This window comes from Streptomyces sp. NPDC002886, assembly GCF_042888445.1.
Lineage (GTDB): Bacteria > Actinomycetota > Actinomycetes > Streptomycetales > Streptomycetaceae > Streptomyces.
The window spans coordinates 479,427-531,776 of sequence record NZ_JBIAPV010000005.1; the positions used below are offsets into that span (position 1 = coordinate 479,427).

46 protein-coding genes and 1 pseudogene are annotated in these 52,350 nt (G+C 72.9%); 12 read left to right on the forward strand and 35 right to left on the reverse strand.

Annotated elements, in window-relative coordinates; all coding sequences use genetic code 11:
• Window positions 1-44: 44 nt before the first annotated feature.
• Entirely contained in the window at window positions 45-1,169 is a 1,125-nt protein-coding gene (locus ACFYYB_RS25730; RefSeq protein ID WP_389437794.1) for a hypothetical protein, read from the reverse strand.
• A 244-nt stretch (window positions 1,170-1,413) separates the two neighbouring features.
• On the opposite strand from ACFYYB_RS25730, the gene ACFYYB_RS25735 reads away from it, so the two are divergent.
• Complete coding sequence (locus ACFYYB_RS25735) at window positions 1,414-3,096, forward strand: MFS transporter (protein WP_389437796.1); 1,683 nt, start codon at window positions 1,414-1,416, stop codon at window positions 3,094-3,096.
• Between the two features lie 313 nt (window positions 3,097-3,409).
• Here the strand turns inward: ACFYYB_RS25735 and ACFYYB_RS25740 are convergent, their stop codons facing one another.
• On the reverse strand, window positions 3,410-4,141 hold the full coding sequence (locus tag ACFYYB_RS25740; RefSeq protein ID WP_389437798.1) for a transglycosylase family protein: 732 nt from the start codon (window positions 4,139-4,141) through the stop codon (window positions 3,410-3,412).
• Window positions 4,142-4,427: 286 nt separating this feature from the next.
• Between ACFYYB_RS25740 and ACFYYB_RS25745 the strand changes: the two genes are divergently transcribed.
• Together ACFYYB_RS25745 and ACFYYB_RS25750 are read left to right on the forward strand one after the other, a co-directional pair.
• Complete coding sequence (locus tag ACFYYB_RS25745; protein WP_327307486.1) at window positions 4,428-5,222, forward strand: hypothetical protein; 795 nt, start codon at window positions 4,428-4,430, stop codon at window positions 5,220-5,222.
• 252 nt (window positions 5,223-5,474) lie between these two features.
• Window positions 5,475-5,903: a hypothetical protein gene (locus ACFYYB_RS25750; RefSeq protein ID WP_389437800.1), complete on the forward strand. Its 429-nt coding sequence runs from the start codon at window positions 5,475-5,477 to the stop codon at window positions 5,901-5,903.
• Between the two features lie 25 nt (window positions 5,904-5,928).
• Here ACFYYB_RS25750 and der read toward each other — a convergent pair whose 3' ends face one another.
• The 5 genes from der to ACFYYB_RS25775 all read right to left on the reverse strand — a co-directional run bounded on the left by der (window position 5,929) and on the right by ACFYYB_RS25775 (window position 10,708).
• The gene (der, locus tag ACFYYB_RS25755; protein ID WP_327307484.1) at window positions 5,929-7,389 is read right to left on the reverse strand and encodes a ribosome biogenesis GTPase Der; all 1,461 of its coding nucleotides are present in this window, start codon (window positions 7,387-7,389) and stop codon (window positions 5,929-5,931) included.
• 75 nt (window positions 7,390-7,464) lie between these two features.
• Window positions 7,465-8,052 (reverse strand): lysophospholipid acyltransferase family protein, encoded by a 588-nt coding sequence (locus ACFYYB_RS25760; RefSeq protein ID WP_389437915.1) that lies wholly within the window; start codon window positions 8,050-8,052, stop codon window positions 7,465-7,467.
• 56 nt (window positions 8,053-8,108) lie between these two features.
• Window positions 8,109-8,840 (reverse strand): (d)CMP kinase, encoded by a 732-nt coding sequence (gene cmk / locus ACFYYB_RS25765; RefSeq protein WP_389437803.1) that lies wholly within the window; start codon window positions 8,838-8,840, stop codon window positions 8,109-8,111.
• Window positions 8,841-9,015: 175 nt separating this feature from the next.
• Window positions 9,016-10,104, reverse strand: a complete 1,089-nt coding sequence (locus ACFYYB_RS25770) for a prephenate dehydrogenase (protein ID WP_389437805.1) — start codon at window positions 10,102-10,104, stop codon at window positions 9,016-9,018.
• 157 nt (window positions 10,105-10,261) lie between these two features.
• Entirely contained in the window at window positions 10,262-10,708 is a 447-nt protein-coding gene (locus tag ACFYYB_RS25775; RefSeq protein WP_389437807.1) for a YidB family protein, read from the reverse strand.
• Between the two features lie 136 nt (window positions 10,709-10,844).
• Here ACFYYB_RS25775 and ACFYYB_RS25780 point away from each other — a divergent pair, with 136 nt between their 5' ends.
• The 3 genes from ACFYYB_RS25780 (at window position 10,845) to ACFYYB_RS25790 (ending at window position 12,542) form a co-directional block, all read left to right on the forward strand.
• Window positions 10,845-11,186: a DUF952 domain-containing protein gene (locus ACFYYB_RS25780; RefSeq protein ID WP_389437809.1), complete on the forward strand. Its 342-nt coding sequence runs from the start codon at window positions 10,845-10,847 to the stop codon at window positions 11,184-11,186.
• Window positions 11,187-11,269: 83 nt separating this feature from the next.
• Entirely contained in the window at window positions 11,270-11,740 is a 471-nt protein-coding gene (locus tag ACFYYB_RS25785) for a Rieske (2Fe-2S) protein (protein ID WP_389437811.1), read from the forward strand.
• 28 nt (window positions 11,741-11,768) lie between these two features.
• A complete protein-coding gene (locus ACFYYB_RS25790; RefSeq protein WP_389437813.1) occupies window positions 11,769-12,542 on the forward strand; it encodes a DNA polymerase beta superfamily protein in 774 nt (257 codons plus the stop codon).
• Window positions 12,543-12,586: 44 nt separating this feature from the next.
• Here the strand turns inward: ACFYYB_RS25790 and ACFYYB_RS25795 are convergent, their stop codons facing one another.
• The 14 genes from ACFYYB_RS25795 to ACFYYB_RS25860 all read right to left on the reverse strand — a co-directional run bounded on the left by ACFYYB_RS25795 (window position 12,587) and on the right by ACFYYB_RS25860 (window position 28,832).
• Window positions 12,587-13,327: a DNA polymerase beta superfamily protein gene (locus ACFYYB_RS25795; protein ID WP_389437916.1), complete on the reverse strand. Its 741-nt coding sequence runs from the start codon at window positions 13,325-13,327 to the stop codon at window positions 12,587-12,589.
• Window positions 13,328-13,342: 15 nt separating this feature from the next.
• Window positions 13,343-14,386 carry an ADP-ribosylglycohydrolase family protein gene (locus ACFYYB_RS25800; protein ID WP_389437917.1) on the reverse strand — a complete coding sequence of 348 codons (1,044 nt, stop codon included), beginning with the start codon at window positions 14,384-14,386 and terminating at the stop codon, window positions 13,343-13,345.
• A 2-nt stretch (window positions 14,387-14,388) separates the two neighbouring features.
• Window positions 14,389-15,153, reverse strand: coding sequence for an NUDIX domain-containing protein (locus ACFYYB_RS25805; RefSeq protein ID WP_389437815.1), 765 nt, complete (start codon window positions 15,151-15,153; stop codon window positions 14,389-14,391).
• Window positions 15,150-16,292, reverse strand: coding sequence for an AAA family ATPase (locus ACFYYB_RS25810; RefSeq protein WP_389437819.1), 1,143 nt, complete (start codon window positions 16,290-16,292; stop codon window positions 15,150-15,152). Before ACFYYB_RS25810 ends, ACFYYB_RS25805 begins: the two co-directional genes overlap by 4 nt.
• Window positions 16,289-16,897, reverse strand: coding sequence for a nicotinamide riboside transporter PnuC (pnuC, locus tag ACFYYB_RS25815; RefSeq protein ID WP_389437820.1), 609 nt, complete (start codon window positions 16,895-16,897; stop codon window positions 16,289-16,291). The genes ACFYYB_RS25810 and pnuC overlap by 4 nt, the downstream gene beginning before the upstream one ends.
• Window positions 16,898-17,018: 121 nt before the next feature.
• Complete coding sequence (locus ACFYYB_RS25820) at window positions 17,019-18,662, reverse strand: pseudouridine synthase (protein ID WP_389437823.1); 1,644 nt, start codon at window positions 18,660-18,662, stop codon at window positions 17,019-17,021.
• A complete protein-coding gene (scpB, locus tag ACFYYB_RS25825) occupies window positions 18,662-19,294 on the reverse strand; it encodes an SMC-Scp complex subunit ScpB (RefSeq protein WP_327307471.1) in 633 nt (210 codons plus the stop codon). The genes ACFYYB_RS25820 and scpB overlap by 1 nt, the downstream gene beginning before the upstream one ends.
• The gene (locus ACFYYB_RS25830; RefSeq protein ID WP_389437828.1) at window positions 19,291-20,274 is read right to left on the reverse strand and encodes a segregation and condensation protein A; all 984 of its coding nucleotides are present in this window, start codon (window positions 20,272-20,274) and stop codon (window positions 19,291-19,293) included. Before ACFYYB_RS25830 ends, scpB begins: the two co-directional genes overlap by 4 nt.
• 374 nt (window positions 20,275-20,648) lie before the next feature.
• On the reverse strand, window positions 20,649-21,137 hold the full coding sequence (locus ACFYYB_RS25835) for a hypothetical protein (protein ID WP_327307469.1): 489 nt from the start codon (window positions 21,135-21,137) through the stop codon (window positions 20,649-20,651).
• Window positions 21,122-22,159, reverse strand: a complete 1,038-nt coding sequence (locus ACFYYB_RS25840; RefSeq protein WP_327307468.1) for a ParA family protein — start codon at window positions 22,157-22,159, stop codon at window positions 21,122-21,124. Before ACFYYB_RS25840 ends, ACFYYB_RS25835 begins: the two co-directional genes overlap by 16 nt.
• A gap of 449 nt (window positions 22,160-22,608) precedes the next feature.
• Window positions 22,609-23,724: an alanine dehydrogenase gene (gene ald, locus ACFYYB_RS25845; protein ID WP_266876781.1), complete on the reverse strand. Its 1,116-nt coding sequence runs from the start codon at window positions 23,722-23,724 to the stop codon at window positions 22,609-22,611.
• A gap of 152 nt (window positions 23,725-23,876) precedes the next feature.
• Window positions 23,877-25,868, reverse strand: a complete 1,992-nt coding sequence (locus ACFYYB_RS25850) for an AAA family ATPase (protein WP_389437830.1) — start codon at window positions 25,866-25,868, stop codon at window positions 23,877-23,879.
• A gap of 590 nt (window positions 25,869-26,458) precedes the next feature.
• The gene (locus ACFYYB_RS25855; protein ID WP_389437918.1) at window positions 26,459-27,091 is read right to left on the reverse strand and encodes an NUDIX domain-containing protein; all 633 of its coding nucleotides are present in this window, start codon (window positions 27,089-27,091) and stop codon (window positions 26,459-26,461) included.
• An 88-nt stretch (window positions 27,092-27,179) separates the two neighbouring features.
• Window positions 27,180-28,832, reverse strand: coding sequence for a CTP synthase (locus ACFYYB_RS25860; RefSeq protein ID WP_327307465.1), 1,653 nt, complete (start codon window positions 28,830-28,832; stop codon window positions 27,180-27,182).
• 542 nt (window positions 28,833-29,374) lie between these two features.
• Between ACFYYB_RS25860 and ACFYYB_RS25865 the strand changes: the two genes are divergently transcribed.
• Both ACFYYB_RS25865 and ACFYYB_RS25870 read left to right on the forward strand, forming a co-directional pair.
• A complete protein-coding gene (locus tag ACFYYB_RS25865; RefSeq protein WP_389437832.1) occupies window positions 29,375-31,180 on the forward strand; it encodes a glycoside hydrolase family 15 protein in 1,806 nt (601 codons plus the stop codon).
• Between the two features lie 109 nt (window positions 31,181-31,289).
• Window positions 31,290-32,672: an FAD-binding protein gene (locus ACFYYB_RS25870; protein ID WP_389437834.1), complete on the forward strand. Its 1,383-nt coding sequence runs from the start codon at window positions 31,290-31,292 to the stop codon at window positions 32,670-32,672.
• 15 nt (window positions 32,673-32,687) lie between these two features.
• On the opposite strand, the gene ACFYYB_RS25875 is transcribed toward ACFYYB_RS25870, so the two are convergent.
• Together ACFYYB_RS25875 and ACFYYB_RS25880 are read right to left on the reverse strand one after the other, a co-directional pair.
• Window positions 32,688-34,319, reverse strand: a complete 1,632-nt coding sequence (locus ACFYYB_RS25875) for a flavin monoamine oxidase family protein (RefSeq protein WP_389437838.1) — start codon at window positions 34,317-34,319, stop codon at window positions 32,688-32,690.
• Between the two features lie 15 nt (window positions 34,320-34,334).
• Window positions 34,335-35,891, reverse strand: coding sequence for an APC family permease (locus tag ACFYYB_RS25880; protein ID WP_389437840.1), 1,557 nt, complete (start codon window positions 35,889-35,891; stop codon window positions 34,335-34,337).
• Window positions 35,892-36,072: 181 nt separating this feature from the next.
• Here ACFYYB_RS25880 and ACFYYB_RS25885 point away from each other — a divergent pair, with 181 nt between their 5' ends.
• On the forward strand, window positions 36,073-37,695 hold the full coding sequence (locus ACFYYB_RS25885) for a PucR family transcriptional regulator (protein ID WP_389437842.1): 1,623 nt from the start codon (window positions 36,073-36,075) through the stop codon (window positions 37,693-37,695).
• A gap of 2 nt (window positions 37,696-37,697) precedes the next feature.
• On the opposite strand, the gene ACFYYB_RS25890 is transcribed toward ACFYYB_RS25885, so the two are convergent.
• On the reverse strand, window positions 37,698-38,393 hold the full coding sequence (locus ACFYYB_RS25890) for a hypothetical protein (RefSeq protein ID WP_389437845.1): 696 nt from the start codon (window positions 38,391-38,393) through the stop codon (window positions 37,698-37,700).
• A 117-nt stretch (window positions 38,394-38,510) separates the two neighbouring features.
• Between ACFYYB_RS25890 and ACFYYB_RS25895 the strand changes: the two genes are divergently transcribed.
• On the forward strand, window positions 38,511-39,161 hold the full coding sequence (locus tag ACFYYB_RS25895; protein ID WP_389437849.1) for a TetR/AcrR family transcriptional regulator: 651 nt from the start codon (window positions 38,511-38,513) through the stop codon (window positions 39,159-39,161).
• Between the two features lie 28 nt (window positions 39,162-39,189).
• Here the strand turns inward: ACFYYB_RS25895 and ACFYYB_RS25900 are convergent, their stop codons facing one another.
• The 5 genes from ACFYYB_RS25900 to ACFYYB_RS25920 all read right to left on the reverse strand — a co-directional run bounded on the left by ACFYYB_RS25900 (window position 39,190) and on the right by ACFYYB_RS25920 (window position 44,408).
• Window positions 39,190-40,278 (reverse strand): glycosyltransferase family 4 protein, encoded by a 1,089-nt coding sequence (locus tag ACFYYB_RS25900; RefSeq protein WP_389437852.1) that lies wholly within the window; start codon window positions 40,276-40,278, stop codon window positions 39,190-39,192.
• A gap of 182 nt (window positions 40,279-40,460) precedes the next feature.
• Window positions 40,461-42,197, reverse strand: coding sequence for a DNA repair protein RecN (recN, locus tag ACFYYB_RS25905; RefSeq protein ID WP_389437920.1), 1,737 nt, complete (start codon window positions 42,195-42,197; stop codon window positions 40,461-40,463).
• Window positions 42,198-42,341: 144 nt separating this feature from the next.
• Complete coding sequence (locus ACFYYB_RS25910) at window positions 42,342-43,328, reverse strand: NAD kinase (protein WP_389437853.1); 987 nt, start codon at window positions 43,326-43,328, stop codon at window positions 42,342-42,344.
• Entirely contained in the window at window positions 43,325-44,140 is an 816-nt protein-coding gene (locus ACFYYB_RS25915) for a TlyA family RNA methyltransferase (RefSeq protein WP_389437855.1), read from the reverse strand. The genes ACFYYB_RS25910 and ACFYYB_RS25915 overlap by 4 nt, the downstream gene beginning before the upstream one ends.
• Before the next feature lie 7 nt (window positions 44,141-44,147).
• On the reverse strand, window positions 44,148-44,408 hold the full coding sequence (locus ACFYYB_RS25920) for a hypothetical protein (RefSeq protein ID WP_389437858.1): 261 nt from the start codon (window positions 44,406-44,408) through the stop codon (window positions 44,148-44,150).
• A gap of 66 nt (window positions 44,409-44,474) precedes the next feature.
• Between ACFYYB_RS25920 and ACFYYB_RS25925 the strand changes: the two genes are divergently transcribed.
• Window positions 44,475-44,822 (forward strand): sterol-binding protein, encoded by a 348-nt coding sequence (locus ACFYYB_RS25925; RefSeq protein WP_327307455.1) that lies wholly within the window; start codon window positions 44,475-44,477, stop codon window positions 44,820-44,822.
• A 25-nt stretch (window positions 44,823-44,847) separates the two neighbouring features.
• On the opposite strand, the gene ACFYYB_RS25930 is transcribed toward ACFYYB_RS25925, so the two are convergent.
• The 4 genes from ACFYYB_RS25930 to ACFYYB_RS25945 all read right to left on the reverse strand — a co-directional run bounded on the left by ACFYYB_RS25930 (window position 44,848) and on the right by ACFYYB_RS25945 (window position 48,984).
• A complete protein-coding gene (locus ACFYYB_RS25930) occupies window positions 44,848-45,711 on the reverse strand; it encodes an ABC transporter ATP-binding protein (protein WP_389437862.1) in 864 nt (287 codons plus the stop codon).
• A complete protein-coding gene (locus ACFYYB_RS25935; RefSeq protein ID WP_389437865.1) occupies window positions 45,708-46,784 on the reverse strand; it encodes a FecCD family ABC transporter permease in 1,077 nt (358 codons plus the stop codon). The genes ACFYYB_RS25930 and ACFYYB_RS25935 overlap by 4 nt, the downstream gene beginning before the upstream one ends.
• Window positions 46,781-47,830, reverse strand: a complete 1,050-nt coding sequence (locus ACFYYB_RS25940; protein ID WP_389437866.1) for a FecCD family ABC transporter permease — start codon at window positions 47,828-47,830, stop codon at window positions 46,781-46,783. The genes ACFYYB_RS25935 and ACFYYB_RS25940 overlap by 4 nt, the downstream gene beginning before the upstream one ends.
• 83 nt (window positions 47,831-47,913) lie before the next feature.
• The gene (locus tag ACFYYB_RS25945) at window positions 47,914-48,984 is read right to left on the reverse strand and encodes an HAD-IIA family hydrolase (protein WP_389437870.1); all 1,071 of its coding nucleotides are present in this window, start codon (window positions 48,982-48,984) and stop codon (window positions 47,914-47,916) included.
• A 116-nt stretch (window positions 48,985-49,100) separates the two neighbouring features.
• On the opposite strand from ACFYYB_RS25945, the gene ACFYYB_RS25950 reads away from it, so the two are divergent.
• A complete protein-coding gene (locus ACFYYB_RS25950; protein ID WP_389437873.1) occupies window positions 49,101-50,372 on the forward strand; it encodes a DUF1015 family protein in 1,272 nt (423 codons plus the stop codon).
• A 63-nt stretch (window positions 50,373-50,435) separates the two neighbouring features.
• On the opposite strand, the gene ACFYYB_RS25955 is transcribed toward ACFYYB_RS25950, so the two are convergent.
• Together ACFYYB_RS25955 and ACFYYB_RS25960 are read right to left on the reverse strand one after the other, a co-directional pair.
• Window positions 50,436-51,275, reverse strand: a complete 840-nt coding sequence (locus tag ACFYYB_RS25955; RefSeq protein ID WP_389437922.1) for a hypothetical protein — start codon at window positions 51,273-51,275, stop codon at window positions 50,436-50,438.
• Window positions 51,276-51,599: 324 nt separating this feature from the next.
• Window positions 51,600-52,350 (reverse strand): annotated as a pseudogene (locus ACFYYB_RS25960) (hypothetical protein); the annotation flags it as partial.

Consider the following 52,350-nt stretch of genomic DNA (forward strand, 5'->3'; position numbering starts at 1 on the left):
GTGATCATGGGTCATGGGCCCTCCGGCCCCGCCCGCCCCGCGCCTCACGGCGGCCCCGAACCGTTCAGCCAGAAGGCCCCGTACGCGGCCGACGCGACGGCCGTCACGGCCAGTACCGCGGCCGCCCGGCCCGTCCGCCACCGGGCCAGCGCCACCGCCGGCGGGAACACCAGCGGGAAGGCGGGCAGCAACAGCCGGGGCTTGGAGCCGAAGTACCCGGAGGCGCACAGGGCCAGCGCCACCACGATCCCCGCGTACACCAGCAGCGGCACCGGCTGGCGGCGGCGCACGCAGAGCGCGTACAGCCACAGCACCAGCGCCACCCCGGCGATCAGCCCGATCCCGGCGAGCAGGGAGGGGAAGCCCGGGGCGGCCAGCCGCGCCCCGATGAACCGGGCGAACGCCAGGCCGCCGTCGAAGCCGTTGCCCCAGCCGCCCTGCACGTCCAGGTACCCGGTCAGGCCGCCGCCGGTGCGCACGCCCACCCACAGCACGTACGCCGCCGCGCCGAGCGGGGCCAGCAGCGCCCCCGCCACCGGCCGCCGGGAACGCTCCCCGCCGCGCACGGCCAGGGCGGCGGCCACCCACACCGCCGCGACCACCGCGGCTCCGACCGGCCGGGTCAGCCCCGCACCGGCCGCGAGCAGGCCGGCGGTGAGCCAGTGCCCGCGCAGGACCCCGTAGAGGCTCCAGGCGGCCAGCGCGGTGAACAGCGACTCGCTGTACGCCATCGACTGCACGATCCCGACGGGCAGCGCGGCCCAGACCCCGACGGCGAACACCCCGGCCCGGCGGCCGTGGACCGCCTCGGCCACGGCGAAGATCCCCCAGGCCGCGGCGAGCCCGGCGAGCGCCGACACCACCAGGCCGGCGGATCCGTGGCCTAGCCCGGTGACGGCCGAGACCAGCCGCTCCAGCCAGGGCAGCAGCGGGAAGAAGGCCAGGTTGGAGTGGACGTCACCGTTGGGGAGCGCCACCTCGTACCCGTACCCCTCGGCGGCGATGCGGGCGTACCAGAGGGAGTCCCAGCGGGCCGAGAGCAGGGTGTGCGGACTGCTGCCGGCCACCGCCCCCCACACCGCGAGCACGGTGAGCCCGAGCAGCCGGACCGCCACGAACACGGTCAGAGCGGGCGCGGCCCGGCGAAATCCAAGATCCTTCACGGGCATGATTATCGAGGTCCGGGGCGGTCGCGCCCGGACAGGAACGGCCGAGGTGGGACGAGTGGCGCACACCACAGCGCGGCCGGCGGCGCTATGAGAGCTTGACCACGTGTCGGAGAGCCGAACTCGCGTACGCTGACTCTTCACTCGCATGTCGACGCCGGACCCCGCAGGACGCCACCCTCCCCCTCCGTGGCCCCGAAAAGACGCTGGTCCGCCGAGTGCGAGGGATCACCTGGGAGGTACATGCATGTCGGGGACGAACGTGACCGGCGACAGGAACCCTTCCCCCTGGCAGCGACTGCGGCGACTCGGCGCGGCCTCCGGCGGGGCCAACCGCTGGGCCGTACTCGCGGTTCTCTGCGTGAGCCTGGTGCTCGTGGCGCTCGACGCGACGATCCTGCACGTGGCCGTCCCCTCCGTCACCGAGGACCTCCGTCCCGGCCCGATGGAACTCCTCTGGATCGTCGACGCCTACCCGCTGGTCTGCGCCGCCCTCCTCATCCTCTTCGGCACCCTCGGTGACCGCGTGGGCCGCCGCCGCGTCCTGCTCCTCGGCTACGGGCTCTTCGGCGCGGCCTCGGCCCTGGCCGCCCTCGCCGACAACGCCCAGGTCCTGATCGCCGCCCGCGCCCTGCTGGGCGTCGGCGGGGCGATGATCATGCCGGCCACCCTGTCGATCCTGCGCCAGGTCTTCCCCGACCGGCGCGAGCGGGCCCTGGCCATCGGCATCTGGACGGCCGTGGCGGCCGTCGGCGCCGCCAGTGGCCCCGTCCTCGGCGGCTTCCTGGTCCAGCACTTCTGGTGGGGCTCGGTCTTCCTCATCAACATCCCGCTCATGATCATGCTGCTGCCACTGGGACGCTGGCTGCTGCCGGAGTCCAAGGGGTCCTGCGACGGTCCCTGGGACGTGCTCGGCGCGCTCATGGCCGCCGGCGGCGTGCTCGGCGCGGTCCTCGGCGTCAAGCGGCTCGGCGCGGAGCGCCAGCTCGCCGACCCGCAGGCACTGCTCCCCCTCCTGATCGGGGCCGGGCTGCTCGTCCTCTTCGTCCGGCGCCAGAAGCGCCGTGCGCACCCGCTGATCGACATGCGGATGTTCTCCCGGCCGGCCTTCACCACCTCCGTGGGCTGCATCGTGCTGGCCATGCTGGCGCTGGTCGGCCTCGAGCTGATCGCCGTCCAGTACCTCCAGCTCGTGCTGCACCTGAGCCCCCTGGAAACCGGGCTGCGCCTGCTGCCCCTCACCTTCGCGGCGATGGCCGCGGGCGCGACCGGCTCGTACACGCTGTCCCGGACCGGGCCGCGCAGGATGGTCTCGCTGGGCTTCGTCCTGACCGCCGGGGCGGTGCTCCTGCTGACCTTCATGGGCCAGCACGACCGGCCGGTCCTGCTCACGGTCGGCTTCGTCCTCCTCGGCTTCGGCCTCCAGACCACCCTGTTCGCGGCCTACGAGTCCATGCTGAGCGAGGCTCCGGCCGCGACGGCCGGCGGCGCCGCCTCGATCGGCGAGACCTCCTACCAGCTCGGTGCGGGCATGGGCATCGCACTGCTGGGCAGCGTGATGAACGCCGCCTACGCGCCGGGCCTGGCCTCGGTCCCGGGTGTCTCCGCGGCCGACTCCGCCGGCGCCTCGCACTCCCTGGGCGAGGCCTACCAGATCGCGGCCCGCCTCGGCGGCCCGGCGGGCGAGTCCCTGTTCGCGGCCGCCCGCCACTCCTTCGTCCACGGCCTGCACGTGACGCTGGTCGTCAGCGCGGCCCTGCTCCTGGCGGGCGCCCTGATGGCCCTGAAGCTCCCGCGCACGATGGAGTGCTCGGACCCGGAGCCGGTGCGCCTGCCCGCCCAGCAGACCCCCGACACCCCGACCGCCACCCCCCGCATCCCGACCCAGCCCCTCCCCGACCACGACCCGGCCCTCGGCCACCCGGCCTGACCCAAATCCAGCAGCCCGGCCCTTGAGGCCAGGGGCCCGGGCGCAGCAAATCCAGCCCTCCGGCGCTTGAGGCCTGGGAGCCGGGCCAGAGCCCCAGGGGGTCCGGGCGCAGCAATTCCAGCCGTCCGGCACTCGAGGCCCGGGGCCCGGGGCAGAGCCCCAGGGGGTCCGGGCGCAGCAAATCCAGCCCTCCGGCGCTTGAGGCCCGGGAGCCGGGCCAGAGCCCCAGGGGGTCCGGGCGCAGCCCGGGGAACGGTGGAAGGGCGGGTAGGGGACAGCCCCGCAGGGCCCACCCACCCGCACCCGCCGCCCGCTAGCCCACCGGGCCGGGGCTCACAGACGGCACCGGCCGGACCGGCGCAGCCGACGGACCCGGAGGCGGTGCGGACGGCACCGCCGGTGCCGGCGAGGCCGGAGGGGCCACGCCCACGGGCGCCTCCACCCCCACAGGCGGCAGAGCCAACAGCATGCCGATCCGCAGCACCCCGGGCCGCGGCCCGACCACCCCCCGGTTCGCCGCGTAGAGCGCCTGCCACCCACCCCGCACCCGATGCCTCCGCGCGATCCCCACCAGCGTGTCCCCGCCGCGCACCACGTGCATCCGCCCGGCCAGCCCGTACCGCTTCGCGCACACGGGCCACGCCTCCCAGCCCTGGCTCCCCAGCAGTTCCTCCCCCACCCGGATCTGCTGTTCCCGGCTGGCGAGGTCCGCCCTCGGTGCGAAGGTCAGCCCCCCGTGCTCCTCCCAGGTCGGCTGCCAGAACTGCAGTCCGCCGTAGAAGCCGTTCCCCGTGTTCACCGCCCAGCGGCCCCCGCTCTCGCAGTCGGCCACGCAGTCCCAGGGCCACTGCCCGCCGGGCCCGCAGTCCACCGCCCGGCCGGGCGCCCCCGGCGCGGGCGGGGGCGGCGCAGCGACCGCCGAGGTCGCCCCCGCCCCCGCTGCCGATCCAGACGCCGGTCCAGACGCCGATGCCGACGCCGACGCGAGCACGAGGAGCACCAGCGCCGCCGCGCCCACCCCACCCGGAACCCCGAAGTTGCGCATCGCGTCACGCTACGCAGCCCCGTACCACCCCCCGCGCCCGCCACACCGGGCCCCGCGCGCCCCCACCCGCTCGGCCCACCGGCAAAACGGCCAGCACCGACCATCAACTGCGCACAAACAAAAAAGAGTTGGCACCAAAACAACGACCCGGTCGGACCGTTCACTCCTTCGGGGGTCCGGTTCGATTCCGTTCCCTCAAACGGCGTGACCCCGGCCGCCACTCCCCCGTTGAGCCCGGCGAGCCGGAACCCCCCGGCACCGCACGCCTAGTCCGAGGAGCCACCCCGTGCCGCGCATGCTCGAAGTCAGTGATGAGGTACGTGCCGAGATCGGCGACGAGGAGGCCGAGCGGCTGCTCGCGGGCGACGGATCCCCGGGCAGTTACGACTGCACGTCCTGCCGCACCCCCGGAGACTCCGAGCGCGAGCAGACCAGCACCGTGCTGTTCGTCGGCGACGAGACGGCCGTCCTGGCCTTCGCCCACGCCGGCTGCATCCCCTCGCAGGTCGTCTCCGTACCCGAGGCGGACCTCCAGGGCGCCGTCCGCTCCATCACCGGCGACAGCCCCGCCCCGGCGGCCCCCGCTGGCGACGTACCGCAGTCCGTGCCCGGCGGCCAGGCCGTCCTCGGCATCACCAGCGGCCTGATCCTGATCAACGGGGAGCTGCACCCGGCCCTCGTGGTGGAGCCGACCGCGCCCATCGCGCGCCCCGGCACCACCGGCCCCGGCGACGACTTCCTCCCGCTCCTCATCGAGCAGGGCTTCATCCCGATGACCGACACCGAAGAGGTCCCGCAGGCCCTGAGCGGCTGGTCGATCCTGCTCGCCGCCGGCCAGCTGCACTCGGTGCTCCAGCCCGGTCAGATCGCCTGGTGGCAGGCGCACCGGCCGCTGTCGGTCACCGACGGCTGGCGGGCCGCCGTCAACAAGACGCAGCGCGTCCTGGTGTACGCCGCTCCGGTCGGCACCATCGGCCAGCAGCCCCGCGAGGACCTGCTGCGCGACGCCCTGGACAAGGCGGCCCGCAACGGCAAGCTGGTCGCCGCCTCGATGCCGCTGGCGGGCACCCCGGGCGCCTGAGCACCCGGAATCCCGGGGCTCCCCCGCCCTCCCGCCCCCGCTCTGCCTTCCGTCCCCGAAACGGCCGTCCGACCCCCTGCCCAGGGGGCCGGGCGGTGTGCGCCGGGGGTGCGCGGTCCGTCCCGCGCACCCCCGGCGATCTGCGTTTTCCGCCCCGCGACCCCGCATCCGTGGGGCGCCGGTTTCGTTGGCTGATACGTGCATTCCTACGATGTCTCCCGCGCCCCGTCCTATCCGAGCAGCGTCCCCCCGATGCGCCCCGTACGGGAGCTGGGGAGCTCTCCGACCGCCTCGCACACGCCCATCTACGACACGCTGTACTCGGAGTACCTGCGCGCCTTCCGGGCCCTGCCCGGCGACCGCACGGGCGAGGAGGACCTCGGCTTCACGGCGTTCTCGTACGGGGGCCCCTACAGCGGCGCGTACGGCAGCGGTGCGGGCGCGTACGGCAGCGGGTCCACGACGGGCTCCGCGAGCTCCTACGGGAGCGGCTGGAACGGTTCCTCATGGCAGCCGGCGGGACAGCACGCCGGGCAGCAGGCGGACGCCTGGCAGCCCTCCCCCGCCCCGCAGCCGCAGTACTCGTACGCCGGAGCCGGATACGCGAACGGGCGGCAGCACCAGACCGGGATGCAGCACATCCCGGCGGCCCTGCCGCCCGCTCCGCGCCGGGGCTACTAGCCCCGGCGGCCCTGCCGAACTGCCACTACATCTTGCGCTTGTGCAGTGCGCCGCGCTTCTCGCGGACGCGGACCGAGATGTGGATCGGGGTCCCCTCGAAGCCGAACTCCTCGCGCAGGCGGCGCTCGATGAAGCGGCGGTAGCCGTGCTCCAGGAAGCCCGAGGCGAAGAGGACGAACCGCGGCGGCTTGCTGCCCGCCTGCGTACCGAACAGGATGCGCGGCTGCTTGCCACCGCGGATCGGGTGCGGGTGGGCGGCGACGACCTCGCCGAGGAAGGCGTTCAGACGGCCGGTCGGGATGCGCATCTCCCAGCCGGCGAGCGCGGTCTCGATGGCCGGGACCAGCTTCTCCATGTGGCGGCCGGTGAGCGCCGAGACGTTCACCCGGGGCGCCCAGGCGACCTGCTGCATCTCGGTCTCGATCTCGCGCTCGAGGTAGTAGCGGCGCTCCTCGTCGAGGTTGTCCCACTTGTTGTACGCGATCACGATCGCGCGGCCCGCCTCGACGGCCATGGTGATGATGCGCTGGTCCTGGACGGAGATCTGCTCGGTCGTGTCGATCAGGATGACCGCGACCTCCGCCTTCTCCACCGCGGCGGCCGTACGCAGCGAGGCGTAGTAGTCGGCGCCCTGCTGGAGGTGGACCTTCTTGCGGATGCCCGCGGTGTCGATGAACTTCCAGGTGACCCCGCCGAGCTGGATCAGCTCGTCGACCGGGTCGCGGGTGGTGCCGGCCATCTCGTTGACGACGACGCGGTCCTCCTTGGCCACCTTGTTCAGGAGGGAGGACTTGCCGACGTTCGGGCGGCCGATGAGCGCGATCCGGCGCGGACCGCCGACGGCGGTGCCGAAGGTCTGCTCGGGGGCCTCGGGCAGGGCCTCCAAGACGGCGTCGAGCATGTCGCCGGTGCCGCGGCCGTGCAGGGAGGAGACCGGGTGGGGGTAGCCGAGGCCCAGGGACCACAGCGAAGCCGCGTCGGACTCGCCGCTCTGGCCGTCGACCTTGTTGGCGCACAGGACGACGGGCTTGCCGGCCTTGCGCAGCAGGCGGACGACGGCCTCGTCGGTGTCGGTGGCGCCGACCTTGGCGTCCACGACGAAGACGACCGCGTCGCAGGCCTCGATGGCGTATTCGGCCTGGGCGGCGACGGAGGCGTCGATGCCGAGGACGTCCTGCTCCCAGCCGCCGGTGTCGACGACCTTGAAGCGGCGGCCGGCCCACTCGGCCTCGTAGGTGACGCGGTCGCGGGTGACGCCGGGCTTGTCCTCGACGACCGCCTCGCGGCGGCCGATGATCCGGTTCACCAGGGTCGACTTGCCGACGTTCGGGCGGCCGACGACGGCGAGGACCGGGAGCGGGCCGTGGCCGGCTTCCTGGAGAGCGCCCTCGACGTCCTCGATGTCGAAGCCCTCTTCCGCGGCGAGCTCCATGAACTCCGCGTACTCGGCATCGCCAAGTGCTCCGTGGTCTTGCTGGTCGTTCATGAAGTCCGTTCCTCGTCGTTCGTGGTGATCGGTGGGGCCCGCGCAGCGCGGTTCCACTACTAGGTCAAGTCTCGCTCAGCGCCCGGTGAGGCGCTTGGCGTCGGCCAGGTGGGCGGTCAGCCGGTCCTGGATGCGTACGGTGGCCTGGTCCAGCGCGGTACGGGTGCGGCGGCCACTGCCGTCCCCGGCGTCGAAGGCATCGCCGAAGACGATGTCGACCCTGCTCTTCAGCGGCGGCAGGGCCTTGACGACCCGGCTGCGCCGCTCGGTGCTCGCGAAGACGGCCACCGGCACGATGGGGGCGCCGGCCCGGACCGCGAAGTACGCGAGGCCCGCGCGCAGCGAGGCGAAGTCGCCTTCGCCCCGGGTGCCCTCGGGGAAGATCCCCAGGGCCCCGCCGTTCTCCAGTACGCCCAGCGCACGGCTGACGGCGCTCCGGTCGGTGCCGGAGCGGTCCACCTTGACCTGCCCGATCCCTTCGAGGAAGGGGCCGAGCGGACCGACGTACGCCTCCTTCTTGATCAGGAAGTGCAGCGGCCGGGGTGCGGTGCCCATGAGCATGGGGCCGTCGATGATGTGCGAGTGGTTCACGGCCAGGATGACGGGGCCGGTGGCGGGGACCTTCCAGGCCCCCAGCACGCGCGGCTTCCAGAGGCCGTACATGAGACCGATGCCGATCCTCCGGCCGACCGCCGCACCCTTGAGGGAGGGCGTATCGCTCACGCGCGGCCCCGCTTCTCTGCGCCCTCGGTGGCGCTCCGCCTCGACTCCACCAAGGTCACGACGCACTCGATGACCCGGTCGAGCGTGAGCTCGGTGGTGTCCACCTCGACCGCGTCGCCGGCCTTGGCCAGCGGGGAGGTCTTGCGGCCGGAGTCGGCCGCGTCGCGCTTGATCAGCGCTTCCTTGGTGGCCGCGAGGTCCGCGGCCTCCTTGCCCCGCAGCTCCCCGCTGCGGCGGGCCGCACGGGCCTCCGCGGAAGCGGTGAGGAAGATCTTCAGGTCGGCGTCGGGCAGCACGGTGGTGCCGATGTCGCGGCCCTCCACGACGATGCCCTCGGCCTCGTCGGCCGCCTCGGCGGCGATGGAGCGCTGCAGCTCGGTGATCAGGGAGCGCACCTCGGGGACGGCGCTCACGGCGCTGACCTTGGAGGTGACCTCCTGGGTCCGGATCGGGCCGGAGGCGTCCTGGCCGTCGACGGTGATCGTGGGGGCGGACGGATCGGTGCCGGACACGATGACGGGCTTGCCCGCCGCGAGGGCGATCGCCTGCGGGTCATCGATGTCGATGCCGTTGGTGATCATCCACCAGGTGATGGCCCGGTACTGGGCACCGGTGTCCAGGTAGCGCAGCCCGAGCTTGGCGGCCACGGCCTTGGAAGTGCTGGACTTGCCCGTGCCGGAGGGACCGTCGATGGCGACGATCACGGCGGTCGGAGCTGCGGTTTCCACGGTGCGGGCACCTTCCTGGTTGCGCGTACGTGTCCGGGCGCGCCAATAGCGCCCCTCCTCCAGGTTACCGGGCTTTTCGCCGACGCCCGCCGGGGCGGCGGCGGGGCCTCCCGAGGACGGGCCCGAGCGGGTCCGGGACCGGGCCAGGGGCCCGCCGGGACCCGCCCCGGAGGGCCTACGGCTGGCGCAGGGCCCAGCCGCGCTCGCGCAGCTCGGCCTGGAGGCCGGCCACGGCGCGGGGTTCGACCATCAGCTGGACCAGGCCGGCCTGCTGCCCGGTCGCGTGCTCGATGCGTACGTCCTCGATGTTGACCCCGGCCCGGCCGGCGTCGGCGAAGATCCGGGCGAGCTCGCCCGGCTGGTCGGAGATGAGGACGGCCACCGTCTCGTAGACCGTCGGCGCGGCCCCGTGCTTGCCCGGGACCCGGACCCGGCCGGCGTTGCCGCGGCGCAGTACGTCCTCGATGCCGGCCGCCCCGTCCCGGCGCTTGGCCTCGTCGGCCGACTGCAGGCCCCGCAGGGCCTCCACGGTCTCCTCCAGGTCGGCGGCGATCCCTGCGAGCACGTCCGCCACGGGTCCCGGGTTGGCCGAGAGGATCTCCACCCACATCCGCGGGTCGGAGGCGGCGATCCGGGTCACGTCGCGGATGCCCTGCCCGCACAGGCGCACCGCGGTCTCGTCGGCCTCCTCCAGCCGGGCCGCGACCATGCTGGAGACGAGCTGCGGGGTGTGGGAGACCAGCGCGACGGCCCGGTCGTGCGCGTCGGCGTCCATGACCACCGGGACGGCCCGGCACAGCGCCACCAGCTCCAGCGCCAGGTTGAGCACCTCGTGGTCGGTCTCCCGGGTCGGCGTCAGCACCCAGGGGCGGCCCTCGAACAGGTCGGCGGAGGCGGCGAGCGGTCCGGACTGCTCCTTGCCCGCCATCGGGTGGGTGCCGATGTACGCCGTGGTGTCCACGCCGAGCGCGTCCAGCTCCCGGCGCGGTCCGCCCTTGACGCTGGCCACGTCCACGTAGGCGCGGGCCAGGTCCCGGCCTATGGCGTCGGCGAGGGCGGCGGCCACGTGGGCGGGCGGTACGGCGATGACCGCGAGGTCGGCCTTGCCCTCGTAGGGCGCCTCCGTGCCCGCGCCCAGCGCGGCGGCCGTACGGGCCTGCCCCTGGTCGCGGTCGGACAGGTGGACGGCGATGCCGCGGGCGGCCAGGGCGAGCGCCGCGGAGGTGCCGATCAGTCCGGTTCCGATGACGACGGCGGTTCTCACGGGGTGCTCCAGGGGTACAGGGGTGTGACGGCGGTGCGGTGCCTGCCTCAGGGTAGCCAGCGGGAACGCCTCGAGGGCCCGGCGTCCCGTCCGCTGGGACGGGACGCCGGGCCCTCGGGAACCGCGCCCGGAGGGACCGGGGCGCTCGGAGGCTCGCTCAGAGGTTCTGCTGCTTGATGATGTCCTCGAGCGAGCCGGCCGGCACCGAGCCCTGCGGGGTCAGCTTGTCCACGGCCTGCGGGAGCGCCTGCGCGATCTGGTCGGCGGCCGCCTCGGGGGTGACGCCCGCCTGCTCGGCGACCTTGGCCAGGGTCTCGTCCGGCAGGGCCTTGGCGATCTCCGGGCCGCTGACCGGCTGGTTCTCGCCGGTGCCGACCCAGGACTGCGCCTGGTCGGTCAGACCCGACTTGGTCAGCATGTCCAGCAGCCCGCCGAGCGGGTTGTTCCCCGCGCCTCCGGCAGCCTGGGCGCCGCCGGCGCCACCGCCGCCGCCCATCAGGGCGCCGAGGAGGGAGCCGAGGATGTTGCCGCCGCCGCTGCCGCCCTGTCCGCCGCTGCCGCCGAGGAGGCCGCCGAGGAGGGAGCCGAGGTCATTGCCCGCCATGGTGATGCCTTTCGAAGAGGGACCGGGCGCGCGGAATGCGGCGTACCCGGCTTCGAGATACGGACAATGTCACCCAATCCAGTCACGTCTGCCACTTGGCGCAGGGCCGCGCACCGACTGCGGTAGAACGATCGGCATGATCTTCCATCTCGTACCCCTCGCCGACTGGACCGCCGGCCCCGGGCTCCCGTACGCCCCGGCCTCCCTCGACTCCGAGGGTTTCGTGCACTGTTCGGCGGACCCGCGGACGGTGCTCGCGATCGCCGCCGCGCACTACGCGGACGTACGGGGGACCCTGCTCGCCGTGGAACTCGACGAGCGCGCGCTGACCTCCGAGGTCCGCCGGGAGGGTGAAGCGGGCCCGCGCTACCCGCACGTCCACGGACCGTTGAACCGGGACGCCGTGGTGCGCGTGTGGGAGGTGGTACGCGCCCCCGGCGTCGCCGCGGAGCTCGTTCCGTGGCCGCCGGAGGGCTGAGTCAGAGCGTGGCGGGGTGTCGCTGAGGCCCGTCACGCGCCAGGATGCCTCTCGCCACCCCGGCGATCACCCGAGGAGAAGTCATGAGCGACCCCACCCGCGCCGCCCGGCGCACCGTACTGGCGGCCGGCGCGAGCGTCCTGGCGGGCGGCGTGCTGACCGCGTGCGGCGGAGCCGACGAGACCAAGCCTTCGTCCGAGGGCGGCAGCGCCCCCACGGCGCAGAACTCCGCGTCCGCGTCCGCCTCGGCTCCGGCCGGGGACGCCAAGGCCCTGGTCAAGTCCTCGGAGGTGCCGGTCGGCGGCGGCACGGTCCTCAAGGACGAGAAGCTGGTCGTCACCCAGCCGACGGCGGGCTCCTTCCGCTGCTTCACGGCGGTGTGCACGCACTCGGGCTGCCTCGTGAACAAGGTGGAGGCCGGCACCATCGACTGCCCGTGCCACGGCAGCAAGTTCAAGGTGACGGACGGCGCGGTGGCCAAGGGCCCGGCCACCAGGCCGCTGGAGGAGAAGAAGATCACCGTCTCCCCGGCGGGCGAAATCTCGCTCGCCTAGCCGAAGGCCCCGGCCGTAGCCTCGCGGGATGAACGAGGCCAACCAGCACGAACCGACGCCCGGACCGACGACCGATCCGCTCGCACTCACCCTGGTCAGGGAGCACACGGTCTACTCGTGCGTGATCGGTTCGAGGGCGTTCGGTCTGGCGACGGAGGCGAGCGACACCGACCGGCGCGGTGTCTACCTCGCCCCGACGCCGCTGTTCTGGCGCTTCGAGAAGCCGCCGACCCACGTGGAGGGTCCCCGGGACGAGGAGTTCTCCTGGGAGCTGGAGCGCTTCTGCGAACTCGCGCTGCGCGCCAACCCGAACATCCTGGAGGTCCTCCACTCCCCGCTCGTGGAGGACCTCGCCCCGGTCGGCGAGGAACTCCTCTCGCTCCGCGGCGCCTTCCTCTCCCGACGGGCCCACACCACCTTCAGCCGGTACGCCGTCGCCCAGCGCGGCAAACTCCTCGGCGACCTCCGCAACCACGGCGCCCCGCGCTGGAAGCACGCCATGCACCTGCTGCGCCTGCTCCTGTCCTGCCGCGACCTGCTGCGCACGGGCCGCCTGGTGATCGACGCGACCCCCTACCGCGACCGCCTCCTCGCGGTCCGCCGCGGCGAGCTCACCTGGGAGGAGGTCGACGCGTGGATGACCCTCCTCCAGGAACAGACCGAAGCCGCCCTCGCCACGGCCCCCCTCCCCGAATCCCCGGACCTCCCCCGGGTGGAGGACTTCCTCCTCCGCACCCGCCGGGCGTCGGCGACGGCACCGGCACCGGCACCGGCACCGAGGACCGGAACAGCGGCGGCCTAGGTCGTCTCTTCCGGATCTTGCCGGTCAGGCCCGCGAGAGACGGCCTAGCGCACCCGCCGCCGTACGACGAACTCGTCGAGCGCGTCGAAGGCGTCCGCGTGCTCCGGCAGCCGCGAAGCGTCTTGCGCCGCCTCCAGGACCCCGTGCAGGGCCTCGAAGTCCCGTTCCACCCGCCCGCCGTCGATGCCCGCGGCCGCCCCGTGCTCGGCCTCGGCCTTGGCCTCGATCAGCCCGGCCAGATAACCCGGAGCCTCCGGCACCTCCCCCAACAGCGTGGGCAGGTGCGCCTGCACCCGTGCCGAGCGCATCAGGTGGACACCCGTCAGCAGCGCCCGGAAGCTGTAGAGCAGCGGCTTGAGCTCGGCCGTCTTCCCGAAGAGCCGCCACTGCGTGTTCGCGAAGCCCCGGTAGTGGTGGGCGTGGTGCGAGGTCAGGACACCGGGGGCCAGGGAGACCAGTTCCTCGTGCGCCGGCGTCGTGTGCACCACCAGGGGCGACAGCAGCTGCTCCAGGACGTAGCCGTTGCGGTTGAGCATGAGCCGGACGAACTTGCGCAGGTCGTGGGTGACCAGGTCCATCTCGGTGCCGTCCCGGAACCACATCCGGCTGCGCGTCTCCTGCGGGTCGCGGAGCGAGACCAGCTCGGCCGCCGGCAGCAGGTGCGCGCCGCGCAGGTCGATGTCGGAGTCCTTGGAAGGGAACCCGTACAGGTGGGCGCCGGAGACCGTCGCGAACAGCAGCGGATCCGGCTGCTCGGCGACGACGGCGGTCAGGTCGATCTCCATCGCGTTCAGCACCGCTCACGCGTCCCAGAGCGTGCCGAAGGACAGGAGTTCCGCGCGGTATTCGATGCGGCCCTCCCAGTCCCGGGGCCAGACGTCCGCGCCGAGGTGGGCCCCGGCGAAGGCGCCGGCCAGGCAGGCGATGGAGTCGGAGTCCCCCGCCGTGCAGGCCGCGCGGCGCAGGGCCAGGAGGGGTTCCTCCGGGAAGAGCAGGAAGCACTGGAGGGCCGTGGCCAGGGCCTCCTCGGCGATCCAGCCCTCGCCCGTCGTCAGGCAGGGGTCCGTCTCCGGGGACGGGCTGCGCAGGGCCGCGGCGAGGCGGTCCAGGACCTCCAGGCACTCGTCCCAGCCGCGCGCCATGAAGGACTCGGCCGAGGTGTCGGACGCCGTCCGCGTCCAGAGGTCGCCGAGCCAGCGCTCGTGGTAGCGGGTGCGGTTCTCCAGGGCGTACGAGCGCAACTGCCCGACCAGGCCGGTCACCTCGGTGCCCCGCGCCAGCAGGAACACCGCCCGCGCCGTGAGGTCGGAGGCGGCCAGTGCCGTCGGGTGGCCGTGGGTCAGGGCCGACTGGAGCTGGGCCGCGCCGGCCCGCTCCTCCTCCGTCCAGCCGGGCACCAGCCCGACCGGAGCCACCCGCATGTTGGCCCCGCAGCCCTTGGAGCCGAGCTGGCTGGCGTCGCGCCAGTCCCGCTCGGGGTGGTTGAGGAGGCTGCAGGCCTTCAGACAGGTGCGGCCCGGGGCCCGGTTGTTCTCCGGGGAGTGGTACCAGTCCACGAACTCCTCCCGGACCGGGCGGGCGAGGCGCAGCGGGCCGACCCGGCCGCGGTCCGTCGCCGTCCGTATGCCCCGGGCGAGGGCCAGCGTCATCTGGGTGTCGTCCGTGACGATCGCCGGTCGGGGCAGGTCCATCTGCCGCCAGGGGCCGGTCTTCGCCAGGATCCGGGGCACGTCGTTGAACTCCGTCGGGAAGCCCAGGGCGTCTCCCAGGGCCAGTCCGATCAGGGAGCCGGTGGCGGCCCGCTTCGCCTTCGCGGTGGTCGGTGTCGTCGGCGTCGTCGGCATCGTCATCGTGGGTGTCCTTCCGAAGGGCGCAGCAGGGGCGGGTGCAGGGTGTCGGCAGGTCCGGGCCGGTAGAGCGCGGCCGGTTTGCCGCGGCCGCCGGTGAGCCGGGCGGCTCCGGGCACGGTTTCGACGAAGCCGGGCGTGGCCAGGACCTTGCGGCGGAAGTTGGGTCGGTCCAGGGAGGTGTCCCAGACGGTCTCGTAGACGGCCTGGAGCTCGCCGAGGGTGAACTCGGGCGGGCAGAAGGCGGTGGCCAGGCAGCTGTACTCCAGCTTCGAGCCCACGCGGGAGCGGGCGTCCGCGAGGATCTCCGCGTGGTCGAAGGCCAGTCCGAAGGCCGGCGCGCAGGCCTCCCCCACCGGCACCCAGCGGGCCCGGTCCGCGTCTCCGCCGCCCCCGGCCTCCGGTTCGGGCAGATCGGGAACGAGTGCGGTGAAGGCCACCGAGACCACCCGCATGCGGGGGTCCCGGTCCGGTTCGCTGTAGGTGCGCAGCTGGTCCAGGTGCAGGGCGTCGATCACCCGCGCCGACAGGCCGGTCTCCTCGGCCAGTTCGCGCCGGGCGGCGGTCTCCGCGGATTCCCGCGGCAGGAGGAAGCCGCCGGGGAGCGCCCAGGCGCCCGCGTACGGTTCCTGCGCGCGCCGGATCAGCAGCACGTGCAGGGTCCCGCCGCGCACGGTGAAGACGGCGAGGTCCACGGTCACCGCGAAGGGTTCGAAGGCGCGCGGGTCGTACTCCTGCGCCGCCCCGGGTCCGGTGTCACTCATCGGCTCCGCGCCCCGGTCCGACCGGCAGCCTGCCCGGCCGCCTGCCCGGGCACCTGCCCGGCCACCCGCTCCGGCAGCGGATCGGCGAACCGCCAGCCCTCCGCGAGGACTCCGTCGACGGCCGCCACCGCCGCCGCGAGCCGCTCGCGCCGGTCCCCGCGGACCACCAGGAAGCGCTTCCCGGTCCGTTCCAGCTCCTCCAGGAACCGCCCGGTCATCCAGGGCCGGAGCTCCTCCCCGTCGCGCAGCCCGTCGTCCTCGAAGGGCACGTCCGTGTGGTCGGTGAGCAGGTACAGGTCCCGCCGCGTCCCGGCGGCGATCCGCTCGACCTCCGCACTGCGCGCGCCCGTGTACCGCTCGTGCCAGATGCCGGTGGCGAAGGAGTCGGTGTCGCAGAAGAGCACGGGTGATCCCAGCCGGGCCGCCCGCTCCTCGTCCGCGTCCTGCCGCCGCGCGATCACCGGGAACTCCGCCGAGGTGAAGCTCACTTCGGCCCAGGTCGCCGCCGGGTCGGCCGCGCGCGCCGCCTCGAGCCGCTCCTCGCTGTACCGGCGCCCGTACTCCGCCACCCAGCCCGTCTTCGCCCACACCCCGCCGCGTGCCCGCCAGTGCTCGGCCAGGGCCCGCGACAGCGTGGTCGTGCCGGTGGACTCGGCGCCGAGTACGACGATCCGCCGGGTCAGTGCCGCCCGTACGGCGGGCCCCAGGAACTCCCAGTTCCCGACGGGGTCGGCCCGTACGGCCGTACCGGACACCGGGAACAGGGTGCGGTCCAGGTCCACGCAGACCTCCTCGGCGCCGAACCGCCGCGCGAGTTCGGTCCCGTAGGCCTCGGAGGTGAAGACGGCGTCGACCGGGCGGCGCACCGCGCCCCGGAAGATCGCCATGTGGGCCTCCCAGACCGCCGGGTCGTGGAGGTCGACCGGGATGTCGTCGACCGCGCCGACCACCTCGGCCCCGGGGTGCGCCTCGCGCATCCAGGCGACCCGGTCGGCGAGCGGTACGGATTCCACCGAGGCCGCGCAGACCAGGACGGTCAGCCGCTCGCACTGGTCCTGCGCGGTGCGCACCAGGTGGTGGTGGCCGGCGTGCGGCGGATAGAACTTGCCGAGGACCAGGCCGTGGCCGTGGCGCTTCACGCCGTCACCGCCGTCGCGGCCGTCGCCCCGCGGGCCGGGAGCGCCCGGCGCCAGCCGAGCAGTCCGGCGACGCACAGGGCGAGGAAGCCGACGTAGAGCAGGGAGGTCAGGTAGAGCCCCTTGTAGGCGTACAGCGGGATGTACACCAGGTCGGCGGCGATCCACAGCCACCAGGACTCGACGAGCTTGCGGCACTGCCCGTACGTGGCCGCGAGCGAGAGCCCCGTCGTGAGGGCGTCCCAGAACGGGACCGTGGAGTCGGTGACCCGGCTCAGCAGCAGGGTCAGGCCGAGCACCGCCACCGCCCCCGCCGCGGCCAGCAGGGTCCACTCGGCTGCCGTGGTGCGGCGCACCGGCAGGGCCGTGGTGGTGCCCGGTCCACCCCCGTGGGTCCAGGACCACCAGCCGTACGCGGCGAGGGCGATGAAGACGATCTGCAGCCCGGCGTCGGCGTAGAGGCCCGCCTGGGCGAAGAGCACGATGAAGAAGACGTTGTTCGCGATGCCGATCGGCCAGTTGGCGATGTGCTGCCGGGCGACCAGCCAGACGCACACGGCCCCCGTGACGAACCCGAGGATCTCGGTCCAGCTCGTCTGCCATCCCATGACGCCCCCACTCCCTTTATAGTCAGACTGACTATAAGCAGGTCCGGGGGTCCGCACAACCAAAAAACCCGCGGCGCCCGAAGGCACCGCGGGTTCTGGAGGCCCGTGTGGGCCGGGGGTCCTAGAGACCGACCTCGCGCATGAGCATGCCGACCTCGGTGTTGGTCAGGCGGCGCAGCCAGCCGGACTTCTGGTCACCGAGCTCGATCGGGCCGAAGGAGGTCCGGACGAGCTTCTCGACCGGGAAACCGGCCTCGGACAGCATGCGGCGGACGATGTGCTTGCGGCCCTCGTGGAGGGTCACCTCGACCAGGTAGTTCTTGCCGAGCTGGTCGACGACGCGGAAGTGGTCGGCGCGGGCGTAGCCGTCCTCCAGCTCGATGCCGTCCTTGAGGCGCTTGCCGATGTCGCGCGGCAGCGGGCCGGTGATCGCGGCGACGTAGGTCTTCTTCACGCCGTACTTGGGGTGCGTGAGGCGGTGGGCCAGCTCACCGTGGTTGGTGAGCAGGATGATGCCCTCGGTCTCGGTGTCGAGCCGGCCGACGTGGAAGAGACGCGTCTCACGGTTGGTGACGTAGTCGCCGAGGCACTGACGGCCGTCCGGGTCCTCCATGGTGGAGACGACGCCGGCCGGCTTGTTCAGCGCGAAGAACAGGTACGACTGGGTGGCGACGGTCAGGCCGTCCACCTTGATCTCGTCGGTCGGCTTGACCCGCTTGCCCTGCTCCAGCACGATCTCGCCGTTGACCTCGACGCGGGCCCGCTCGATGAGCTCCTCGCACGCACGGCGCGAGCCCATGCCGGCACGGGCGAGCACCTTCTGCAGACGCTCACCCTCCTCCTCGGCACCCGGGAAGGTCTTCGGGGTCTTGATCACGGGCTTGTCGGCGTACCGGTCGCGCACGCGCTCCTCGATCCGCGCCTCCAGCTCGCGCGGCTTCGACTGGCCGCTGCGGCTGCCGGGACCGATGCGCGGGCCGCCCGCGCCGCCGATCGCGGGGGCCTTGGCGGTCCTGGGGCCGCCCTTGGCGCCACCGCGGGCCGCCGCGCCGCGCGCACCGCCACGGTTGCCGTCGGCCGCGCCACGGGCACCGCCGCCGCCCGCCTTGGCACCGCCGCGGCCGTTGCGCTCGCCCTCGGGGCCTACGTCGTAGCGACGCTCCTCGGGGCGCGGGTTGCGGATGCGGGGGGCCTCCTCGCGGTCACGGTCGGAGCCGCCACCCTGGTAGCCGCCGCCGGAGCCGCCCTGGTAGCCGCCGCCGGAGGAGCCACCACGGGAGCCGCCACCCTGGTAGCCACCGCCCGAGGAGCCACCGCGAGAGCCGCCACCCTGGTAGCCACCGCCCGAGGAGCCGCCACGGGAGCCGCCGCCGGAGCCGCCGCCGCCCTGGTAGCCGCCACCGGAGGAGCCACCGCGAGAGCCACCGCCCTGGTAGCCGCCGCCCGAGGAGCCGCCACGGGAGCCGCCGCCGGAGCCGCCGCCCTGGTAGCCACCACCGGAGGAGCCACCGCGAGAGCCACCGCCCTGGTAGCCACCGCCCGAGGAGCCGCCACGGGAGCCGCCGCCGGAGCCGCCGCCACCCTGGTAGCCACCACCGGAGGAGCCACCGCGAGAGCCACCGCCCTGGTAGCCACCGCCCGAGCTGCCACCGCGGGAGCCACCACCGCCGCCGGAGCCGCCGCGGGGGGCGCTACCGCGCCCGCCTCCACCGCCGCCGCCGCTGTTCCTGTTGCCGCCACCGTTGCCGTTGCCGCTGCTTCGCATCAAAGTTCCGTCGTCTTGTCGTCTTCATCGGTATCCGGAGAGTCCGGATCGAACGACGGAACACCCTCTTGCGTCTCGGCTTCGATCGCGTCCGCCTCGGGGAGGAAGGGCGCGAGCTCCGGGAGCTCGTCCAGGCCACGCAGGCCCATCCGCTCCAGAAAGTAGTTCGTCGTCCTGTACAGGATCGCACCTGTTTCGGGTTCCGTCCCCGCCTCCTCCACCAGACCCCGCTGGAGGAGGGTGCGCATGACCCCGTCGCAGTTGACTCCGCGGACCGCCGAGACCCGCGACCGGCTGACCGGCTGGCGGTACGCGACGACCGCCATGGTCTCCAGCGCCGCCTGGGTGAGACGGGCCTGCTGGCCGTCCAGTACGAAGGCCTCGACCGCCGGCGCGCAGTCCGCCCGGCTGTAGAACCGCCAGCCCCCGGCGACCAGCCGCAATTCGAATCCGCGGCCCTGGGCCTCGTACTCGTCCGCGAGCTCCCGCAGCGCCCCCGCGACCTCGCGGGGGGTCCGCTCCAGCACCTTGGCCAGGTGCGCCTCGGTCGCCGGCTCGTCCACGACCATGAGGACCGCCTCCAAAGCGGGCTTCAGCGCCAGTCCGGCCACGGCGGCCGCCGTGTCACTCATTCCTTGACCTCCACGATCTGGTCGAACTCGTCCGTCACCGTCGGCATGCCGTCCCCGTCCCCGCCGCTCCAGCGCACCGTGAGCGTCTTCAGGGCCTCTTCCTGGTCCAGGACCACCGCCTTCTCCCGGTAGAGCTCCAGGAGGGCCAGGAAGCGCGCCACGACGGTCAGGGTGTCGGCGGCGTCCTCGGTGAGCTCCTGGAAGGTGGCCTCGCCCCGGGCCTTGAGCAGCGCCACGACCAGGCCGGCCTGCTCCCGGACGCTCACCAGGGGCGCGTGGATGTGGTCCACGTACACCTGCGGCTTCGCCCGCGGCTGCATGGCCTTGACCGCGAGCCGGGCCAGCCCCTCGCCGCCGATGCTGATGACCACCTCGGGGAGGAGCTCGGCGAGGTGGGGCTCCAGCCCGACGGTGCGCGGGTAGCGCTTGCCCTCGATCTCGGCCCGGTCCTGGAAGATCTCGGCGATCCGCTTGTACGCCCGGTACTGCAGCAGCCGTGCGAACAGCAGGTCCCGGGCCTCCAGCAGCGCGAGGTCCCCCTCGTCCTCGACCTCGGCGACGGGCAGCAGCCGGGCCGCCTTCAGATCGAGCAGGGTGGCGGCGACGACGAGGAACTCGGTCGTCTGGTCGAGGTCCCAGTCGGGCCCCATAGCACGGATGTGCGCCATGAACTCGTTGGTGACCTCGGACAGCGCCACCTCGGTGACATCCATCTTGTGCCGGGAGATCAGCTGGAGCAGCAGATCGAAGGGCCCCTCGAAGTTCACGAGCCGCACGGTGAACCGCCCGTCCGCCGGGGCCGCGGAGGCCTCCTCGGCACCGGCGGGGCCCTCCGGGCCAGGTACGGCCGCGACGGGGGAACCGGACGGGCCGGGGGGACCGGGGAGAACGGGGAGCTCCTCCTCCCCCGGCACGGAGGCACCCGGGCCGCGGCCCAGCGAGCGGCGGGGCGGGAGGCCGGGTTCGGCGGGAGGGGGCATCGCGATCCAGGGTGGTACGGAGGAAGTGGCCGATCAGGGCCGGAGCCCGGCCCTCAAGGCTCCCACGCGAGCAGCGGGGACCCGGGCGACCGGGCCGGGCACTTCCAGCCGTCCGGCGTTTGAGGACCGGGGTCCGGGGCGGAGCCCCAGGGGGTCCGGGCCCAGCCCGGCACCCCTTCCCGGCCCGTCCGGCGTTCGCGGACCGGTTCAGGGCGGAGCCCTGGGTACGGCGGAAGGGCGGGTAGGGGAACGGCGCCCCGCGCAGCGGCAGGGGTGACAGCGGGGGCCCGCCTCGTGCAGCCGCACGCCCGGCCCCGCTCCCGGGGCCGAACCGCACGCGGCGGCGGGGGCGACGGACGCCTGATCCCCCGGGGTCAGCGACCCCGAAGCCGCCGCACCAGGATGCTCGCGTCACCGCGGGACTCCAGATCGGCGAGCACCACCGCGACGGCCTCGCGCACGATCCGCCCGCGGTCGACCGCGAGCCCGTGCTCCCCGCGCAGCACCAGCCGCGCGTGTTCCAGGTCCATGAGCTCCTCCGCGGAGACGTAGACCGTGATCTTCTCGTCGTGCCGCTCGCGCCCGCTGGGCCGCCGGTTCGCACCCCGGCCCTGCCCCTTCCCCCGACCGGGGGTGGGGGCGGGGACGGCGTTACCGGAACCTTCCTGCGGACGCCGCTGCGGGCCGACGCCCGGCTCCGTACCGGCCCCAGCCTCCCGGCTGCGGCCCTCACCCGCCGTGCCCTCCGCCGCCGACGCGGCGTGCTCGACTCCCCGCGACGACGGCGAGGACGACGTCAGCGCCATCCCTCCGGTCGTACGGAACAGTTCGTCGGCTCCGGGCAGACTCACTCGGCGGGACACCGGGCGAGCACCTCCCTGGCCAGCTGGCGGTAGGCGGCGGCGCCGACGGAGTTGGACGCGTACGTGGTGATCGGCTCGCCGGCGACCGTGGTCTCCGGGAACCGCACCGTACGGCCGATGACCGTGTGGTAGACGTGGTCGTCGAAGGCCTCGACGACGCGCGCCAGCACCTCGCGGCTGTGCACCGTACGGGAGTCGTACATCGTGGCGAGGATGCCGTCGAGCTCCAGATCCGGGTTGAGCCGCTCCTGCACCTTCTCGATGGTCTCGGTCAGCAGCGCCACACCGCGCAGTGCGAAGAACTCGCACTCCAGCGGCACGATGACCTTGTGAGCCGCCGTCAGGGCGTTCACGGTCAGCAGACCGAGCGAGGGCTGACAGTCGATCACGATGTAGTCGTAGTCGGGCAGCAGGGGCTTCAGGGCCCGCTGCAGCGTCGACTCGCGCGCGACCTCGCTGACCAACTGCACTTCCGCGGCGGACAGGTCGATGTTGCTCGGCAGCAGGTCCATGTTGGGGACCGCCGTCTTCAGCAGCACCTCGTCGGCCGACATGCCCCGCTCCATGAGCAGGTTGTAGACCGTCAGGTCGAGTTCCATCGGGTTGACCCCGAGGCCGACCGACAGCGCGCCCTGCGGGTCGAAGTCGACGAGCAGCACCCGTCGTCCGTACTCCGCGAGCGCCGCACCCAGGTTGATGGTCGACGTGGTCTTGCCCACGCCGCCCTTCTGGTTGCACATCGCGATGATCGTCGCCGGACCGTGGTCGGTCAGCGGACCCGGGATCGGGAAGTACGGCAGCGGCCGTCCGGTCGGGCCGATCCGCTCACGGCGCTGGCGGGCAGCGTCGGGGGCGAGAGTGGCCGCGTACTCGGGGTCGGGCTCGTACTCCGCGTCGGGGTCGTAGAAATGCCCCTCGGGCACCTGTTCGTAGTCGGCGAAACCCACGGGCTTGTCGCCGCTCAGGTCGCCGGCCCTGGAGTTCACGTCTAGGCCGTCCATGCTCTTTTGGGGCGTCGTCATGTGCTGGTGGTTTGCGAAGGTGCGGACCGCTACGGATCCCACGGCTTCGATTCCGGCAGGACCCTGGCCCCGCGCAGGCCCTCCTGCTCGACCACCTCCAGGAGCAAATGTCGACTCATTCACAAGTCGTCTTACCTCCTCGGACGTGACCAGGACACTTATCGATAGGTCAGCGTGGCACCATGCCGACGGTTGGCGACTCTATGGCGTGTCACCACTCAGCGGCAACACAATCCGCCGGACCCGCCGCGATGTGTCGGCAACCGAACACCACTCTGTCAAGGGCGCACGAGCTGTCGCCGGGAAGTTTCGCGGGTGTGCGAAAGGGTTAAAGGGTTACGTTCGAGGCGAGTTGAGCGGCCTCGCGGGCTACCCCGAGTACGCCTCCGGCCGGACCTCGCGAGCAAGGTCCGGCCGGATACGTGAGATTGACGTCAGTCGTTGACGGCTCAGCCGAGCAGCGTGCTCAGCTCGAGGGTCTCGAGACCGTGGGCCTCGGCGACCTCGCGGTAAACGACCTGGCCATCATGGGTGTTGAGGCCCAGCGCGAGCGCCGGGTCACGACGCAGCGCCTCGACCCAGCCGAGGTTCGCGAGCTGCACGATGTAGGGCAGCGTGGCGTTGGTGAGCGCGTAGGTCGAGGTGTTCGGCACCGCACCCGGCATGTTGGCGACGCAGTAGAAGACCGAGTTGTGGACCTGGAAGGTCGGCTCGGCGTGCGTGGTCGCGCGGGAGTCCTCGAAGCAGCCGCCCTGGTCGATCGCAATGTCGACAAGGACACTTCCGGGCTTCATCTTGGCGACGAGCTCGTTGGTGACCAGCTTCGGGGCCTTCGCACCCGGGATCAGCACCGCGCCGATGACGAGGTCGGCCTCGATGACGGCCTTCTCCAGCTCGAAGGCGTTGGAGACGATCGTCTTGATCTTCGTACCGAAGATCTTGTCGGCCTCGCGGAGCTTGTTGATGTCGCGGTCCAGCAGGGTCACGTGGAAGCCCATGCCGACGGCGATCTGCACGGCGTTCCAGCCGGAGACGCCGCCGCCGATGACCACGCACTCGCCGGCGTGGGTGCCGGGGACGCCGCCGGGGAGCACGCCGCGGCCGCCGACCGAGCGCATCAGGTGGTAGGCGCCGACCTGCGGGGCCAGGCGGCCCGCGACCTCGGACATCGGGGCGAGCAGCGGGAGGGCGCGGTTCGCCGTCTCGACCGTCTCGTAGGCGATGGCGGTGGTGCCGGACTCCAGCAGGGCGTCCGTGCACTCGCGGGAGGCCGCGAGGTGCAGGTAGGTGAAGAGGGTCTGGTCCTTGCGGAGGCGGTGGTACTCCTCCGCGATCGGCTCCTTGACCTTCAGCAGCAGGTCGGCGGTCGCCCAGACCTCGTCGGCGGTGCCCAGGATCTCGGCGCCGGCGGAGACGTACTCCGCGTCCGTGATCGAGGAGCCCACACCGGCGTTCTGCTCGACGAAGACCTGGTGGCCGTTGCGGACCAGCTCATGCACGCCGGCAGGCGTGATGGCGACCCGGAACTCGTTGTTCTTGACCTCGCGGGGGATGCCGACCTTCATCGTGGCTCACGGTCCTTGGCTCAGGGGATGTTTCGGGGTACTTCCATACAAACCCGTTTACAAGAACACGCAACGGGATGCCCCAGGGGATGGCCTGGTGAACCCAGTCTAATGAAGGACGAGCCGCTGTCTAGCCTTGCAAAGTAATAATCTCAGTCGGAACCACTACGGATTTCGCAGGCCGCCGGGTCATCTCCCAGCAATCTGTCGGCTGCGGACCTGTGCAGCCTCGCGGCCGCGGGATCCCCGAGCCGGTCCAGCGTGTCGGCCAGCCGGACCTGGAGCGCGGCCTGAAGCCGCAGGTCCCCGGCCTTGCGCGCCAGCTCCACCGCCTCCCGGCAGGTGTGCAGCGATTCCTCGGGCCGGCCCGCGTACTCCTGGATCCGCGCCATCTCGCTCAACGCCTTTGCCTGGCCCGGGACATCGGCCAGCTTCCGGTAGCCGGCCGAGGCCGCCCGCCAGCTCCGCAGCGCGTCCCCGTACCGGCCCGCGTACGTGTGCACGTTCCCCAGCCGTCCGTACAGCCGGGCCTCGTCCGCCCGCTCACCCCGCGCGAGCGCGTGGGACAGGGCCCGGCCGAACCAGTCGGAGGCCCTGTGCCAGTCCCCCAGCTCCTGGTGCGCGCCGCCTACGGATTCCATCGCCCGGCCCGACGCGTACGGGTCGTTCGCCGCCTTTCCCGCGTCCAAAGCGGCCCGGTACCGGTCCAGCGCCTCCCGTGTCCGGCCCGTCTCGGCGTCCAGATCGGCGAGGTTCAGCAGCGCGGCGGCCTGTTCCCGGTGCAGATCGCGCCGCTCGGCCACGTCCAGCACGAGCTGGTGCAGCCCGTAGAGCTCGGGCGCGGCCCCGGCGGTGCCGCGATGCTCGGACAGGGCCCGCGCCAGCGCCGCCACGAACCTGCGCGCCAGGGTGTCCAGCTCCCCGTCGGCCACCGCCAGCGAGGCGGCGGCCAGCAGCGCGGGCAGCCGGGTGTCCAGCCAGGTCTCCGCGGCCCGCCGGTCGGCGAAGCGGAGCGCGCGCGGCACCCCGTCGAGCTTCTCCGGCGCCCCGACGGCGCCGCCGGGCCCGTCGTACCCGTCCGCGTCCGGCTCCGCCATGGCCCGGCAGGACAGGAGCAGCCGTACGGTGCGCTCCAGCATCCGGGCCCGTGCGAGCTGGACCTCGGCGGGCCGCTCCTTGGCCTCCAGCAGGGCCTGGAGCAGCGGCGCGAGGCAGCCGGGCAGCAGGTACAGCCCGTCGTGCGCGGGTCTGAGCAGGCCCAGCGCGGCGAAGTCCTCCAGGGTCGACTGCGCGGCGGCCACGGAACAGCCGGCCAGGGCGGAGGCCACGTGGGAGTCGACCAGGCCCGCGGGGGCGAGCGGAAGGAGCCGCAGGGTCCGCTGGGCGGGCTGCGGGAGGGATTCGTAGACGAGCCTGAAGGCCTTGGAGAGCGGGCCGCCGACGCCCGCGGGCATGTCGTGCAGCTGCTTGCCCACGTCCGCCACGGAGGCCTTGGGGCGCGCGGCGAGCCAGCCGCCCGCGAGGGCGAGCGCGGCGGGCTGGCCGCCGCACTCCTCGGCGAGGGCTTCGGCCGCCCGCGGGTCGTTCGCCGCGCGGATGTCGCCGATGCGCTGGACGAGCATGCGGACCGCCGACGGGGTGTCGAGGCCACCGAGGGTGCAGGGCCGGACATCCGGAATCCCGGTCAGGGGGCCCTCCGAGGTGATGACGACCAGGCACTCGGGGGTGTCCGGCAGCAGGGCGTCGACCTGGTGCGGATCGGAGGCGTCGTCGACGAGCAGGACCATGCGGCGGCCGGCCAGGGCCGTGCGCAGGGCCGAGCTGAGATCGTCCTCACCGGCGCCGGGCGGGGTGGGCTGCCCGAGCCCCTCCAGGAGGGTGCGGACGGCACGCTCCGTCGCGACGCCCTCGCCCGTGGGGGCGGTGAGCCGGACCCTCAGCACCCCGTCGGGGTAGTCCTCGGCGATCTCGCGCACCAGCGCTTCGGCGAGGGCCGTCCGGCCGGAGCCCGGGCGACCCGCGACGAGCAGCACCCGGGCCCGCGGGGACTTGGCCTTACGGCCGGAGAGGGTGTCGAGCCCGGTTCGCGCGATGTCCTCGCGGAGCTCCTTGAGCTCACGCCGCCGCCCGACGAAATCCGTCACGGATCCGCTCCTCTCGCTGCCTTCGGATTGCGAGCGTAGTTCACGCAGAGCGACGAACAGGGTGGAGCGCGGCGGACAAATCGCCCGATCGGATCAGCGGATGGGCACATTTACCTCCTACTTCACGCGCCCCTCGCGCGCTACGCCGGACTCCGCCCGTCGGTGGCCCGGAGCCGTGCTCACCACCGCCGTCCCGGCACGGGCCCGGTGGACGGGTGCGACTGGGTGGGCCCTGCGGGGCGGAGTTCCCCTACCCACCCTTCCACCGTTCCCCGGGCCAGCCCGGACCCCGGTCCTCAAACGCCGGACGGGCTGAAAGGAACGGGCCCCGGGCTGCGCCCGGACCCCCTGGGGCTCCGCCCCAGACCCAGGTCCTCAAACGCCGGACGGCTGAAATGGCTCAGGCTGCGTACCGGGGTCGGTGACGGGGGCGGGGTGGGGTGTTGGCCTGGACGTAAAACGTGATTTGTGGCGCGAGAGCACGCCGGGCCCTGTCAAGGCAGGGGGCAGGGCGCCTAAATCATGCAGTCCAGGCCAACACCCCACCCCGCCCCCGGCACCGACCCCCACCAGGCGCAGGGGCCGCAGGGCTACGCCTCGTAGGGCCGGGCCTGCCAAGGGGCGTCCGCCGGGCGGAGGGAGGAGAGGGCCGGGTCGGTGGCCAGGGCCGCCGCGAGGGAGAGGACTCCCGTGACGAGCCCGGGGTTGCCCAGCGAGCCCGCCAGGACACCCTGTACCAGCGAAGGCAGCGGAACCCACGTCACTTCCATGTCCGCCTCCTCGGAGCCGGACTCCGCGTAGCGCTCGCCGTCCGCCTCCGAGACCCCCCGCGCGAGGAAGATCCGAGTGGCCTCGTCGGAGCCGCCGGGGGACGCGTAGAAGTCGGCCAGCACCCGCCAGTCCTCGGCCTTGACGTGCGCCTCCTCCGCGAGCTCGCGCTGCGCCCCGTGCAGCGGGTTCTCCCCCACGACGTCCAGCAGCCCCGCCGGGAGCTCCCACAGCCGCCGCCGCACCGGGTGCCGGTACTGGCTCAGCACCAGCACCCGCCCCGCGTCGTCCAGGGCCAGCACGCACACCGACCCGGGATGCACCTGGTAGTCGCGGCGGGCCACGGACCCGTCCGGCATCCGCACCTCGTCGGAGGCCACCGCCGTCTTCGCGCCCTGGAACGGCCGCTGGGTAGACAGCGTCTCCCAGGATTCCGACGTGTCCTTGATCTCCATGCCCGACATGCCCCGAAGCCCTCCACAACGCGCGACAGCCGGGGTACGGAACTCCGTACCCCGGCTGTCTACGGTATGTGCCGTACGACTACTTCGCGGCCTGCTGCCGCTCCACGGCCGCCTTGACCAGACCCGCGAAGAGCGGGTGCGGGCGCGTGGGGCGCGAGCGAAGCTCCGGGTGGGCCTGGGTGGCCACCAGGTAGGGGTGGACCTCGCGCGGGTACTCGACGTACTCGACGAGCTTGTTGTCCGGGGAGGTGCCGGAGAAGACCAGACCGGCCTTCTTCTCCAGCTCGCCGCGGTAGGCGTTGTTGACCTCGTAGCGGTGACGGTGGCGCTCGTCCACGTACGCCTGGTCGCCGTAGACCTCGCGCACGATGGAACCCTCGGCGAGCTTCGCCGGGTACATGCCCAGGCGCATGGTGCCGCCCAGGTCGCCCGCGCCCTCGACGAAGGCCAGCTGCTCCTCCATCGTGGAGATCACCGGGTTCGGGGTGGAGGCGTCGAACTCGGTGGAGTTCGCGTCCTCGATGCCCGCCAGGTTCCGCGCGGCCTCGATGACCACGCACTGCAGACCCAGGCACAGGCCGAGCAGCGGGATCTTGTTCTCGCGGGCGTAGGTGATCGCGCCGACCTTGCCGTTGACACCGCGGTCGCCGAAGCCACCGGGCACGCAGATCGCGTCCACGTCGCCGAGCACCGCCGCGGCGCCGGCCGGGGTCTTGCAGTCGTCGGAGGTGACCCACTTGATCTGGACGCGGGCCTTGTTGGCGAAGCCGCCGGCGCGCAGCGCCTCGGTCACCGACAGGTAGGCGTCCGGCAGGTCGATGTACTTGCCGACGAGCGCGACCTTGACCTCGTGGTCGGGGTTGTGGACCCGGTCCAGCAGGTCTTCCCAGACGGTCCAGTTGACGTCGCGGAACGGCAGGTCGAGCTTGCGCACGACGTACGCGTCCAGGCCCTCGGTGTGCAGCACCTTGGGGATGTCGTAGATCGACTTGGCGTCGATCGCGGCGACCACGGCCTCTTCGTCGACGTCGCACATCAGAGAGATCTTGCGCTTGATGGAGGTCGGGACCTCGCGGTCGGCGCGCAGCACGATGGCGTCGGGCTGGATGCCGATGTTGCGCAGCGCCGCCACCGAGTGCTGGGTCGGCTTGGTCTTCAGCTCGCCGGAGGGGCCGATGTAGGGCAGCAGCGAGATGTGCACGACGAAGACGTTGTCGCGGCCGACCTCGTGGCGGACCTGGCGGACGGTCTCCAGGAACGGCAGCGACTCGATGTCGCCGACCGTGCCGCCGACCTCGGTGATGACGACGTCGACGTCGTCGGTCGCCATGCGGCGGATCCGGTGCTTGATCTCGTTGGTGATGTGCGGGATGACCTGCACGGTGTCACCGAGGTACTCGCCGCGGCGCTCCTTGGCGATGACCTGCGAGTAGACCTGGCCGGTGGTGACGTTGGCCGAGCCGTCGAGGTCGACGTCGAGGAAGCGCTCGTAGTGACCGATGTCCAGGTCGGTCTCGGCGCCGTCGTTGGTGACGAACACCTCACCGTGCTGGAACGGGTTCATCGTGCCGGGGTCGACGTTCAGGTACGGGTCGAGCTTCTGCATCGTGACCCGAAGACCGCGCGCCTTCAGCAGCGCACCCAGGCTGGAGGCCGTCAGGCCCTTGCCGAGGGAGGAAGCGACACCCCCGGTGACGAAGATGTGCTTGGTCGTCATGGATTTGGGCGGCATCGCCAAGAGGGGGCTCCCGTGGGTCGCGAGGTGAGGTGCGTCCGGCGCCTGCCACCGTCGATCCGGAGGGGTCTCAGGGGGCGCCGAAGCTGCGGTTTCGGGGCTCCTGATTTGCACAGGCAGACCACCGGTCCACGGGATACCAGCCTATCAGCGCCCGGGCCGGTCCGCCTCCGGCCGCGCGGCGGGGGCCTCCCGAGGGATGGCCGACCGGGCGTCCGAGGGCCGTCCCAGGGGGATTCGAGAGGCGTTCCAGCGCCGTCCGGGACGATCTCCGCAGGGTCGGTCACCGCGGCAACGCCAGCGCGCTCACCCTTTCGGCCGAACCTCATTGTCCCCAAGCTGACGAGGATCACTAGGGTGCCGTCTTGTCCTGCTCGGATCTCGATAACATCCCGCCGAGCGGCCCCGCGAACGGCGTAACCCGTCCGGTTCCGGAATCATGGGCTGGACGCGGTCATCCTCATCACCGGAGAATCCGCGACATCGCGCAATGCAAGCGCCCTTCGGGGCGGACGTGGCTGTTCGACTGGAGATGCAACGTGTCCGGGCGCATCGAGGATTACGCACTGATCGGCGACATGCAGACCGCGGCATTGGTCTGCCGGGACGGGGCGGTGGACTGGCTGTGCCTGCCACGCTTCGATTCCCATGCCGTCTTCGCGAGCATTCTCGGCACCGAGGAACACGGGTTCTGGCGGATCGGCCCGGCGTTCCCGGCCGGTACCGAGGCCCCGCGTGCCACCCGGCGCCACTACCGCGGTGACTCGCTGGTCCTGGAATCCGAGTGGGACACCCCGCGCGGCTCGGTCCGCGTGATCGATTTCATGCCGCCCCGCGAGAACCACGCCCCGCAGATCATCCGCATCGTGGAGGGCATCAGCGGGCGCGTCCCCATGCGCTCGGCGCTCCGCATGCGCTTCAGCTACGGCCGGGTCGTGCCCTGGGTGCACCGGGTCGACGACCGGACCGTGGCCGTCGCGGGCCCCGACTCGGTCTGGCTCGACACCGACGTGCAGACCTACGGCAAGGACCTGACCACGTACTCCGACTTCACGGTCGGGCCCGGCGACCGGAAGGCGTTCTGCATCAGCTGGCAGCCCTCCCACAAGGAGCCGCCGCAGCCGCCCGAGGCCGAGGAGGCCCTGGAGGCCACCACCGAGTTCTGGCGGGACTGGGTCGAGCAGTGCACGTACCACGGCCCCTACCGGGAGGCGGTGATCCGCTCCCTGATCACCCTCAAGGCACTCACCTACGCCCCCACGGGCGGGATCGTCGCCGCGCCGACCACCTCCCTCCCGGAGGAGATCGGCGGCAGCCGCAACTGGGACTACCGCTACACCTGGCTCCGCGACGCCGCCATCACCCTGTCCTCGCTGCTGCGCACCGGCTACCGCGAGGAGGCCTCCGCCTGGCGGGACTGGCTGCTGCGCGCGGTGGCCGGCGACCCGGAGAACCTGCAGATCATGTACGGGATCGCCGGTGAGCGCGAGCTCGGCGAGACCGAGCTCGACTGGCTGCCGGGCTACGAGAACTCCGGTCCGGTCCGGGTCGGCAACGGCGCCGCCGGCCAGCTCCAGCTCGACGTGTACGGCGAGGTCACCGAGGCCCTGCACCTGGGCCACATGACGGGCCTGGCGCGCAACGACTACGCCTCCCTGCTCCAGCTCAAGCTGATCCGCTACCTGGAGACCAACTGGGACCAGCCCGACGAGGGCATCTGGGAGGTGCGCGGTCCGCGCCGGCACTTCGTGCACTCGAAGGTGATGGCGTGGGTGGCCGTGGACCGCACGATCAGGCTGATCGAGAGCGGGGACGCGGACGGTCCGCTGGAGCGGTGGCGCGAGCTGCGCGACGAGATCCACCAGGACGTCTGCGAGAAGGGCTACGACAAGGAACGCAACACCTTCACGCAGTCCTACGGGTCCAAAGAGCTGGACGCCTCCCTGCTGCTGATCCCGCAGATGGGCTTCCTGCCGCCGGACGACAAGCGGGTGATCGGCACCATCGAGGCGATCCAGCGCGAGCTGTCCACCCCCGACGGCTTCATCCTGCGCTACCCGACCTCGGGCGAGGAGGCGGGCGTGGACGGTCTGGAGGGCGACGAGGGCGCCTTCCTGGCGTGCTCGTTCTGGATGGCGGACGACCTGGCGATGATCGGCCGGGTCGACGAGGCCCGCCGCCTCTTCGAGAAGCTGCTCGCGCTCCGCAACGACCTGGGGCTGCTGGCGGAGGAGTGGGATCCGAAGCTCCAGCGCCAGGTGGGCAACTTCCCCCAGGCCTTCAGCCACGTCCCCCTGATCGACACGGCCCTGCGGCTGACGGCGAGCGGTGCGTACGGGGGCTGACTAACCTGGAGGGGTCGCAGGGGGTGTCTTGCCGATCGGGCCGGGCTCGATCGGCAAGACACCCCCTAGGCCTTTCCGCACCTTCCGCATCTCTCGGAAGGGGGTAGCCATGGCTCCCCTCTCGAAGGCGGGCACGGCACTCGCCGAGCTCCGCGAGGACCTGTCCGGCGCCGTCCTGGCTCCCGAGGATCCGGGGTACGACGAGGCCCGGGCCGTCTACAACGGGATGATCGACCGCCGGCCGGCCGTCATCGCGCAGTGCGAGAGCCCGGTGGACGTGGTGACCGCCGTGCGTTTCGCACGACGGCTCGACCTGCCGGTCGCGGTGCGCGGCGGCGGCCACAGTGTGGCCGGGATGTCCCTGAACGACGGCGGCCTGGTCGTGGACCTGCGCCGGATGCGGGCGGTGACGGTCCATCCCGGGGCCTCGTCCGTCAGCGTCGAGGGCGGCGCCACGATGAGCCATCTGGACCGGGCCTGCGAGCGGTACGGGCTGGCGACCACCGGCGGCCGCGTCTCCACCACCGGGGTCGGCGGCTTCGTCCTGGGCGGCGGAACGGGCTGGCTGGACCGCATGTTCGGCCTGGCCGTGGACAATCTGCTCGCCGTGGACCTGGTCACGGCCGACGGGGAGATGGTGACGGCGACCGCGGAGGACCGTCCCGAGCTGTTCTGGGGGCTGCACGGCGGCGGCGGGAACTTCGGCATCGCGACCTCCCTGACCCTGCGGCTGCACGAACTGCCGGTCATGTCCCTCGCGTTCCTGCTGTACCTGCCGGAGCACGGGCCCGAGATGGTCCGTACGTACCGGGACGTCATGGAGGACGGGCCGCGCGAGGCCGGCGGCGGCGCCATCTACCTGACCGGCCCGCCCGAGGAGTTCGTCCCGCCGCACCTGGTCGGCGCGCTGCTGGCGGGCGCCTTGGTCACGTACGCGGGGCCCGAGGAGGAGCTGCGGCGGCTCGTGGCGCCGCTGCTGGCGATCCCGCACGAGGTGGAGATGGTGACCGCCATCCCCTACGCGGATCTCCAGTGCATGCTCGACGATCCGCCGGGCCTGCGGAACTACTGGTCGGCGGAGTACCTGACCGGTGTGCCCGACGCGTTCGTCGACGTGTTCTGCGCCCGCGCGGACTCCATGCCGGTGCCCAGCGGCACCCAGCACGTGGTGTGGCCCCAGGGCGGCGCGATCGCCGAGGGGCCGGCCGACTACCCGGTGTCCTTCCGCGACGCGCCCTGGGCGGTGCACCCGTTCGCCGCCTGGGAGGACCCGGCCGACGACGACCGCTGCCGCCAGTGGGTCAAGGACGTCCGCGCCGACGTCCGGCCGTGGAGCACCGGCGCCGTCTACCTCAACTTCACCGGGGACGAGGGCGGTGACCGGGTGGCGGCCGGCCTCGGACCCGAGAACATGCGGCGGCTGGGCCGGCTGAAGCGGGAGTACGACCCGGACAACGTCTTCCGCTTCAACCACAACATCGCCCCCGCCTGACGGCCCGCCGGAGGCCTACGTGAGGGCGGTGATCACCTCCTGCGCCGCACGCGCCCCCTCGGTCGCCCCGCCTTCCATGAACCCCTGGAAGTCGTAGCTGCAGTGCTCTCCGCCGATGTGGACGCGGCCCTGGGCGGTGCCCTCGTACTTGGCGTACTTGTGCAGGTAGCCGGTCGGCCAGTACGAGTAGGCGCCGAGCGCGTACGGGTTGCGGTGCCAGGCCGACAGCTGTGCCTTGCCGGTCCAGGCCGCCTTGGTGCCGGGGAAGAAGGCGTCGATCCCGGTGAGCATCCGGCCCGCGAGGGCACGTACGTAGGGGTCGGAGTCGGTGGCGAAGGGGGTCGCCGGGGTGAGGGCGCCGGCCAGGGTGCCGCCGCCGTACTGGAGCAGGATGCCGCCGTTGCCCGGCTGGACCTTGGTGGTGTCCCAGGTCTGCTGGACCTCGCCGTCGGTGAAGCAGTCGCCGGCGGAGACCCCCGGCCAGGGTCCGGTGCCGCGCCAGGGGCGGCTGGTGAACTGCATGTTGAGCTTGGTGCAGTAACCCATGCGGGCGTCGCGCAGGAGGTTCTTCATCAGCGGGTCGAAGCCGGCGCCGGTGATGTCGATCCGCTGCAGGATGGGCAGCGGCAGGCACAGGATGGTGTGGTCGGCCACGACCGTCCGGGTGGCGCCCGCGTCGTTGAAGGTCAGCGTCTGGGTGCCGTCGGCGGAGACGCGTACGGCGACCAGCTCGCGGCCCATGACGATCGAACCGGCGGGCAGGGCCTGGGCGATGGCGTTCGGCAGCTGGTCGTTGCCGCCGGTGATGTGGTAGCGCTCGTTGGACAGGCCCCAGACGTTGAAGTTGCCCGGGTTGGGCTGGTAGCCCATCAGCAGGACCAGCGCGAGCGCGGACTGCTGATCGGTGTCGGCCCCGTACTCGACGTTGTACGCCACGTCGATGAAGCGGCCGAGCCGCGAGGTGTGTCCGCCGGGGATCCGGGTCTCGATCCACTGGTACAGGGTCATGTTGTCGAGGGCGGTGCCGGCCGGGGTCGTGGAGTTCCAGGAGACCTCGCCGGCCGCCTGGAGGTCGCGGCGCAGCGCCTGGTAGACGGCGTTGAAGTCATCGTCGGCCTGCTCGCGCGGATAGTAGGTCCCGTTGAACCAGAGGACCTCCTCCGCGCCGTTGGGGCCGCCGCCGAGGAAGTCCTCGGTGGGGAGGTCGAAGCGGCGGCACAGCTCGAGGATCTTCTTGTGGCTGGTGTCGATCAGCTCGCCGCCGATCTCGGAGGTCTGCCCGTAGGCCCACAGGGAGCGCTGGGTCCACATGCGGCCGCCGACGCGGCTCGGGTTGGCCTCGTAGAGCGTGCAGGGGACGCCCGCGTCCTTGAGGGTGAGGGCGGCGGTCAGCCCCGAGATGCCGGCGCCGACGATGGCGACGCGGGCGGGGGTGACGGGCTTCTTGTCGGCCTCCACGGCATGGGCGAGCGCGGGGGCGCCGGCCGCCGAGGCGACGGCGGTGCCGAGACCGAGGGCGGCGGCGCGGCCGAGGAGCTGGCGGCGGGTGGAGCCGCGGACCTCCGCCACGGGGAGCCCGAGCCGTCGGGCGGCGGCGTGTTCGGCGGCGAGCTGACGGAGCGCGTGCATGAGTGGCGTACGGGCCATGGCGGTGGCTCCTTCTCAGACGTTCGCGGCGGAGGTGGCGGGCTCGTCGGTGGGCTCATCGGTGGACTCGTCGGTGGACTCGTCGGTGCGCTCGGCGGCGTCCTCCAGGACGACGCGGCCGATGATCTCGTAGCGCGCGGGGGCCTTGTACTTCAGCCACAGACCCAGTCCCAGCCCGCCGAAGAAGACGAGCCCGACGATCCACGGGATCAGCGTGAAGAAGAACGAGTCGGCGGCCAGTCCGGCGGCCGTCTTCATGTTGACCAGCAGCAGGACGACCACGGCGGCCATGGCGACGCCGCCGATCAGCGGGGCCGTGAAGGTGCGGAACCAGTGCCGGTCCTCGGGGTGGTTCTTGCGGAAGTAGCCGATCACCGCGAAGGAGCACAGGGTCTGCACGATGAGGATGGCCATGGTGCCGAGGATCGCGAGCAGCGTGTACAGGTGGATGTACGGGTCCTGCCCGGTCAGCCAGAACAGCGCGACCAGGCCGGTGGCGATGGCCGTCTGCACCGTGGAGGCGATGTACGGGGAGCCGTGCTTGGCGTGCGTACGGCCCAGGCCCGGGTGGAGGAAGCCCTCGCGGCCGATGGCGTAGAGGTAGCGGGCGGCGCACTGGTGGAAGGCCATGCCGCAGGCGAAGGAGCCGGTGAGCAGCAGCCACTGGAAGGCGTCGACGGCCCAGGCGCCGATGAAGGTCTGGGTGGGGGCGAAGAACAGGTCGAGCGGGCTCGCGGAGGCGGAGAGCTCCACGGACTTGGTCAGGCCGTTGCCGGCGATGGTCATCCAGGAGACGTAGATGTAGAAGAGGCCGACGCCGACGACGGAGATCAGGGTGGCCTTGGGGATGACCTTCTTCGGGTTCCGGGACTCCTCCCCGTACATGGCGGTGGATTCGAAGCCGACCCAGGACCAGAAGGCGAAGAAGAGGCCGAGCCCGGCGGAGGCGCCGGTGAAGGCGTTCTTGGGGTTGAGGGGTTCGACCGGGATCCCGTCCGGGCCGCCGCCCGCGATGAGCACGGCGGTGGCGACGGCGAAGAGGACGGCGATCTCGGCGATGAGCATCACGCCCAGCGCCTTGGCCGTGAGGTTGATGTCGAAGTGCGCGAGGGCCGCGGTGATCGCGAGCATGCCGGCCGCGTAGACGATCCAGGGCAGGTCCACGCCGAGCTGGTCGTGGACGGTGGTCTTGGTGAAGTACGAGAAGACGCCGACGATCGAGGCCTCGAAGACGATGTAGGCCAGGACCGCGAGCATCCCGGAGGCCATGCCGGCGATCCGGCCGAGGCCGTGCGAGATGTACCCGTAGAAGGCGCCGGCGGCGGTGATCCGCTTGGCCATGGCGACGTAGCCGACGGCGAAGACGGTCAGGACGGCGGTCGCGAAGAGGTATCCGGCGGGGGCGCCGATGCCGTTGCCGAAGCCGACGGCGATGGGCAGGTTGCCGGTCATCGCGGTGATGGGAGCGGCGGTGGCGACGGCCATGAAGACGACACCGACCAGGCCCACGGAATTGGCTTTCAGCCTCTGGACCTGGGGTGCGCCGCCACCGGTGCTGCTGTCCGTGCTCATGGCTCCTCGTTCCTGTCGTGAGGGCGCTCACTCTCGCCCCGCGTGACGTACGCCACAATCGGCATGCAGTCCGATAATCTCCTTGCAGGGGCGACGAGTTGTCGGGCCGGACGGGGGTTCATGGGACCCCGTAACCGCCCGGTGATGTGCACGGAACAAGAGCCCCGGTAGCGTCCGCCATATGGACAATCAGGGCGGGATCACGGTTCAGCGGGCACTTGAGCTGCCGGGGCTGCGCAGCGGACTTCCCGAGGTCGTGGCCTGTGCCGACCGGCTCGGCCGGACCGTGCGCTGGGTGCACGCGGGCGAGGTCCCCAACATCGCCTCCCTGCTCAAGGGCGGCGAGCTGCTGCTGACCACCGGCCTCGGCCTCGGTACCCGCCCCGCCGAGCAGCGCGCCTTCGTACGCCGCCTCGCGGACCGGGGCATCGCCGCACTGGTCGTCGAGCTGGGACCCCGCTTCACCCGGCTCCCGGCGACCTTGGTGGAGACGGCGCGGGCGGTCGGCCTCCCCCTCGTCCAGCTGCACCGCGAGGTCCCCTTCGTGACCGTCACGGAGGAGGTCCACACCGAGATCGTCAACGGGCACTACGCCCTGCTCCAGCGCGCCGAGGAGGTCCACCGGCGCTGTACGGAGGCCCTGCTCGACGGCGGCGGGATCCCCCAGGTCCTGCACATCCTGGCGGACTTCACCGCGAACCCGGTCTTCCTGGAAACCCCCGACGGCCAGTTGCTGTACGCGGCGGGCCCGGTCGCCGGCGAGGCCGCGGCGGACCCGCTCCAGGTGTGGGAGGGCCTACGGGGCCAACGCGACGCGGAGCCCTCCGGCAACGCCGTGGTGGTCGACGTCCCGGGCGGCGGCCGCGGCGCGGGCTCGGTGCGGGCCCGGCTGGTCCTGCTGGGGGTGTCCGCGCCGCTGCTGCCCGTGCACCGGATGGCCGCGGAGCGGACCGCTGGCGTACTGGCCGTCGTGCTGATGCAGGCCCGGCAGGAGGACGAGCTGGCGGCGCGCGGCCGCGGCGACTTCCTCACGGACCTCGCCGAGGGGCGGATCTCGGCGGAGGACGCCCCCGCCCAGGCCCGCGTCCTGGGCTTCAAGCCGGGACCAGGCCCGCTCCTGCCCATCGTCATGCGGCTGTCCTCGGACCTGGCCCCCTCCGGCAACTGGGCCGTGCTCGCCCGGGCCGTCCTGGAGGAACTCGCCTCCGTCGGCGTACCGGTGCTCCTCGGCGTCCGCCCGGTGGAAGGCCGCGTCCCCCTCCTGGTCTCCCTGCGCTCCGACGCCGAGCGCACGACGGTGTCCGACCGGGTCGCGGTGGCCCTGCGGACCGGCGTGGAGCGGGCGGGCCTGGACCGCGCGGGGGCCGCGCCGGCGGTGGTCGTCGGCGTGTGCGGCGGCTGGGCGACGGTCTCGGCGGGCCTGCGCCACGCGTCAGAGACGGCCACGGCCGCGCACGGACTCCCCGCCCGCCCCTGGTACGACGCCCGCCGCCTGGACATCGACCTGCTCCTGTGGCGGCTGCGCGAACACCCCGACCTGGCGGCCTTCGTGGACCGCGCGATCGGCGCCCTGCGCGTCCACGACACGGTCTCCCGGCCGCCGCTCCTCCCCACCCTGGAGACCTACCTGGCCCACGCGGGCCGCAAGGCGGAGACCGCGCGCGAGCTCCACCTCAACCGCCAGACCCTCTACAACCGCCTGGCCCGCATCTCGGAACTCCTGGGCGCGGACCTGGACGACCCGGAAACGGTCCTCTCCCTGAGCCTGGCCCTCCGAGCCCGCCGCCACACCATTCCCTCCTGACGTCAGGCGCGGGCGGCCGCCGCGGCGACGATCCAGTTCCGGAACTCGACGGCGTAGTGCCGCAGGTGGTGGTCCAGGACCTCGTCCGGGCACGTGACGGGGAAGTAGACCGTCAGGTCCGCGGTGAAACCGTCGGCCGTGTCGCCGAACTGGATCAGCGCCCGCCCGACGACGGTGCCGTCGGCCAGGAAGAGGTTGGAGGACATCTTGCGCGGAAACTCCGACTCCGGGAGCAGCTCGGCCGCGTCCTTGGCCCAGTCCAGCGCGTCCGTGCCCCAGCCACCCATGTAGAAGTCGGCGATGTGCGGGCCGATGTTCTCCACCACGCGCGCGCCGATCTCATCGGTGCCCATCACGTAGTGCTCGGGGTGCGCCGCGAGGAGCACGCGCTCGTCCCCCGCGAACGCCTTGTCCATCCAGCCCAGGAACTCGCCCGAGGTGAGCCCCTTCGCGGCGAGCACGGTGGTGCCCCCCTTGAAGGCGCCGTCCGAGGTGCGGGCGCTCTCGCGCAGGACGGCGTTGCCCGCCTCGATGTCCGCGGCCAGGAGGTCGAGGAGCCCCTGGCGGCCCAGCAGCGTCCGGAAGCGGTCCACGGCGCGGCGGGCGTAGAAGAGCTCGAAGTCGTCGATGCTCCCGCCGCCGGAGGGTCCGGCCTCGAGGGTCACGGTGACGGGCGGGAAGGTCTGGTCGATGGTCATGGTCGCACCTCCGATAGGATGCGAATGTGAATTCACATTCGCATCATGAGAGTACGCCGAGGAGTGCACCCGTTGTCAAAAGTCCCTGTTGAGAGCGGTGCGGATACCATCCGGGACATGACCGAGGAGCCCGAGCGCCCAGCGTCCTACCGCGAACCCCAGCAGGCCCGCAGTGCCGCGACCCTGGCCCGCGTCCTGCGGGCGGCCGAGGAGATCGCGTCCGCCGACGGCCTGGAGGAGATGACGATCGCCGGTGTCGCGCAGCGCGCGGGCGTCTCCGTCGGCACGATCTACCGCCGCTTCGAGGACAAGGAGCAGCTGATCACCGCCCTGACCGAGCGGATGCTGGAGCGCCGCGAGGAGTACGTGGCCGAGCGGCTGCGCACGGCCGAGCCCTCGCTCTCCGGCGTGATGGACGCCTACGCGCACGCTCTGCTGCAATCCTTCGCCGACAGCAGCCGCCTCTTCCCGGAGCTGCTGCGCACCCGCGGGAGCCGGTCACTGGACCGCGGCGCCCGCACCATCACCGAGCTCCACCGCCTCCTGCTCGAAGCGGCGGCCCCGTACACCGGCCAGATCCGCCGCTCCCGGCCCGGACAGGCGCTCGACACCGCGGCCCGCGCCGTCCTCGGCGCCTGCTTCCACAACTCGGTGCGCCCCGACCCCGCCACCGGCGAGGAGGCCAGGCGCCGGTACGCGGACGAGCTCGCGGACATGGCGATCGCCTACCTCCTCACCCCCGACCGGCGCCACACCGCCGGGACCTGAGCGGGACGCGCGAGCCGAGAGGGACGGGCTACCGCCGGCGCGAGGTCAGTTCGTCGTACACCGACAGGACCTGCGCCACCGTGTCGTCCTCCGACGGCCACGTCAGCGCCTGGGCCCGGCCCGCCACCGCCAGCTCCCCCCGCCGCGCGGGATCCGCCAGCAACCCGGCCACCGCCGCGGCCAGCACCCCCGCGTCCCCGTAGGGCACCAGCACCCCCGCCGCCCCCACCAGCTCCGGCAGCCCGCCCACCGCCGTGGCCACCAACGGCACGCCCAGCCGCAGAGCCTCCTGGGCGAGCGGCGACCGCGCCTCCCACCGGCTCGGCAGCACCGCGACGTCCGCCGCCGCGAGCAGCCGCGCGGCGTCGCGCCGCTGACCGAGCAGCCGCACCGGCAGGTGCTCCGACTGGATGCGCCGCGTGAGCTCCGCCCGCATCGGCCCCTCTCCCGCGATGACCAGCAGCGGCATCGGGTCCAGGTCACGCCATTCCCGCGCCGCGTCCAGCAGGACGGAGTACCCGCGCCGCGGCACCAGGCTCCCGACCGCGATCAGCAACGGCCGCTCCACGGCGCCGAGTTCCGCCCGGACCTTCCCGTGGTCCGGGGCATCCGAAGCCCCGGAGGGCTCGGTGGCCGCGGCGGCGACGGCCACCGCCGCCAGTCGCGCGTCCCGCGCTCCCCGCAGCCGGGCCAGATCGACCTGCGCCGAGGAGGCTCCGAGGACGATCGCCGCGGCCCGCGCGACGTGCCGTTCCAGCAGCAGGCTGAGCCGGCCGCCGCCGGGGCCGGCGCCGTGCCAGCTCACGACCAGGGGGACCCGCCGCCCGCGCAGGGCCAGCGCCGCGCGCATGCCCGCCCGTACGCCGTGCGCGTGCACCACGTCGGCCTCCACGCACTCGGCCCGCAGCGCGCTCACCGCGTCCGGGGTGAACCTCGCCCCGGCACCGGTGAAGTCGTACTCCCCCTCCGTCTCGACGGGCCCGCACACCGTGACCCGGACGCCGCGCGCGGCGAGCCCGGTGGCCAGCGACCGCACGTGCGCACCACCGCCGGCGCCGCCGAGCACCTGGACGGTGCGAAGGACGGGGACGGGGACCGGGACCGGGGAGCTGCTCACGGGCCGAAGCTCCAGGGTGAGGGAGGAAGAGGCAAGGACGTCGCTCAGAATGCCAGTCCGCACGCGCGTTCCGGGACCATACGGGTGCGGATCCCGTGTGAGATACCGCCACGACCCCCCGATCCTCACCCACACGGGCTAGCGGGGCGTCAGCAGGCTGACCCTGCCGACGACGAGAGGCCCTACGCGCCGCTCCGGGCCGCCGCGAGCAGCTCTTCCGCGTGCGCCCGCGCCGACGCCGAGTCCTCGTGGCCGGCCAGCATCCGCGACAGCTCGCGGATCCGCGCCTCGCCCTCCAGGACGGTGACGCCGCTGCGGGTCACGGACCCGTCGTGGGTCTTCTCGACCAGCAGCTGCCGGTCCGCGAAGGCCGCCACCTGCGGCAGGTGCGTGACGACCACGACCTGCGCCACCTTGGCCAGTTTCGCGAGCCGCCGCCCGACCTCCACGGCCGCCTTGCCGCCGACGCCGGCGTCGACCTCGTCGAAGAGGTACGTCGGCACCGGGTCGGAGCCGGCGAAGACGACCTCGACGGCCAGCATCACCCGGGACAGCTCACCGCCGGAGGCGCCCTTGGCGATCGGCCGCGGCTGGGCTCCCGGGTGCGGGGCCAGCAGCAGTTCGACCTCGTCGACGCCGGAGGGCCCGTACGCGACGAGCCGGCCGCCGACCTCGACCCCCTCGGGGTCCTCGGTCTGCCGGACGTCGATGGTGACCCGTGCGTGCGGCATCGCCAGGGAGGCCAGCTCCTCGGTGACCGCCGACGCGAAGCGGGTCGCCGCCTCGTTCCGTGCGTCCGTCAACGCCTGCGCCAGTGCGGAGAGTTCCAGCCGCAGCCCGTCCCGCTCGGCGGTCAGCTCGTCGATCCGCTCGTCGTCGCCGTCCAGCTCCAGCAGCCGTACGGAGCCGCGTTCGGCCCACTCCAGGACGGAGTCCACCGTGTTCTCGGGGTGCCCGGCGGATCCGTACTTCCGGATCAGCTGGGTCAGCGCCGCCCGCCGCTCCTCCACGGCCGCCAGGCGCAGCGGGTCGGCGTCCAAGTCGTCCGCGTACCCGGCGAGTTCCCCGGCCACGTCCCCGAGCAGGATGCCCAACTCCCCGATCCGCTCGGCGAGCGCGCCGAGCGCCGGGTCGTGGGAGCGTACGGATTCCAGTGCGCGGTGCGCGCCGGCGACGAGCGCGCCCGCGTCGACGCCCTCCGGGTCCTCGACGTTGCCCGCGAGGGCCGCGTGCGCGACCTGGGCGGCCGAGGACAGCGATTCGGCGTGCCCGAGGCGCTCCGCCTCCGCCGCAAGCTCGGTGTCCTCGCCCGAGAGCGGTTCCACGGCGGCGATCTCGTCGAGCCCGAAGCGCAGCAGGTCGGCCTCCTGGGCGCGTTCCCGGGCCCGGGTGGTGATCTCCTCCAGTTCCCCGGCGACGGCGCGCAGCCTGCGGTGGGCGGCCGCGTACTTCTCCAGGGGGACCGCGACGGCGTCGCCCGCGTACCGGTCGAGGGCCTGGCGCTGCCGGGCGGGCCGGAGCAGGCCCTGCTGGTCGGTCTGGCCGTGGACGGCGACGAGGTCGTCGGCGAGCTCGGCGAGCAGCCCGACGGGCACGGAGCGGCCGCCGACGTGGGCGCGCGAGCGGCCCTCGGCGGAAACGGTCCGGCTGATCAGGAGGGCGCCGTCGTCGAGCTCGGCCCCGGCCTCCTCGGCGCGCAGCGCGGCGGGGGCGTCCGGGCGCATGACGATGCGCCCTTCGACGACCGCCGCCTTGGCCCCGATCCGCACCAGGGCGGGGTCGGCCCGTCCGCCGAGCAGCAGCCCGAGGCTGGTGACGACCATGGTCTTGCCCGCGCCGGTCTCGCCGGTCACCGCGGTGAAACCGGGTGACAGCTCGACCACAGCGTCGTCGATGACCCCGAGCGACCGTATCCGCATCTCCTCAAGCACGGGACGACGATACCGAGGTTTCATGGGTGCCATGTGACGTCACCAGCCCGAACCGGCTCGAACAATCATGCTATTTACGTACGCATGCTGCGCGAACGGGGCCAGGACCCCGTACGCGACGGGGCTGCGGCCCTAGTGCGGAGCCCCGCGCCACCCCGACACCGGCAGCGCGAACTTCGCGACGAGCCGGTCGGTGAACGACGCGTGGTGCAGCCGGGCGAGCCGCACCGGCACCGCGCCCCGCCGGACCTCCACACGGGCCCCGGCCGGCAGCTCCACCGTCCGCCGCCCGTCGCACCACAGCACCCCCTGCGGGGTCCCGGTCTGCACCTCCACGGCCAGCACCGAGTCGGGCGAGGTCACCAGCGGCTTGGCGAACAGCGCGTGCGCGCTGATCGGCACCATCAGCAGCGCCTCCACCTCCGGCCAGACCACCGGCCCGCCGGCCGAGAAGGCGTACGCCGTCGATCCCGTCGGCGTCGCGCAGACGATCCCGTCACAGCCGAAGCCGGACACCGGGCGCCCGTCGATCTCCAGGACCACTTCGAGCATCCGCTCCGGGGACACCTTCTGGACGGCCGCCTCGTTCAGCGCCCAGTCCCGGTGCACGACGTCCCCGTTGGTCCGCACGATCACGTCGAGGGTCATCCGCTCCTCGACCTCGTACTCCCGCGTCACGACCCGGTCCACGACCTTGTCCAGGTCGTCCCGTTCCGCCTCCGCGAGGAAGCCCACCCGGCCCAGGTTGACGCCGAGCATCGGCACCCCGGAGCCGCGCGCGAACTCCGCGCCGCGCAGCAGCGTCCCGTCGCCGCCGAGCACGATCAGCAGCTCGCACCCGTCGAGCACCTCCGGGGTGCACTCGGACTCCGCCACCAGCTCCACCTCGGGCGGCAGCGGCAGGTCCACCGCCTCGTGTCGCAGCACCCGTACGCCCAGCCCGCTGCGCAGCAGCCCCTGCACCACCAGCTCGGCGCTGCGGATGGCCGCCGGCCGCCCGGTGTGCGCGAGCAGGAAGACGGTCCGCTTCCCCGACGCCCCGGACTTCCCCGACGCCCCCGAACGCTCCGACTTCCCTGACTTCCCCGACTGTGCCGGGTCCCCCGAAAGATCACTCACTGCGGCCCCTCCGCCACTGCACGATCAACGTCCGCCGGGTCGAGCACCGGTGCCCCCGCCCGCAGCCACAGAAAATACTCGACGTTGCCCGAGGGGCCCGGGAGCGGGCTCGCGGTCACCCCGAGCACGCCCAGGCCCAGCTTCCACGCCTGCGCCGCCACGTCCCGCACGGCCTCGGCGCGCAGCTCCTTGCTGCGCACCACGCCACCGCTGCCGAGCCGGTCCTTGCCGACCTCGAACTGCGGCTTCACCATCAGCACCAGATCCGCGTCCGGCGCGCAGCAGCGTACGAGCGCGGGCAGCACCAGCCCGATCGAGATGAAGGACAGATCACCGACGACCAGGTCCACGGGCACCCCGTCGATCAGCTCCACCGTCAGCTCGCGCACGTTGGTGCGGTCCTTGACGGTGACCCGGTCGTCGCTCTGCAGGGACCAGGCGAGCTGCCCGTAGCCGACGTCCACCGCCATCACGTGGTCCACCCCGGCGCGCAGCAGCACGTCGGTGAACCCGCCGGTCGAGGCGCCCGCGTCCAGCGCCCGGCGGCCCTCCACGCGCAGCCCCTCGGGCTGGAAGGCCGCGAGCGCCCCCGCGAGCTTGTGGCCGCCCCGGGAAACGTAGTCGGGGTCGCCGTCGTCCTTGAGGACGACGAGGGCCGCGCTGGTCTCGACCTGGGTGGCCGGCTTCGTCGCCGTGTTGCCGCCCACGGTCACCCGGCCGGCGGCGATCAGCTGCGCGGCGTGCTCGCGCGAGCGGGCCATGCTGCGGCGTACCAGTTCGGCGTCCAGGCGGCGGCGTGCCACTCCTGCCACGATCGGTTCAGCTCCTGTTTTCGTAACGACGAGGGCCTTCGGTCGCGTCCAGCGCGGTCAGCGCGGAGCGCAGCCCCCTGTGCACATCCTCGTACACCTCGACGTGTCCGTCCGCCGGGAGGTGGTCCACGTCCGCCAGCCGCTCCAGCGCGGCGTCCGCTCCGGCGTGCCCGGTGGGAGTGCGTACGAGTCCCAGCGCGGCCGGCCCGGCGGGCGCGGCCGGGGCTGCGTCCGGAGCCTGGACCGCGTCGGGCACTTCTTCGTTCATGCCCCCGACGCTACCGCGTAGGGCGACCGCGACCGCGCACGGCTCTGCGGTACGGTCGGGATCACGATGGCTACGATCGAGGAGTGCCGTGCGGCACTCGACCAACTCTCCGACAACCTGGCGCGGGCCGAAGGCGACGTGCGCGGTGCGACCGCGCTCGACCGCTCGCTGAGCTGCCACATCACCGACCTGGACCGGACGTTCACGGGCCGCCTCGCCGGAGGCGAGATCCGCGTGGACGCGGTGGCCCCGGGCCCGCCGGCCGCCAAGGCCGAGATCCGGCTCGCGATGACCGGCGACGACCTGGTCTCCCTGGTCGCCGGCGACCTGAAGTTCCCCAAGGCCTGGGCCTCGGGCCGCATCCGCCTGGAAGCGGGCTTCCGCGACCTCCTGCGCCTCAAGAGCATGCTGTAGAGCCCCGGGAGGCGGCGCCGCACACCTACTCCGCGTGCGCCACCACCGGGCGACGAGCCACCCGCGCCGCGGGAATGACCAGCGGCGTCCCCGTCTCCGGGTCGGGAATGACCTGGCACCGCAGCCCGAACACCCGCTCCACCAGCTCCGCCGTGACCACCTCGGCGGGCGGCCCCTCCGCCACGACCCTTCCGTCCCGCATCGCGATCAGGTGGGTGGCGTAGCGCGCCGCGTGGTTCAGATCGTGCAGCACGGCGACCAGCGTCCGCCCCTGCTCCTCGTGCAGCTCCGCGCAGAGGTTCAGCACCTCGATCTGGTGCTGGATGTCCAGGTAGGTCGTCGGCTCGTCCAGCAGCAGCAGCGGCGTCTGCTGCGCCAGCGCCATCGCGATCCACACCCGCTGGCGCTGCCCGCCCGACAGCTCGTCCACCGCCCGGTCCGCGAGCTCGGCGACCCCGGTGGAGGCCATCGACTCCTCCACGATCCGCTCGTCCTCCCCCGACCACTGCCGCAGCAGCCCCTGGTGCGGGTAGCGGCCCCGCGCGACCAGGTCCGACACCGTGATCCCGTCCGGTGCGATCGAGGACTGCGGCAGCAGCCCCAGGGTCTTGGCGACCTTCTTCGCCGGCATCGACCCGATCGCCTGACCGTCCAGCAGCACCCGGCCCGCCGTCGGCTTCAGCATCCGCGACAGGGCGCGCAGCAGGGTGGACTTGCCGCAGGCGTTGGGGCCGACGATCACGGTGAAGGACCGGTCGGGGATCTCCACCGACAGGTTCTCGGCGATGACCCGCTGGTCGTAGCCGAGGGTCACGTTCTGCGCGGTCAGCCGCTGCACTTGCCTGCTCCTCTGGTCGCTCATGTCCTTCCGGCCCCTCTGGTCGCTCATATGCGGCCCGCCTTGCGCTCGGTGACGAGCAGCCAGAGCAGGTAGCAGCCGCCGATCAGCCCCGTCACCACTCCCACCGGCAACTGGTCGGCGCCGAAGGCCCGCTGTGCGGCCCAGTCGGACACCAGCAGCAGGAGCGCGCCCATCAGCGCCCCGGTCAGCAGGCTCGCCCCCGGTGAACGGGTCAGCCGGCGCGCGAGCTGCGGCGCGGCCAGCGCGACGAAGCTGATCGGCCCGGCCGCGGCGCTGGCCGCGGTGGTGAGCAGGATCGCCGCCACCATCAGCAGCAGCCGGGTCCGCTCGACCCGCACCCCGACGGCGTACGCCGCGTCGTCGCCCATCTCGATCATCCGCAGGGCCCGGCTCTGGCCGAGGACCAGCGGGAACAGCACCGCGCAGGTCGCGAGCAGCGGCCAGACCTGCGCCCAGTCCCGGCCGGCCAGCGAGCCGGTCAGCCAGACCATCGCGCGGGTGGCCTCGACGAGCTGCGCCTTCGTCAGCAGGTACTGGATGACGGCGACCAGCATCGCGGAGGTGCCGATGCCGACGAGGACCAGCCGGTAGCCGTGGATGCCCCGCTTGTACGCGAGCAGGTACACGGCGACGCCGGCCACCAGCCCGCCCACGAGGGCCCCGGCGGCCACCTCGCCGGCGCCGCCGTGGAACAGCACGATGACCAGCAGCGCGCCGACGGACGATCCGTAGCCGAAGCCCAGTACGTCCGGCGAGCCGAGCGGGTTGCGCGAGACGGACTGGAAGACGGCGCCGGCCATGCCGAGGGCCGCGCCCACCAGCAGGCCGACCAGGACCCGCGGCAGCCGCAGGTCGTTGACGATGAACTCGTGCGCCGGCGTGCCGTTGCCCAGCAAGGTCCGTACGACGTCCCAGGGGGCGATGTCGAAGTCGCCGGTGCCGATGAGCAGGACGGCCGCCGCCGCCACGAGCACCAGGAGCAGCGCCCCGACGCCCAGCGCGCGCCGCTCCAGGCGCAGCGACAGGCCGCCGGGCAGGCGCACCGGCCGTGGCCCGGTCCTGCCCCTGCGCGCCGTGTCGGGTGCGTCGGTCACTGTCACAGCTGGGCCATCCTCTTGCGCCGGACGAGGTAGATGAAGACGGGTCCGCCGATCAGCGCGGTGACGATGCCGACCTGGAGTTCGGCGGGCCGGGTGACGACCCGGCCGATGACATCGGCGCCGAGCAGCAGGACGGGCGAGAGCACCGCCGAGTACGCGAGCACCCAGCGCATGTCCGGGCCGGTGAAGAACCGTACGAGGTGCGGGATCATCAGGCCGACGAAGACGATCGGCCCGCAGGCGGCGGTCGCGGCCCCGCACAGCAGGGTGATGGCGATCATCGCGCCGATCCGGGTCCGCGTCAGGTGCGCGCCGAGCGCCCGCGCGGTGTCGTCGCCCATGGCCATGGCGTTGAGCGGCCGGCCCAGGCAGAGCGCGAGGACGGCGCCGACCACCAGGAAGGGCGCCACCTGCCGGACGGTGTCCATGTTCGCGGAGGCCAGCGAGCCCACGGTCCAGAAGCGGAGCTTGTCCAGCGCCTTGCTGTCCATCAGCTGCACGGCGTTGATGTACCCGACGAGGGCCGCGGTGGCCGCCGTACCGGCGAGCGCCAGACGCACGGGCGTGGCGCTGCGGCTGCCGCCGAGCACGTACACGACCACGGAGACGACGGCGGCGCCGAGGAAGGCCCACCACACGAACTCGCTCAGCGAGGACGCCCCGAAGAAGCTGATGGCCGATACGACGGCCGCCGCGGCCCCCGCGTTGACACCGAGGATGCCCGGCTCCGCCAGCGGGTTGCGGGTCAGGGCCTGCATCACGGCGCCGGACAGCCCGAGGCCGAGGCCGACGAGCACGCCCAGCAGGGTCCGCGGGACCCGCAGGTCCCGTACGACGACGTCGGAGGCCGTCCCGGAGTAGTGGAACAGGCCGTGCCAGACCTCGTGGAGGGGCATCTGCTTGGCGCCGACGGCGACGCTCGCCACCACGATCAGCGCGAGCACGCCGAAGGCGGCGAGCAGACCGGCGGCTCGCGCACCGTGGCGCGAGCGGGTGGCGGCGGCCGGCGGCGCGCTCGGTTCTTCGGGGGGACTCTCGACCAACACGAAAGTTAGGTTAGCCTACCCTCCGCCTTGCCCGATCCTCCCGAACAGCCCTCCGACCAGGCCTTAGGTCCTTCCCGCCCGGCCTACAGCCCCAGCCGGGCCAGTGCCTTCCCCGCGTCCAGCCCGCACGAGCCCTCCCCCGCCTGCGTCCAGGCCGCCGCGCACAGCGCCCGCAGCCCGTCCATCGCACCGTCGGCGGCATCCGCACCATCGGCCCCGCCGCCCGCGTCCGCACCGCGCAGCTCCAGTACGCCGTCCAGCGCCACCGCGGTCCACTCCCCGCAGCGGAACCCGCCCCCGGCCGCCGGGACCACCTCCGGCTGCCCGGTCAGCAGCCCGCGCAGGTCCCGGTCCACGTACGTCGGCCGGTACTTCGGCTCCGCCCGCAGCAGCTGCGCCCCGTCCGTCACCCCGGTCAGCACCAGCAGCGAGTCCACGTCCCCGTTGAAGGCGCCCTCGATGTCGGTGTCCAGCCGGTCACCGACCACCAGCGGCCGCTTGGCCCCGGTACGCAGCACGGTCTCGCGGTGCATCGGGGGCAGCGGCTTGCCCGCCACCTGCGGGTCCGCGCCCGTGGCGATCCGTACGACCTCCACGGCGGCCCCGTTGCCCGGCGCGATCCCCCGCGCCCCCGGAATGGTCAGGTCGGTGTTCGAGGCGTACCACGGCACCCCCCGGTTGATCGCGTACGAGGCCTCCGCGAACCGCCCCCACGGCAGATCGGGCCCTCCGTACCCCTGGACCACCGCGGCGAGCCCCTCCTCCTCCGCGGAGTCCACCGGCACCAGCCCGCGTTCGCGCAGCGCGACCCGCAGCCCCTCGCCACCGATGACCAGCACCTTCGCCCCGGGCTCCACCTGTTCGGCGATGAGCCGGGCCACCGCCTGCGCGGAGGTGATCACCTCGCCGGCCTCCGTCGGGATGCCCAGCTCGCTCAGGTGCTCGGCGACCGCGTCCGGGGTGCGCAGCGCGTTGTTCGTCACATAGGCCAGGTGCATCCCGTCCGCCCGGGCCGCCGCGAGCGAGTCCACGGCGTGCGCGATGGCCTCTCCGCCCGCGTACACCACCCCGTCGAGGTCCAGCAGAGCCGTGTCGTACGCCTGGTGCAGACTGCGCTCACTGCCCGCGGGAAGGGTCCTGCTCTGCCGGGTCATGGTGGCTGCTCCTCCTGGGGGCACGTCCCAGCGGTAGCTGGGGAGAGATCGATCTTGTCCGGTTTCCGTACTCCCCCGATCATCCCGCATGGCGAGACGGGTCTTACGATTCACCAATGACCACATCTGGCACCGCGGACCACGGACTGCGCCTGATCCCGTTCCATGGCCTGCGCTATGTCCCCGAGCGCGTCGGCAGCCTGGCCGCCGTGACCTCGCCGCCGTACGACGTGGTCGTGCGCCCCGACGGACTCAACCACCTGGAGTCCGCGGACCCCCACAACATCGTCCGCCTGATCCTCCCGCAGGCCGACACCCCCGACGCCCGCAACCAGCAGGCGGCGCACACCCTGCGCGACTGGCTCGCCGAGGGCATCCTCAGCGCCGATCCGGTACCCGCGCTCTACGTCTACGAGCAGCGCAGGGGCGAGCTCCTCCAGCGCGGGGTCATCGGTGCCCTCGCCCTCTCCACCGCGGACGCCGGGATCGTCCTCCCCCACGAGGACGTCATGCCGCACGTGGTCACCGACCGCGCCGGACTGATGCGCGCCACTTCGGCGAACCTCGAACCGCTCCTCCTGACCTACCTGGGCGACGATCCGGCGGCGGGCGCGGCCGCGGTCGTGGAGCGCACCGCCCGCTCCACCCCGCTGTTCTCCACCACCACCGAGGACGGCTTCCAGCACCGCCTGTGGGCGATCACGGACCCCGCCGACCTGGCGGCGATCACCGCCGACCTGGGTGAGCGCCAGGCCCTCATCGCCGACGGCCACCACCGCTGGGCCACGTACCTGCGCCTCCAGGAGGAGCACGGCTCCCCCACCCCCTGGGACTTCGGCCTGGTCCTCCTCGTCGACACCGCCCGCTACCCGCTCCAGGTCCGCGCCATCCACCGGCTGCTCCGGCGCCTGGCCCCGGCCGCCGCCCTGGCCGCCCTCGACGGCCGTTTCCGGGTCCGCACCGTCGACGGCCCGCTGCCGGCCGCCATGGCGGCCCTGGCCGAGGCCGCGGAGCTCGGCAACGCCTTCCTGCTCACCGGTGACGGCACCTTCCACCTGGTCACCGACCCGGAGCCGGCCCTGATCGAGCGCACGGTCCGGGGCGACCGCCCCGAGGCCTGGCGCCGGCTGGACGCCACGGTCCTCCACGCGACCCTGCTGGACACGCTCTGGTCCGTCCCCGACGCACCCGACCAGATCTCCTACATCCACGACACCGAGGCCACGGTGGAGATGGCGGAGCGCCTCGGCGGCACGGCCGTCCTGCTGCACCCCGTACGCGAGGCGGTAGTACGGGAACTGGCCCGCCAAGGCGTGACGATGCCGCGCAAGTCCACCTCCTTCGGCCCGAAGCCGGCCACCGGTCTGGTGCTGCGCAGCGTGGACTGAAGGTCCCCCGACCAACGAAAAAGGGCGGTACCCCCATCGGGGGTACCGCCCTTCTCAGCTCACTCAGCCGTCGTCGCGGACTCCGGCCTCGCGACGGTCGTCGTCCTCGTCGAGAACGACGATCTCGTCGGTGACGTCGACATCGGCGTCACCTTCGTACTCGTCGTCGTCCTCGTCGTAGTACTCGGCCTGGTCGGAGGCACGCTCGGCCGCCACGACCTCCGGGTCGTCGTCGTCCTCGTCGTCCTCGTCGTCCTCGTCCTCGTCGTCGAACTCGTCGTCGACCTCGACGTCCGCATCCACGTCCGAGTCCGAGTCCGCGTCCGAGTCCTCGGCGGAGGCGTCGACGAACTCGACACCGTCCAGCTCGGCGAGCCGGTCGGAGGCGTCCGTGGCCCCGTCCTTGTCGGCCTCGAGGGTCTTGGCGAACCACTCGCGCGCCTCGTCCTCACGACCGGCCGCCAGCAGGGCGTCGGCGTAGGCGTACCGCAGACGCGCGGTCCACGGCTGCACGGAGTTGGAGGCCAGCTCCGGGCTCTGCAGGGTCACGATGGCAGCATCGAGCTGGTCCATGTCCCGGCGGGCACCGGCCGCGACCAGACGCATCTCGACCTGTCCGGCCTTGTCCAGCTTCTGCACCTCGGGCTCGCCGGCCATGGCCAGCGCCCGCTCCGGACGGCCGAGGCCGCGCTCGCAGTCGGCGATGACGGGCCACAGCTCGACCGAACCGGTCATCCGCTTGGCGGCGCGGAACTCCGCGATCGCCTCGGCGTACTTCTGGTTGGCATACGCGGCGAAGCCGGCGGCCTCGCGCACGGCGGCGACACGGGAGGCCAGACGCAGGGCGATGCGCGAGTACGCGTACGCCTGCTCCGGGTCCTCGTCGATCAGCCGGGCCACCATGACCAGGTTCTTGGAGACTTCCTCGGCCAGGCCCTTGGGCAGGCTCAGCAGCTCCTGGCGAACGTCGGAGTCGATCTCGAAGCCGGTGACGTCGTCATCGATCGGAAGCCGCTTGACCGGGTCCCGGTCCGCACGGAAGTCACGGTCGCCACCACGGTCGTCACGACCACGGAACCCACCACGGTCGCCACCGCGGTCATCGCGACGCGGGTACGACGGACGGTCGCCGCCAGAAGGCCGGTCGTCGCGACGCGGGTAGGAGGGACGGTCGCCGCCAGAAGGCCGGTCGTCGCGACGCGGGTAGGAGGGACGGTCGCCGCCAGAAGGCCGGTCGTCGCGACGGGGGTAGGAGGGACGGTCGCCGCCACGGTCGTCACGGCCGCCACGGAATCCACCGCGGTCGTCGTCACGGCGGGGGTACGACGGACGGTCGCCACCGGAGGGACGGTCATCGCGACGCGGGTACGACGGACGGTCACCGCGGTCGTTCCCACGGAAGCCACCGCCGGAGGGGCGGTCACCGCGGTCGTCGCGGCGGAAGCCACCGCTGGAGGGACGGTCGCCACCGGAGGGACGGTCGTCGCGACGGGGGTAGGAGGGACGGTCGCCGCCACGGTCGTCACGGCCGCCACGGAATCCACCGCGGTCGTCGTCACGACGGGGGTACGACGGACGGTCGCCCCGGTCGTTGCCACGGAAGCCGCCACCAGAGGGACGGTCGCCGCCAGAGGGACGGTCGTCGCGACGGGGGTACGAGGGACGGTCGCCGCCACGGTCGTCACGGCCGCCACGGAATCCACCGCGGTCGTCGTCACGACGGGGGTACGACGGACGGTCGCCACCGGAGGGACGGTCATCGCGACGCGGGTACGACGGACGGTCGCCCCGGTCGTTCCCACGGAAGCCACCACCAGAGGGACGGTCCCCACCACGGTCGTCGCGGCGGAAGCCACCGCCGGAAGGACGGTCGCCACCGGAGGGACGGTCGTCGCGACGGGGGTACGAGGGACGGTCGCCGCCACGGTCGTCACGGCCGCCACGGAATCCACCGCGGTCGTCGTCACGACGGGGGGTA

Coding starts and splice junctions, on each gene's coding strand:
- ACFYYB_RS25955 (WP_389437922.1), bottom strand. CDS start 51,275: ATGGTGGCCCGGCTGATCGACGAGGACCCGGAGCAGGCGTACGCGTAC.
- ACFYYB_RS25805 (WP_389437815.1), bottom strand. CDS start 15,153: ATGAGTGACACCGGACCCGGGGCGGCGCAGGAGTACGACCCGCGCGCC.
- ACFYYB_RS25800 (WP_389437917.1), bottom strand. CDS start 14,386: ATGCCGACGACGCCGACGACACCGACCACCGCGAAGGCGAAGCGGGCC.
- ald (WP_266876781.1), bottom strand. CDS start 23,724: ATGAAGGTCGGCATCCCCCGCGAGGTCAAGAACAACGAGTTCCGGGTC.
- ACFYYB_RS25895 (WP_389437849.1), top strand. CDS start 38,511: ATGACCGAGGAGCCCGAGCGCCCAGCGTCCTACCGCGAACCCCAGCAG.
- ACFYYB_RS25785 (WP_389437811.1), top strand. CDS start 11,270: ATGAGCGACCCCACCCGCGCCGCCCGGCGCACCGTACTGGCGGCCGGC.
- der (WP_327307484.1), bottom strand. CDS start 7,389: ATGAACGACCAGCAAGACCACGGAGCACTTGGCGATGCCGAGTACGCG.
- ACFYYB_RS25925 (WP_327307455.1), top strand. CDS start 44,475: ATGGCTACGATCGAGGAGTGCCGTGCGGCACTCGACCAACTCTCCGAC.
- ACFYYB_RS25760 (WP_389437915.1), bottom strand. CDS start 8,052: ATGTACGGCCTCTGGAAGCCGCGCGTGCTGGGGGCCTGGAAGGTCCCC.
- ACFYYB_RS25920 (WP_389437858.1), bottom strand. CDS start 44,408: ATGAACGAAGAAGTGCCCGACGCGGTCCAGGCTCCGGACGCAGCCCCG.
- ACFYYB_RS25855 (WP_389437918.1), bottom strand. CDS start 27,091: ATGGAGATCAAGGACACGTCGGAATCCTGGGAGACGCTGTCTACCCAG.
- ACFYYB_RS25885 (WP_389437842.1), top strand. CDS start 36,073: ATGGACAATCAGGGCGGGATCACGGTTCAGCGGGCACTTGAGCTGCCG.
- ACFYYB_RS25795 (WP_389437916.1), bottom strand. CDS start 13,327: ATGGAGATCGACCTGACCGCCGTCGTCGCCGAGCAGCCGGATCCGCTG.
- ACFYYB_RS25775 (WP_389437807.1), bottom strand. CDS start 10,708: ATGGCGGGCAATGACCTCGGCTCCCTCCTCGGCGGCCTCCTCGGCGGC.
- ACFYYB_RS25875 (WP_389437838.1), bottom strand. CDS start 34,319: ATGGCCCGTACGCCACTCATGCACGCGCTCCGTCAGCTCGCCGCCGAA.
- ACFYYB_RS25890 (WP_389437845.1), bottom strand. CDS start 38,393: ATGACCATCGACCAGACCTTCCCGCCCGTCACCGTGACCCTCGAGGCC.
- ACFYYB_RS25735 (WP_389437796.1), top strand. CDS start 1,414: ATGTCGGGGACGAACGTGACCGGCGACAGGAACCCTTCCCCCTGGCAG.
- ACFYYB_RS25750 (WP_389437800.1), top strand. CDS start 5,475: ATGCGCCCCGTACGGGAGCTGGGGAGCTCTCCGACCGCCTCGCACACG.
- ACFYYB_RS25730 (WP_389437794.1), bottom strand. CDS start 1,169: ATGCCCGTGAAGGATCTTGGATTTCGCCGGGCCGCGCCCGCTCTGACC.
- recN (WP_389437920.1), bottom strand. CDS start 42,197: ATGCGGATACGGTCGCTCGGGGTCATCGACGACGCTGTGGTCGAGCTG.
- ACFYYB_RS25860 (WP_327307465.1), bottom strand. CDS start 28,832: ATGCCGCCCAAATCCATGACGACCAAGCACATCTTCGTCACCGGGGGT.
- ACFYYB_RS25950 (WP_389437873.1), top strand. CDS start 49,101: ATGACCACATCTGGCACCGCGGACCACGGACTGCGCCTGATCCCGTTC.
- ACFYYB_RS25870 (WP_389437834.1), top strand. CDS start 31,290: ATGGCTCCCCTCTCGAAGGCGGGCACGGCACTCGCCGAGCTCCGCGAG.
- ACFYYB_RS25780 (WP_389437809.1), top strand. CDS start 10,845: ATGATCTTCCATCTCGTACCCCTCGCCGACTGGACCGCCGGCCCCGGG.
- ACFYYB_RS25790 (WP_389437813.1), top strand. CDS start 11,769: ATGAACGAGGCCAACCAGCACGAACCGACGCCCGGACCGACGACCGAT.
- ACFYYB_RS25930 (WP_389437862.1), bottom strand. CDS start 45,711: ATGAGCGACCAGAGGGGCCGGAAGGACATGAGCGACCAGAGGAGCAGG.
- ACFYYB_RS25840 (WP_327307468.1), bottom strand. CDS start 22,159: ATGACGACGCCCCAAAAGAGCATGGACGGCCTAGACGTGAACTCCAGG.
- scpB (WP_327307471.1), bottom strand. CDS start 19,294: ATGAGTGACACGGCGGCCGCCGTGGCCGGACTGGCGCTGAAGCCCGCT.
- ACFYYB_RS25820 (WP_389437823.1), bottom strand. CDS start 18,662: ATGCGAAGCAGCGGCAACGGCAACGGTGGCGGCAACAGGAACAGCGGC.
- ACFYYB_RS25740 (WP_389437798.1), bottom strand. CDS start 4,141: ATGCGCAACTTCGGGGTTCCGGGTGGGGTGGGCGCGGCGGCGCTGGTG.
- pnuC (WP_389437820.1), bottom strand. CDS start 16,897: ATGGGATGGCAGACGAGCTGGACCGAGATCCTCGGGTTCGTCACGGGG.
- ACFYYB_RS25830 (WP_389437828.1), bottom strand. CDS start 20,274: ATGCCCCCTCCCGCCGAACCCGGCCTCCCGCCCCGCCGCTCGCTGGGC.
- ACFYYB_RS25945 (WP_389437870.1), bottom strand. CDS start 48,984: ATGACCCGGCAGAGCAGGACCCTTCCCGCGGGCAGTGAGCGCAGTCTG.
- ACFYYB_RS25880 (WP_389437840.1), bottom strand. CDS start 35,891: ATGAGCACGGACAGCAGCACCGGTGGCGGCGCACCCCAGGTCCAGAGG.